The following is a 40,758-nucleotide window of genomic DNA, read 5'->3' as shown; positions in this document are numbered from 1 at the left end:
GCGGCCCGGGTTGTGATTTCTAGCCGGCCCCCGCCGCCCCCACGCGGCGCGCCCGCGGGGCCCACTGGCCGGCCCGCGGGGGGCCCGCCCGCGACTGGTGACAGCGAAATAAATTGAACTATGCAGCAATTTTCAAGCAGTAAGGAAAATTATCTGAAAGCCATCTTCCATCTCCAGAAAAGCGATGGTGTGGTTACTACCAATGACCTCGCCAACGAGCTCCAGACCCGGCCTGCTTCGGTTACCGATATGCTTAAGAAGCTCAAAGCGCAGAAGCTTCTCATCTATGAACGTTATAAAGGCTTCAAGCTTAGCCAGGAAGGCCGGAAGGTGGCACTGCAGATCATCCGCAAGCACCGCCTCTGGGAATACTTCCTGGTGGAGAAACTGAATTTCGGCTGGGATGAAGTACATGAGATCGCTGAAGAACTGGAACATATCAGCAGCCGCAAGTTGATTGACAGGCTGGATGAATTCCTCGACTTCCCCAAAACGGATCCGCACGGGGATCCCATCCCGGATGCACAGGGCCGTTTCACACTCATCAGGCAGGTAGACCTGCTCCATCTTCCTGTGAACAAAACGGGAGAAGTGAGTGGTATCGGCGATCAGAGCCCGGAAATGCTGGAGATCCTCAAACACAAACAGATAGGCCTCGGAACCAAAATAGAGGTGAAGAAAATATTCGCATTCGACAATTCCCTTGAATTGAAAGTCAGAAACCAGTCTATTGTCACGGTGAGTGAACACGTGGCAAAAAACGTATTTGTGAAATATGATGAATAAGCTTCAATCAGACAGGTCGCTCAGTGAAGTGCATGCTTCCGTGGATGTGTCTAAACATAATAACCGGTGGAAAAGGATATTGTCCTTCTTTGGCCCCGCCTACCTTGTAAGTGTTGGATATATGGACCCCGGCAACTGGGCCACCGATCTGGCGGGTGGTTCAAAATTCGGTTATGCATTGCTGTGGGTGCTGCTTATGAGCAATATCATGGCCCTACTGCTGCAGAGCCTCTCAGCACGACTGGGCATCGTAAGGGGCCGGGATCTGGCGCAGGCTAACCGGGAGACCTACCCCAAGGGTGTCAACTTCGTTCTTTATATTTTAGCGGAGATCGCCATTGCGGCCACTGACCTGGCGGAAGTGCTGGGTATGGCCATCGGCATACACTTACTCACCGGCCTGCCCCTGATCTGGGGAGTGGGCATTACCGTTTTCGATACCTTGTTATTGCTGATGCTGCAGCGGCTGGGCATGCGCAAGATGGAAGCGTTCATCATTGGCCTGGTAGCTGTAGTGGCAGTATCATTCCTGGTGCAGATAGTGATGGCAAAACCCGTTCCTTCAGAACTGATCAAAGGTTTTATTCCCGGCTTCCCTGATAATGAAGCGCTCTATATCGCCATCGGTATCATCGGAGCTACCGTAATGCCGCATAACCTTTACCTCCATTCGGCACTGGTGCAAACCCGTAAGATCACCAAATCCGTTACCGGCATCAAACAGGCTCTCAAATGGAGCTTTGTGGATTTGACGGTGGCACTGAATATTGCCTTCCTGGTGAATGCCGCCATCCTGGTACTGGCAGCTGCTGTGTTCTTCAAGAACGGGCTGGGCGTGGCCGAGATCGGAGAAGCGCATCGGCTGCTGGAAGGTATGCTGGGCTCCAAACTGGCCCCCATGCTGTTTGCCGTGGCATTGATCGCGGCCGGACAAAGCTCTACCATAACCGGCACTCTGGCAGGGCAGATCGTGATGGAAGGCTATCTCCGCCTTCGCATCAATCCCTGGATGCGCCGCCTGCTCACGAGGTTGCTGGCCATTATCCCTGCCATTGTGGTGATCGGCCTTTTCGGAGATGACGAAGTGGACAGCCTCCTTATCTTCAGCCAGGTGGTACTGAGTATGCAGCTCGGATTTGCCGTGATACCCCTGATCCATTTTGTGAGCGATAAAAAGACCATGGGACAGTTCGCCATCAAACCTGCTGTGAAGATTGCAGCGTGGCTCATTGCTTCCGTACTGGTGTACCTCAATATCAAGATGGTGCTCAGCCAGACCACCGGCTTCTTTGAAGAGTCCGGCAGCCTGTTCTGGAAAACAGTGATCATTGCAGGTGGTGTATTCTTCCTGGGTCTGCTGGCCTATATCATATTCTTCCCATTATTTGCAAAACGACAGGCGGCCTCCTCCATAGAAATGCATCCCGAGCTCACCGGGCTGCAACTGATGGATGCTCCGCGTTACCAAAAAATTGCCGTGGCGCTTGAGTTTGGAGAGCACGACAGCCAGCTGATCGCCCATGCCATCGGGCAGGGCAAAGCAGATACCGAATACATACTCATTCACGTAGTGGAAAGCGCCTCCGCCCGGATGCTGGGCCTGGAGAGCGACGACTTCGAGACCCGCAACGATGAACAGCGGCTGCAGTTCTACGTGCAGCAGTTGCAGGAAAAAGGATATAATGCCAAAGGTCATCTCGGGTTCCGTAACCGGAGCAAGGAGATAGTGAGACTGGTAACCGAGCAGCAGGCAGACCTGCTGGTGATCGGCGCGCACAGGCACAAGGGGCTGAAAGACTGGCTTTATGGCGAAACCATCAACTCAGTAAGACACGATATCAGCATTCCCGTGCTGGTGGTGAATGTTGGGGCTTAATCCAATTTATCCCTCAGTAAACGCTTCAGCCTGCTGAAGGTCTGCGGATTGATATTCAGATAGGACGCCAGTACATGCTGCGGCACACGGCGCATCATCTGAGGGTGTTTCTCCACATATTCCAGGAAACGCTCTTTGGCCGATTTCATACGCATATTGTACATGCGCTGTTCTTTGCCGGCCGTCATGCGCGCTACCAGCATCCGGCCCGCCGCTTCTCCCCAGCTGAAGGTCTGCATCATCTCTTCCAGCCTTGCATGTTCAATGCGCACCAGGATGCTGGGCTCAACGGCCTGCAGGCTGAGTTCTGACGGAGTGCGTGTATTGAAGCTCATCTCTGAATGGATGAAATGCCCTTCTGTGGCCAGTTGCAGCGTTACTTCACGGGTGCCGCCCAACGAGATGTACTTTCTCACCATCCCCTTCATTACGATATTGAAATAATTATCGATCTCCCCCGCATGGAGGATCAGCTCCTTCTTTTCGAAGTGGCGGATCTCGAGGAAGGGAAGGAGTTGCATCAATTCATCCTTTTTCAATTGCGTATACTGATGCACGTAAGTATACAAAGGGTCAATGTAATTCCTTACATCTAAAGTTCTGGGCATAGAAACTTCTTTATTGTCCGTGTATGGCACTGACTCTGCGTGCCAGTTGCGCCTTAAGGCGACTGTAAGTTTCAGGTTTAATGTCCAGATAAGATGCCTGGTACTTGTGCGGTACCCGATGGAACAGTTCCGGATTGTTGTCGATGAACATAAGGAAGCGTTCCCTGATGGAATAGCGGAGGTGGTTCAGTTCCCGGTGCTCCAGTTGCAGGATAAGTTCTGAAAGGATAAGACGCGCCATCCGGTTGATGCGGCTTGAATATGGAAAAAGCTGTTCCAGCTTACTCCTTGGCAAAGCCAGGGTAATGGTAGGCTCCAGTGTTTCCAGCTGGCATCCGGATGGGGTGCCCGAAAAAAATGAAACGAAAGAGCTGATAAGGTGGCCCTCCCTTGCAAAATGGATGGTCACATCTTTATTACCGTCTGAGTAAAATTGCCTGACCAGCCCTTTCACAATGAAATGCAGGTATTGTTCCTGTTCGCCTTTCCTGATCATATCAGACCTGCGCCTGTAGGAACGCAGCACCATGATCTCGGCCAGTGCGGCCAGGTCTCCTGCGTTCAGTTGAAGGCTGCGGCCTGTGTATTGCTGCAATCGTTCTGCGTATGCCACCAGAATGGCCGTTTTTTCTTCTGTTGTATGCTCCATGATGCAGGATTATGAGGTATACCTGTCTTAATATAACCACTTTATCGCCGTTATGTACTACTCCCCTGCAAAAAAAACGTGTAATTCAACCAGATGTACCTTCCGGAACAGATTAATTTTTTGAATATAGGATGGGCTTTGCTCAATTTGCTCATTTGATGTAGATTCGCAAACTTAACTGAGCTTAAAATCACAAGACATGGCACAAAAAATCAAAGTAGCTAATCCGGTTGTAGAATTGGATGGTGATGAAATGACCCGGATCATCTGGAAATTCATCAAGGAGAAACTGATCCTGCCGTATATCGATGTTGACATCAGGTATTATGATCTCGGCGTGGAATACAGGGACCAGACCAATGACCAGGTGACCATCGATGCAGCGAACGCCATCAGGGAATTCGGCGTGGGCATCAAATGCGCCACCATTACTCCGGACGAAGCAAGGGTGAAGGAATTCAACCTGAAGCAGATGTGGAAGAGCCCTAACGGCACCATCCGCAATATCCTCGACGGAACCGTTTTCCGTGAGCCCATCGTGATCAAAAATATACCACGTCTGGTTAGTAACTGGACTGCCCCCATTATTGTAGGCCGTCATGCTTTCGGCGACCAGTACCGTGCTACCGATACTGTGATCAAAGGAAAGGGTAAGCTTACCATGACCTTCACTCCTGAGGACGGCGGCGAGCCACAGACCTTTGAAGTGTACAACTTCAAAGGAGATGGTGTTGCGCTCTCCATGTACAATACCGATGAAAGCGTGAAGGGTTTTGCCCGCAGCTGCTTCAACATGGCCCTCAGTAAAAAATGGCCGCTCTACCTCAGCACCAAGAACACCATCCTGAAGAAATACGATGGCCGTTTCAAAGATATTTTTGAGGACATCTATCAAAGCGAGTTCAAACAGAAATTCCAGGATGCAGGCATCGTGTATGAGCACCGCCTCATCGATGACATGGTGGCTTCAGCCCTCAAATGGAATGGTAATTTCGTTTGGGCCTGTAAGAACTATGATGGTGATGTGCAGTCAGACAGCGTAGCGCAGGGCTTCGGTTCACTGGGCCTGATGACTTCCGTACTGGTTACACCCGATGGCAAGACCATGGAAGCTGAAGCTGCCCACGGTACCGTTACCCGCCACTACCGCGATCACCAGGCAGGAAAACCAACCAGCACCAACCCCATTGCATCTATTTTTGCATGGACAAGAGGTCTGGCTTTCCGCGGCAAACTGGATAACAACCAGGCGCTGATCGATTTCGCAAATGCCCTCGAAGCCGTTTGTATTGAAGTGGTGGAAGAAGGTAAAATGACCAAGGACCTGGCAGTATGTATCCATGGCAACAAAGTGAGCCACGGAGATCATTACCTGTATACAGAAGAGTTCCTGGACGCAATCGACGCCAAACTGAAACAAAAGATGGGATTGTAAGATCCGTCTTCAGCTCATAAAAAGAACGGCCCCCGGATGATCGGGGGCCGTTCTTTTTATAGTTGGTTTTCTCTCTTACTTCCTGATAAATCGCTCAACCTGGCGGTTGCCCTGCCTGTCCGTTGCTTCCAGCACATAGATGCCGCGCTTCAGGATCTGAACAGGTATACTCAGCACGGAAGAAGTATTCAGCCCTTCTTTCCTCCATACTACCCTGCCCTGCATATCCATGATCTTAAGACTGGTTGTATTTTTTTCATCAAACTCCACATAGAGGATATTCTCAACCGGGTTGGGAGACAAATTCAGCTTCATTGCCTTCTTTGTGCTGGCAGCTACGATATCGCTGTAACTGACATTGCCATTGATATCCTGCTGGGAAAGGCGATAGAAATTCTTACCTGCTGCAGGTGATATATCCGTAAATGTATACTGCATGGGTGTACTGGTGGTACCATTTCCATCCACCCAACCTATCTTCACGAAGTTCTTTCCATCTGTGCTGCGCTGGATCTCAAAGCCCTTGTTATCGATCTCCTGTGAAGTTGCCCAGCTGAGCTTAACGGTATTGTTGACGGCCTCTGCGCGGAAGCTGGTAAGTTTCACTGGCAGCACCTGTGCAGCATCGAGTACACCGAATTCAGAGAAACTGTTGGTAGAAAATTCCAGGTAAAAACCTTCCGTAGTGAAATCCTTCGCCCCGCTTTGCATGATCAGGGTACCCTCACCTGTATTATTGAACAGTTCACAATCCTCTCCTCCCCCTTTGTAATGTGCGATCTGCAGACCAGTCCTGCTGAGCAATGGATCATTGGTGCTGGTCTTGTAATCATCCAGTTCACTGTTTTTGAAGTACAGTCTGAGCTTTACCGGGGAAGGGAAGCTGATGCCGGAATAGTTCGATGACATGAACCTGAAATACCTGGGCATATATTTCTTCTTAGTCACACTGCTTTTCGGAATATTGGCGATACCAGGCCCGTAATGCTTTGCATACAGGTAAAATGTTCCGAGGTTATTGGTACCAGGGTTTACACTGGCGATGATCTTGCCGCTTGCATCCGTAAGATCAAACCAGTTATCGCCACTCACGGCGCTCTGCTGATAAAAATTACAATTTGTGTTCTGGTATTCGGCAATGCTGGAATCGATTCTTACCAGATCAGTGATCAGTCTGGTTATGTACCCCCCTTCCCTCAGTCTGATATCCAGTTTGGATGTGGCATTCAGAACGCCGAGATCCAGGTTCAGGCAACAACCTCCCCTGTATTTCTGAACGCCATCCACCAGCACCATAATTTCATCATCCACATTGGAGATATCCAGGCGGTACCTGCCGGCAGGGAAATTTGTTCTGCGTGCGCTCATGATGAAATTCTCATTATTTACGGGACAGCCCATATAACCAGCGGCATCGGATGGAGAACCGAAGACCCCGAAGTGAAGATGAGAATCGATTTGCATACCGGTAGCCTGATAGAATCCGCGGTAATTTCCTGTGGCCAGCGTGATATCGTTTCCGTTGAAGCCATACACATTCCATTGCTGGTTTCCGTAAATGGCGGAGTCTCCTTTTTGCGTGGCAACAGAAACCCTGATGATATTACTGTAGGCAAATGCACCCGAATTATCAGTGGCTTTTCTCCTGTACCAGGTAGTATCGCTGAGAACGCCTCCCTGGTAAGTAGCAACAGTGGCAGCCGGAATATCCCTCCAGATACCTGTAACTACTGAATCCTGCCACTGGTAAGTAATGGATGAAGGAGCAGCTCCACCAGAGGCGGCAGCAGTACTCTGGAAAGCGGCAGGTGCTTCATTCACACATAAGGCCTGTGGATCACCAATAGTACCACCGTTCAGTTCCGCGATCTGGAAATCTGCAGTCAGATAAGCATTGGAATTATTGTCTAGCATCCTTATCTCAACCGTGGAATTATTATCAAGCCTTCCCAGTGACACCACCGCATAACAACAGGCAGGCTGGCTGATCAAACTGCCATTGACATATATCCGCATTGCTGCAGAAAAAGAAGTGATCACATTGTAATTACCTGCAGGAAATCCTTTCCTCTTAGCTACCAGTACAAACTTATTATCGGGCACCACACAACCCTGATAACCAGAAGCAGCTGTTGGAGTTGCCGTAGAACCCCAGTCTGTCATAGAATTGAAATTGAGTACTGCACGGGAATAATAACCTTTATAAACGGCCGCACCAAGGTCCAGTGAAGGGGATTCGTATGCATAAAAATTCCAGCTGTCCTGCGGTATTAATGCAGGATCGCCGGACTCGATGAAAGTCAGCTTCAGCACATTACTGTAAACAGTTGTACCTGTCAGGGTAGCTTTTCTCCTGTACCAGGTATTCTCAGTTACCACAGGTGGCTGGTAAGTGAGGGCTGCTGCACTGGCTATGTCTTTCCAGCTACCATTGACAGTAGAATCCTGCCATTGGTAAACCACGCCGGGTGCACCATCAAATGCCGGGTTCAAACTGGTGAAAGACCGGCCTGCTGCAGAGGCGCACACATTCTGATTACCATCGATGATCCCTTCACTGGAATAGTTGGCAATGGCTGCTGCATCTATCTCGTTATATCCTGCAACTGCCGGAGAATTGATGGCAATACGGATCCTGTCGACCGGAAAGGATGTCAGAGCAAAATTTATGGTAAACACTTGCGGACAGAGAGTGCTGGCAGCTGCTGTTGCCTCATACACTTTTTCATATGCCTGGGTGTTCGGATTGAATACATACACAGTATCTATTGCGCCGGGACTGAGCGTTTCATATATAAAGATCCTGTTGACCGGCGCAGGATTATCAAAACTGAGCTCAAGGAATTCTCTTCTTCCATCCGAACTGGCCGATGCCCACGAAGTGGATACATCACCACAGCCAACAGTATTGGGCGCACCAAGTGTTTGCTCGGCAGACCAGCCGGTTGTTGAATACTGTGAACTGAAATTCACAACTCCTGTTGCATACCTTATCTGCGCCTTCGTAATGGCAGATACCAGCAGTAAGAGCAATAAAATGCCTGATGAATACAAATGTTTCATGTGTACAAATTGAAGTTCAATAAATAATCGGGAGGGGAAATGCTCACAGGATATGCCTTGCAAAGCTACCAGGTAATAATATTCCGGCAAGGACATAAACATGTGAAAGCCGGCGTATGAGCTCCACAAATGATGACATGAATATGTGAATCCTGCAGATGGACCGTAAAAAAATGATGGCTAACCCAAGGTTAGCCCCATTCAAAAAACATATGGAAACGAAGGGTGTCCGGGATTCCGATGCACGCAGGTTTATTCAACAGGAAGATATTTTTCCAGTGTCTTTTCCAGTTCTGCTCCTCTTAAATTCCTCGCGATGATCATTCCTGAAGGATCGATCAGGAAATTCTGCGGAATGGCGGTGATCCCATACAATGCAGCAGCCTTACTGGCCGATCCGAGCAGGTCGGAAACCTGCGTCCAGGGAAGCCTATCCTCATTCACAGCCTTCAGCCAGTTGCGCCTGCTCTCATCAATTGAAACTGCCAGGATATCAAAGTTCTTTGCTTTGAAACGAGTATAAGCTTTCAGAACATGCGGGTTCTCCGCCCGGCAGGGACCACACCAGCTTGCCCAGAAATCAAGCAATACATACTTGCCTTTAAAAGAGCTCAATGAAATCTCTTTACCGGATGAATCTGCCATGCTGAAATCCTTAGCTGCATAACCGGTCATGGTCTCACTCACTTTCTTCAATCTGTCTCCTAATGCCTGTCCATCTTTAGACTTCTTTATCCTTTCACTCAGTATATTAAACAATGGTTCAAAAGTAACCGGGTCAATGACAGCAGCGCGGTCCTTCACCAGATCCAGGCTCACATAAGAATCCGGGTGCGATGTAATAAAGGCCGTCTTCTTATCTTCTCTTTGCTTACCCATTTCTTCAGCTGTTTTTCTCAGCTCATTGAAACGTGCGCTGGTATCCAGACCTCTCCCCTCAGATTTTATCATCATGGAGATCACTTCCTCTTTTACGGGAGCAAAGGCTTCAATATCCTTTTGTAACAACTTTGTCAGTTCAAGATTCTCCTTCTGCGTAACACCGCCTTTGATCATCGCTTTTTCCATGGAGCCTTTTCCCTGTACAGTCACTGTACCGGCTTCCAGGTAAAAGGATTGAGCATCCGAACGGAGCATACGTTCCTGCATGGATACTTTGGGATCTGGTGTCAGCGGCAACATTGTTAACGTTGCCCTGATGGGCTGCTGGCTGATAACAGGCTGAAAATGGAAATTGCCTTTATTGGTGATCACAGTATCATTGATGTACTTTCCGTTTTCCCGGTAACTGAGAATGATCTTCTTTTCGTGCTTCAGCCCTTTCATTTTTCCATTTACAATAACATTATACTGGGCATGGAGATGGAGGGCTGCCAGCAAACAGGCAGCCCCGGTAATTAATAGTTTCATGTTCACAATTTTGAATTACGGATTATTTGTCCAGCCCGGGTTTGCCGCCATCATCTTAGGCGAGAACCTGATCAGGAACCTTTCCGGTTTCAGCGGATAAGTTTCAACCGTTCCGTTGGCCAGGATCAGTTTATGCGTATACTGATTGGATGAAAAAAGCGGATCTACCGAAAGCCGTCTCATATCAAACCAGCGATGGCCTTCCAGTGCAAATTCGCGGATGCGTTCTTCTATCACGAATTTTGTAAGATCATTCCTGTCTGTGATGGTCACCGGCGCAGAAGCAGCCGGCATCCTCTTTTTGCGGAAGGTTTCCAGTGTGGCCTGCGCATCGGCGATGGCGTTGGTCCTGGCTTCACATTCAGCTTTCAACAGGTATACATCAGGCAGATTCAGTCCGATATATGCAATCATCCCACCGATCCGCCTGTATACATCAGGTGTGGTATAGGCAATAGTGGAACCATAAGGATACCTGCTGAACAGTTTCCGGCGCATATCATCAGCTCCAAACAGCTCATATGCTTCTTTGGAAAGCAGCAGGGATGAATAGTTCAAAGCATTGTAATTGACCAGGTACTTGCTGATCATGGCTTCCTGGTTGTTCTGTGAAGGACCTGTAACATAGGTATACTGGCTGTTGGTTGTATAACCCCAGGCCCCGCCTGGCGCCAGCACAACATTATAATCGATCAACGACATATTGAACGACGCAGGCAGATGCGCCAGTGCATTATTCAGAAAAGGAAGTGCTTCGCTGAACCTCCCCATGAAAACATACACTTTTCCCAGCATGCCTTCTGCCGCGGCTTTGGAACCTCTCACAGCTGCAGCTGTATTCTGTGGCAAATTGCCAATGGCAAAATTCAGATCACTGATGATGAAATCATACACCTCCTGCACAGAAGCTCTGGCATAACTGGTTTGCGTAACATCGGCCGCCGTAATGATCGGGAAACCGGGATCCGATGCAGCAGTGGAAGCATTATATGGCTTTGCGAAATAATTGATCAGCATGAAGTAAGTCCAGGCACGGTTCAGCATGGCCTCCGCTTTCAATGCTGCTTTCTGCTGATCTGTGCCATTGGCTGCATTGGGTACTTCCGTTATTATTTTGTTGTAAACATATAACTGTCTGAGTAAGGCAGGCGTTTCATTGTCGTTCATTTCAGGATCGTAGAACTGATCGGCATACTTGAACATCCTGGCCGTGGTAACGGAGGTCTGACCGGTAAAATAAGGCTCCTGCCCTATTATTTCATCACCCATATAGATCTGGCTATAGGTATAGTCCAGGAAGTTCATCGTAGTAACATTCATCATAAGGTCGTAGTCCCTTACGTCAACAGCAATAAGCTGCCCCTTTGGATTGATCTCCAGATATTCTTTTTTACATCCGCTAAGGACCGTGAAGGCCGTAAGTATAAAAAGAAAGTGTTTTATATATCGCATATACATAATAGTTAGTATTGAAAATTACAGGGTTACATGTGCACCTACAGTGAAAGAATGCTGATTAAAAGGTGTTGTCCTGTTATTGCCCGTTGCGGCCGCATTCTGGAATTCAGGATCGATGCCCTCATGATTGGCCTTCCAGAGCATGATATTGGACAACTGCGCCCTCAAAGTGATACCTGCAACTTTTACGCGTTGCAGCAATGAGGCAGGCAAAGCGTAACTGAATGTAACATCTCTGAGTTTCACATATGCTGCAGATACAACATTCACATCTGCATAAGTATAGTAGAAAAGATTCCGCCTGGTGCTGCTGGTGGTGGAGTTGGGCACATAGGAAGGGATATCCGTGAAAGCCTCGTCGCCCGGCTGTTTCCACCTGTTCTGAAAGTCTGAATGTATATTTCCTGCTGTGAACACACCCGGTGTGGGGGCAGCACGGAAAGCTGCATAAGTGCTGTTGATATCCTTACGCATCGCGTTGCCGAAATTGTACACAGCATTAAAGCCCAGCGTGAAATTCCCATAGCTGAAGATATTGCTGATACCACCGCTCCAGACAGGCTGGAATGTTCCCATGTATTTCAGGTCAGGGATTGTGGAAACATCTCTTGCTTTCGTTACTTTTCCATCAGCCTGATAGATCTGCGGATCACCCATATTATCAAGACCGGCATAACGGTAAGCGAAAATATTGAAAGCAGAATAGCCCTGCAGGTAACGTTGACCAAGATAATCGATCGTTGTTGTGATAGCGCCACCGCCAGCACCCAATACAGAGAGTTTTGTGATCTTGTTTTTATTGTAAGCAAGATTGAGCTGAGATCTCCAGCTGAACTTTTTAGTGGTCACATTCAACGTATTGATGGCAAACTCGATGCCCTTATTGTTCATGTCTCCCACATTGCCCGTGATACTGGTGAAGCCTCCCAGCGGGTTGAGCGTCATATAGCCGATAAGATTGCTGGTGTTCTTATTATAGAGATCGATAGAACCGCTGATCCTGTTTTTCAACACAGCGAAGTCGATGCCCAGGTTGGTGGTTTTGGTTGTTTCCCAACTCAGTTTGGCATTACCCGGTGTGGTGAGAGAAAGCCCCGTTCCTCCCGGATAAAGCGAGGCATTTACCTGGCTGAAAATATCGAAAGAGGCTGCAGAACTAGGGGTAGGCGGATTGCCTGCAATACCATGAGTAACGCGTAGAGAAAGACGGTCAAGCCAGGTGATGTCCTGCATGAAATCTTCCCTGCTCAATGCCCAGGCAAGACCTGCGCTCCACACGGGTCTGTTCTGTGCAGACCTGTCTTTCCCAAAAAGGTTCGACTGATCCGCTCTCCAGCTGGCATTCACAGTATACTTCCGGTTGTAGGTATACCCTGCGTTTGCGAAATAAGAAGTAAAACGGGTGGTTTGCTCTGCTTCCGTGTAAGGCCTTTGATCAAGCATACTGTACGAAAGTGCCGAAGAAGTATACACCGGATTTCCATAATACACCACGCCAGGTCCGGGATTGGTCCTGCTCAGCGTTGTGGTCTTTGAAAGCAGGTTGAAATCCACTCTGCCGTAGGTCAGCAACTGCGGATTGTATCCCCAAACCAGCGAAGTATTGGTATTGGTGAATTGTTCCTGTGCTTCCTGGCCTGCCAGCACAGTGAGCTGATGCGTTCCGTTCATCCATTCATTATCATAGATCAGTTGGTTCCTCACCGTGTAATTGCGCTGATCTGCATTGATGGTGGTAAGCTTGCCGCCGGAATTGGGAAGATAATAAGCAGGCTGTCCTTCAGGTGTTGTTGACGCCACCGTAAAGGCCACCAGTTCTTCCCTTACAGGATAGCTTTTCTCATCCATCAGATTGGTATTTTTTCTGCGTGCCTTTGTGTAACTGAAGATGCCTTCGTAACGAAGTCCTTTGATCAGTTTCATAGTGATGCCGGAAGTCAGCCTCGCATACAGTGTATTGTCCTTCACCTGCCCACGGTTCATTTCATCGAGCGGCACATAATCCAGGTTGATAAGGCTCTGATTCTGGTAGGTGTTTCTCAATGCATCCGTACGGTACATCCATCCCAGGGAAGCATTGGAGCCATCAGGGTTTTTGAAAGAAACATAAGGAAGATAGCTGGCAGTAGGGCTGATGGTAAGACCATTACCGGCTACACTGTTCCTAAGATCGGTGATCAGGTAAGCCTGGATCCTGTTGCTGAAAGTATAGTCCTGGCGCAGGTTCACGGCATAACTTTCATCCTTGTTGGTGGGTGTTGAGTTCTGGGTGTTTGTATAAGAAGCAGATCCATAGAAATTATATTTTTTGCCACCGCCAGTAAACGAAAGCGTATGGTTCATGAGCGATGCATTCCTGTACCAGGTATTTTTGATCTCATCAAGGTTGTCGTAAGCAGCCAGTGCATTCAACTGCTCATCCGCCTGGGCCTGGTTGATCAGTCCATTGGAAAGATTGTAAAGGATCAGTTCATGCGGCGCAACGGTAGCGCGGCCATAGCCCCCGTAGGTTGTTGATACAGGTGTGGAAACGTTGGCCCATACATACTGTACGGGATCGAAGATTTCCCTGGCGGCCGGGATAAATTCTTTACTGCGCAGGCTCTTGATATAACCGATATCAGGTTTTCCCTGGAAGCTGTTGAAGAAATCGTAATCCATCCTGATCTTATCGCTCTCCTTTCCTTTTTTGGTAGTGATCACAATCACGCCGTTGGCAGCTCTCGCTCCCCAGATGGAAGCAGCAGTAGCATCTTTCAGAACGGTAATATCTTCAACATCGGTAGGATTGAGAGTATTCACATCATCCAGGGGAATACCGTTCACTACAAAAAGTGGATTCCTTTGTCCACCCAGGGTGGTCAATCCCCTGATCAGGATGGAATTGGCGCCGGGTGCGTTATTGATGGTGAGGCCTGGAACCAATCCATCCAAACGCTGGATCACATTCATGGAAAAGGATCGCTCCTGCATCATCTGTGTGTTGGGCTTGGCGACAGAGCCGGCGCTTCTTTCCCGCGCCATCTTCTGGTAACCGGTATTCACCACTACCACCACATCATCCAGTTTGGTTACTGATGGAATGAGCGTGATGGAAAGGTCATTGCCGCCACTTAATTGAGCTGAAGTGATATTGATAGTTCTTGTTTCATAACCTACAAAAGACACCTGCAACACATCGCCTTCATTCACATTTATGGTTAATGATCCGTCTGCACCGGTAACGCCGGAAGTCTTTTTGCCTTTGATAGCAACGGAGGCGCCTGAGAGGCCACGGCCTGTTGAATCCAGTACCCTGATCCTGATGGGAGTGGCCTTGTCATGGAGGGAAGACGCGTCTGCAATCAGCAATCGCCTGTACAGGAAAACAGATTTTCCGGCGATCCTGAAACCAAGACCTTCTTCCTTCAATATCATATTGAAGAAATCATTCAAAGGCATGGCATTCACGTCAACTGAAACCGGCTTTGCATTTTTCAGGAGGTCTTCATTGAAGAACACGAAGTAGCCTGTTTGTTTTTTAACGGCAGAAAACACTTCCTTCAGGGAAATATCCTGTGCTTTGATGGAGACCGTTTGCGCAACAGGTTTTGCGGAAACGGCCAGCGAACCAATAAAGAGAAAAACCGTGAGCATTCTCATAATTCTCAACATTTGAGCCGGAAGCCGCAGACGAAGGCCGGCCTGACTCCGGGGAGCAGATTTTTGCATACTTTTGCAACAGTTTGGTTAGAAAAAAAGTGGGCAACATTTTGGATCGATCCAGACTCCGCCGGGAATGTTCGTAGCATTTCCGGTTTTGTTTTTTCTGGGGATCGTTCCGTTTTATTTCAACATACTCTGATCATTTGATTAAGGTAATATCACCAGCCTCCGGCCGGATTCAATTTTGAAATGCAGTTCGGACTCCTTCAGTCCCTTCAGCAGATCAGTAAGAGTTACATCCCTGCTCAACTCCCCTCCCAGCCTGATATCCGGTACACCGCTTTCATAAACTACTTCTATATCGTACCATCTTTCCAGTTGTTTCATTACCTCATCCAGGCTCGCCCCATTGAAATTGAAAGCGCCGTTCTTCCAGGCAAGGGTCCTGTCTTCATCAACTTTTTCTATTCTGATACTTTCATCAGCTGTAATCCGGGCCAGCTGTCCGGGTTTCAGCACTACCGCCTTTTGCTTAGTCCTGGGAGTAACTTTCACACTCCCGGTCAGCAAAGCTGTTCTGATACTGGATTCATTGACATAGGCATTCACATTGAAGCTTGTGCCAAGCACTTCCACTTCAGCCCTGTCATTGATTGAAACGATGAATGGCTGCTGCTGGTTCTGCGCTACTTCAAAGTAGGCTTCTCCGCTTATTTCAACCCGGCGTTCTTTTCCGGGGAATGCAACCGGATAACGCAATGAGCTGGCGGCATTCAGCCATACCATGGTGCCATCAGACAGGCGGAGATTGAACTGCCTGCCTTTGGGAGTCTGCATGGTATTATACGCTGTTTCCCCGGTTGAAGAACCTGCACCCTCATAACTCAGTTGTCCGTTCTGCAATAGTACCTGGCCCCCACCCTGGGTGGCTACCACCCCGTTACCCAGGCTATCGAGCACCACCTGCCTGCCGTCTGCCAGGGTAAGCACAGCACCATTCTTTCCTGGAAGGATTTCCTGCTGTTCGTTTCCGGGCTTTTGAACGATCTCAGACGAAGGATCTTTTCTGAACCACAGGAAAAATACAGAAAGCGATACCAGGAGAACCGCTGCTGCGGCCCAGTACCAGCGGCTGCCGGCAATAGTGCTGACCGGCCTTATTTCTTCAGTAGCATCTGTATCTGCAAGAGGTAGTTGCTGCATGAGCTTTTCAAAGGCCAGGTCTTTATTGACTTCAATATCGCTATTGAATAATGGAGCCTGAGCAAAAATATCTTCAGGGATCTCATCTCTGGTGAAGGTCCCGTCCTTCACGGCATTGAACAATATTTCCAGTTCTTCAGCCGATAAGGTTTGCTGCAGGTATTTCAGAAACAGTGAATGAATATTGTGCGCCATATATTGAATGACGAACGGAGAAACAGTTTGTTAACATGGAAATGAAAATTATTTTAAGGGACCATCGCCAGCCAGAGCAGCTTCAGTAAGACCTTGTTTCCGTCCCCGGCTGAATTCTTCCGTAGCATGGCAATGGCGCGTACCAGGTAGATGCGGGAAGAAGCTGGGGTTATCTGTAAGATGGCAGCGATCTCTTTGTGCGACCTGCCTTCAAAATAGGACAGTGTCACCACCTGCTTCAGCTGAAGCGGCAGTTGCTCGATGGCGGCTTTCAATTTTTCTTGCTGTTCCCTGAGCTCCAGGGTGCTGAATGGATCAGCATCATTGTGTGCATAGTAGCTGGCGAGAAATGCTTTGTTATTGTCCTGGAATACTTTCTTTCTCAGGAAATCCGTCACCAGGTTCCGGGTAATGGTATACAGCCAGGCGTAGATATTGGTTACATCAGCGAGCTTGCTCCTGTTCTCCCATAAACGGACGAACACTTCCTGCGACAGGTCCTGCGCCATTTCCGGGGAGCGGGTCAACCGGAGGGCCGCGCTGTAAACACTTGCCCAGAGCTGATCGAAAAGCCTGCGGAAAGCCATCCTGTCACCAGAAGCCACCTGTTGCAACAGTTCAGTTTCCACGTATGGTTGATTAACAGACATTCCTTGTATTCCGGCCGGCATTTCTGCAATTTAAACAGATTCTCCATTTCCGGAACAGAACGCATAAACTTTGTGATCACTGATCTTAAAACAGAAAGCGCCTCACCATACGGTGAGACGCCTGTGTTCAATAGCAGATAGTGTGATCTTATTTTTTCAGAAACTTCTCCGTGTGTCTTATACCCTGTTTGTCCAACGCCTCCAGCAGGTACATGCCTTTGGTGAGCTGCTGAACAGGTACTGTAATGAGGGAAGAAGGATTTTGTCCCTCGTTTCTCCATACTGGTCTGCCCTGCATATCGAGTATCCTAAGGCTGGAAATATTCTTCGCATCATGTTCGATGTAGAGAACGTTCTCAACAGGATTGGGAGACAGGGTCAGCTTCAGCATCCTGCCTGTGCTCACAGCAGCGATATCGCTGAAAGCAGAATTGTTATCGATATCCACCTGGCGGAGTCGGTAGAAGTTCTTACCTGCCGCAGGAGCAACATCAGTGAATGCATATTGCTTTACATCATTGGTAGTACCATGGCCATCTACCCAACCGATCTTCACAAAATTCTTTCCATCAGTGCTGCGCAGGATCTCAAATCCTTTGTTATCCAGTTCCTGTACTGTGGCCCAGCTAAGCTTTACTACATTGTTCTGCATTTCAGCACGGAACCTGGTGAGCTTTACAGGAAGTGTTGGCGACCCTTCCAGCGAACCGAATTCAGAGAAGCTGCTGGTGCTGCCTTCCAGGTAAAAACCGTCGGCTGTGAAATCCGCATTGGCCGGACTTCCGAGCAACTCGCCACCGGCAGTATTGTTACTCATTTCACAATCTTCCCAGCTGCCGCTATAATGTGCTACACCCAGCTCACCTCTTGTTGTTGCAGGTTTTTCGATGGCAGTTTTATAATCCTCAAATTCACTGTTCTTGTAGTACAGTCTTACTTTCACCGGTACAGGAAAATTAGCTGAAGGATATTTCGATGAATTGAAATTGAAATAACGGGGCAGGTATTTTTTCCTGTTAACGGTATTGGTTGGGATATTAGCTGCGCCTAACCCGTAATGCCTTGTATTCAATGTAACGGTACCCAGATCGTTTCCGTTTGGATGGATACTGGCAAGCAGTTTGCCCGTGCCATCAGTAATATCATACCACTCAGTGCCTTTAACATTGTTAGCAGTGAAAGTGCGGCAGCCCGTGGCCACAAAATCAGCGATGCTGTAATCTATCCGGAGAAATTCAAATGTTATCCTGGAAGTACTGGTTGTTTCCCTCACCCTCAGTTCCACTTTGGAATTACCGTCAAGCCCTGACAGCGCCAGGGAGGTAGTACCTCCGGTATGCATCACCACACCATTTACAATAACCATGACCTGGTCTTCTACAACAGTGATGTTAAGCCTGTAATTGCCCGCAGGAAAACCTTGCCTGCGTAAACTGAACAGGAAATTATCGAAGTTGACAGGACAACCCACGTAACCTGTTGCGGAAGAAGGAGACTCGAAATAATTCCAGTGATCAGAGGTTACGATATTCAATCCGGTGGCCGTGTAAAAACCGCGGTAGCTGTTTGTAACCAGATTGATGTCATTTCCGTTGAATGCATAAATGTTCCAGGCGTTATTACCAAATACCGAGGTATCGCCCTGAATGGTTGCCACATTCACTTTTACTTCATCACTGTATGCTGTGGCATTTGTATTGTCTGAAGCTTTCCTTCTGAACCATTTGGTTTGTGATAGTGCACCAGCCTGATAGGTAGCACTGGTGGCGCCGGGAATATTGATCCAGCTTGCACCGGCCAAAGAGTCCTGCCATTGATAGACGATCGTTGCTGGTGCTGCGCCTCCATACGCGGCAATATTATTTACGAAGGCAGCAGGTGTTTCATTGAGACAAATATTCTGAGGCTCCCCGATATCTCCGCCATTGATGGCGCCTGCGCGCATCTCTATACTCATGTAGGCATCACCGGAAACATCCATCAACCTTACTTCCACTTCTGAATCAGGCGTAAGCGGCCCCAGTGATATTGCTCCTGAAGAGCCTGATTGCTCAACGCCGTTCACATATACGCGGAGTGTACCCCTAGACTCCAATACCTGCAATACATAGTTTCCGGCAGGAAGGCCTTTCCGCCGTGCGGCCAGTACAAAATCATTATTGGCCACCGTGCAGCCCAGGTAGCCGGTTGCAGTGATGGGCGTAACACCGGCATTCCAGTCGCTCCGTGTATTGAAGTTCAGTCCTGTTCTTGAATAGAAACCTTTATAAACGGAAGTGCTGAGATTGATCACCTTCGACTGGTACACATAGAAATTCCAGCCGGAGGTTGGAATAACAGCCGGATCTCCGGATGGCAGATAATTAACTTTAATGATGGTGCTGTATTCGGTAACACCTGCAAGCGTTGCCTTTCTTCTGAACCAGGTGGTTTGTGTAAGTGCAGGAGACTGATAAGTGGCAGTCATTGCACCGGCAATATCCTGCCATGATCCTGACTCAGTGGAATCCTGCCATTGATATACGGCAGCGGCATTACCACTGAATGCAGACTCAAGATTGGTAAACAGAGCAGGTGGAGCAGAAGAACAGGCATCCTGGTTGCCAGCGATAGCTCCTCCATCGGTATAAGCAGCAACACCCACTGCATCGATTTCATTATAACCAGTGACAGCCGGTGAATTAAGGGCAATGCGCAGTTTGCTCACAGGGAAAGCAGTAAGCGGAAATGCCACACTGAATACACGCGGACAGGTTGGGAAAGCTGCTGCCGTTCCTTCATATACTTTCTCCCAGAGACCGGAAGAAGGATTCATCACGTACACTGTATCAACAGCACCGGGGTAATAGGTTTCATGAATGAACACACGGCTGATTGGCGCAGGGTCGCTGTATTCCAGTTCAAGGAATTCACGCCTGTTATCCGCCGCCCCGGACGCCCAGGCACTGCCATTATCGCCACAGCCAACCACATTGGGAGCTCCCGCAGCATTGGATGCGCTCCAGCTGCCGGTTGCTCTGTTCTGCGAGCTCCAGGCAGTAACCCTTGTAGCATATTTTATCTGTGCATCTGCTGCATCAGACAGTAAAAACAAAAAAATAAAAATGAGGGATGAATACAATTGTTTCATACGTACAAATTGTTATATCAATAATTTACAGGGAGGTTATTCAGGAATTGATCATGCAAACCTATTGCAGCGGGCGTGCATACGCCATAGCATAAATATGCTAAATTGATGCTACCTTCACTGGCATGCTGCAGACCTATTCAATTATTGTGACAGGAAAAGTGCAGGGCGTATTCTATCGCCAAAGCACAAAAGAGCGGGCTCATGACCTGAATCTGACGGGTTATGTAAAGAATCTGCCGGATGGTACGGTTTTGATCATGGCATCCGGTACAACAGAGCAGTTGTTGCAGTTGGTGATCTGGTGCAGGAAAGGGCCGGCCAGGGCGAAGGTAGAGGAGGTGAAAGTAGAGACGGTGGCGCCGGCTGTGTTTATGGGATTCAGGATTGAGAGATAGTTGTTCTAACGATATAATACATACGAATTTGAAATAAGAGCTCTACCTTTGAAGAGTTCCCAACCAAATTGAATTGCGATCATTCGATTAATTCAACATGGTTGCTTATGTCCTTCAGATTTTTATTCAGGGGAACTTCACTTGGTTACAAAGGAAATCTTTCAACTCTTCAGATACCAAGAACCAGTACTTCAAGTCATCCCGTTAAGGCCATTTGGTTTGCACTGGAATGTAGAAGATTGGGACAGCCCGTAATTTACCTTTTTGACACACAGCGTCTTCAACACTTTGAGTATTCTGTAAACTGTCTGCACTTAATTGAAAGTGAATTTGCTTTTGATATGACACCGGAGCAATTTTACCTGATCTGTGAAGGGTATATACTTTGCACTGATTTTCAGCAAATAATGAAAAAGCTAGATAAGGAAAATGCAGTCGCTCAATATCCCATTATTGAATATTACAGGCAAAGCGTCCACCAAAGTATTCGAAATTCTGAATATCGAAACCAACCTGCCATCCAACCAGATATGGCTATTTTTCGATTATGCCAACACAAATACATTTATTAATAGAGAATATTCGCTGAGTTTTTCAGAAAAACCGCTTAGTGACGTGATTTTCCATATGAGGATTTTGAAATGCCTCGATTCTTCTGGCAATAGTTACCCTGAAATTCCAGAAGGCCACAAATCACTTTGTAAAGTAGCATTCTCTCCTTTCATCCCCCAGGAAATTAATAATCTAAAACTACTTGATGGTTGGGCATACAACCCAGACAGCGTTAAGCTGAAGCTCAAAGAGATTACAGATACTAAAATAAACGATTCGGCGCTGAATGACATTTACACATTAGCCTATATCTCGCTGAAGAATAATATTTTACCAACATCTGATATTATTTCAATCAGAGAATTTTATGAATATCTTGAAAAGTTTCTTCAGGTAGATCATAACCGGGCAGAATTCATCTATCTCTTCTTTGTTAAACAAGGTAAGATCAAACCAATGAATAACGACAAGATTGAACTGCTTCCGGCTGTTTAATCTGATAAAATAAACAAACCAAAAGCGGCTTGCATAATACAATCCGCTTTTGGCTTGTAGTTACGTATAAAAAAACTAATTCTTCACCTCCGCAGTCCTACCTCCTCTTCCCTTCGTATTAAAAGCCTTCACTTTGATCAGTCCTTTTTCAGTAATTGGGCCTGTATATATTTTACTCTTCAGATCCGGTTCTTTTCCATTGGTTGTATACCTCATCTCAAGACCCGGAAATTGAATATTCGCTTTTACGATTCCGTTCTCTGCCATCAATCCCGGTGTGGGTATGCGATAGCCAAAGCCACCAGCCAGGTGATCCAGCTTTGGCAGTTCACGCTTTCCTACCCTGTTCACAAAAGTTGACCAGTCTTTCCAGTATGCAGTACCAGCCATTGGCTCGGCCTCTGAAGCCCAGGCGGGATCGGCACTCCAGGCACGCTCAGACAAACCGAGTAACTTCGGGAGCAGCATATATTCCATCAATTGCGGACTTACCAGCGTTTCGCTCCAGAGCAATCCCTGCATACCTGTGATATGCTGCTTACCATAATCGGTCAGTCTTTCCTTGTGCTCAAAGAATGAAGCCGGCAGGTCATTGTTGAATTTATCCTTGCGAGCATTACGGTAGTAATCGTAAGGGATGAACTGCCAGGGTTTGTCAACATCTATGAAACCTCCCCAGTAATAACCCGGCTCATCGAAATTCTTGTAATAACACATATCGAAATACACATTGCTCACAGGTGAGAGCACAATCTCATACCCTGCATTCGCCAGCCTGTAAGCCAGGTCTTCTGCCCCCCAGCCTAACATATTGTTCCATACATCCAGCTGAAAGATGCCGCGGGCAAAATCGGGATTGGGAATATAATGAGGCTTGCCATCGAGCTGCGTTTTACGCATGCCTGCTTCTTCCCAACCGTAGGCAGAAAGACCTCTTTCCTTCAGCAGGTTGTTCACCTTCTCGTAATAATAATACCAGAGATCACTGGTGTTATGCAGGCTGGGATGTTTCGCAACCAGGTCCTGTGCAATGGGTGATTTCTCCCAAACCCCACCAGGCAATTCATCGCCGCCTACATGGATCATGCTGAGTGGCACACCTGCTTCTTTATACATCGCAATGAAATCATCGAACACACGTGCGAGGAAACGGTACACACCGGGATTGGCCACATTCATGGCATTATCGCGCCAGCCTTGTACTGAACTGTATTTCGACTGATCATTGGGATCATGCAGCATGTATTCTTCAGCTGCCTCACGCTTTCCTTCTTTGAGCAGGCGTTCATAACGCGCTTTCATACTGATCACAGCTGCACGCGCATGGCCCGGGGATTCTATTTCAGGGATCACGCGGATATGTCTTTCCTGCGCATATTTCAGGATCTCTATAAAATCTGCTTTGGTATAATGGCCGGTACCGGATGAATTGTTATCCGGGCCAGAGCCGAAACTGGGGATCAGTTGTTTGCTTTCATCGATGGGAAAACCTCTTCTTGCGCCGATATTGGTGAGCTCAGGGATCGAAGGCATTTCAATCCGCCATCCTTCATCCTCGCTGAAATGAAAGTGAAATACATTGAGCTTATACAATGCCATCAGGTCAAGCGTGCGTAATACCTGCTGCTTTGAATGGAAATTGCGGCCCACGTCCAGCATAAAAGCCCTGAAACCGAAGCGGGGAGCATCTTTCACGCTCACTACAGGGATAGCAGCATCCGGTGCTTTTCCGGCCCATGCCTCTTTGGGTAACAATGAGCGGATGGATTGAACAGCATAAAATGCACCGGCGGCATCCCCGGCTTTGATATGAAGGGACCCGGCAGTCATATCAATTTCATACGCTTCTGCGGGCAGATCTGCTTTGATCAGATGCAGGGCAGCATCTCCGGCATTGCTCACATTGATCTGTTTACCGAGCACCTTACCAAGTTCTGCAGCTAATACTGGTGCTTCTTTGGCAAAGGCAGGATCAGAAGAAATGGAATTGATCTGACTGAGAGAGAACGAACCACCGTTTTCTTTATAATAAACCGGAGCAGGGAAGATCTTTGTTAAGCTTTCTGCCGGCAGGTCTTCTATCTTACTGTTCTGCTGGTAAAGATCAGCAGGAGTAGTGAAGCCATATTTATCACCGGGGGCCCGCTGGATCTGATTCAGCCGGGTGCTTGGGATCACCTGGTAATTGGCAACGGTGAGGCCCTTCTCAGGCTGACTGTCCAGCACCCAGAAAAGTCCTGCAGGAGCATCAGTGAAATTGATCACCCAGTCACTGGCTACAAACGGAACTTTCACTGACTGTCCGGGTTTGAGCCCGATAAAGTCCGCCGCAGGCTTGAGCTGGTACAGATCGCCATTGATATTGACGATGCTCATACCCCCTCCCACCGATTCAGGCCGGATGGAACGGGCTATATTGAAATAAAGCGACCACCCATTTGCGGGGAGGTCGCTTTTTCCATTATTTATGAATGTAAATGCACTCTGAAATCCAGGTTTGCCCTGGTAATGGTTCTCGATGATCTCCCATTCTACTTTTACCTGTTGAATGGGCGGAACACTGCTGCGCTTCTGAGCTGTTGCTGTAATAGCCATAACACATAGAAAGATGACGGGATACACAATCCGTAGCATAGGCATGCAAATGGTTTGTTGGGTTTTGAATAATGCAAGCAACACAATTATATATATGTGATCTACATCATCAATTTGTAACCCTGATTTCCGTCAAATTCCTGCAGCTGCCTACATACCGAGGTTGTCCAGCATGTCTTTGGTCATCTTGGACAGATCATACTCATGTTTCCAGCCCCAATCGCTCCTCGCAACGGAGTCATCGATGCTCGCCGGCCAGCTGTCTGCAATGGCCTGACGGTAATCGGGTTTATAATCGATCGTAAATTCCGGGATATGCTTTTTGATCTCAGCGCCAATCTCCGTTGGAGAAAAACTCATACCGGAGAGATTGTATGAATGGCGGATATTGATCTTGCTGGCCGGGGCTTCCATCAGTTCGATGGTGCCACGGATGGCATCGGGCATATACATCATCGGAAGATAAGTATCTTCTTTGAGGAAGCAGGTGTATTTTTTCTCTTCCAGCGCTTCGTGGAAGATTTCCACTGCATAATCCGTAGTTCCACCGCCGGGGGGGGATTTGTAACTGATCAGACCAGGATAACGGATACTGCGTACATCCACTCCATAACGCTGATGATAATAATTACACCAGAACTCTCCCGCATACTTGGAAATGCCGTAAACCGTAGCAGGCTCAATGATGGTCTGCTGCGGACAATTCTGCTTGGGAGAAGTTGGTCCGAATACAGCAATACTGCTTGGCCAGTACACTTTGTGGAGTTTCTCTTCCCGGGCAATGTCCAGCACATTCAGCAGGCTCTGCATATTGAGGTGCCATGCCAGGTTGGGATTCTTTTCGCCGGTGGCGGAGAGGATAGCTGCCAGCAGGTAGATCTGGGTAATGTTCTGGCGGATCACCTGAACATGCAGCATTTCTTTATTCATTACGTCCATGCTCACATACGGACCGGTTCCTTTCAACAGCTCATTCTCTTCTCTCAGGTCGGATGCAATGACGTTGGCATTGCCGTAGATCTTACGGAGAGCAAGCGTTAACTCCACTCCGATCTGCCCGGAGGCGCCAATTACGAGGATCTTTTCTTTCATCATATGGGTGACTGTTTCCTTTACGGGGCGTAAAAGTAAACAGTACCGGCTCAACCTCAAAAAAATTTACTAACTACCGTTTGCTCACCCATTTCCGCATTCTGCTCAATATGTCTTTTTTACGCAGCAATTCCCCGGCAATTTTATGCCTGTTTCCGAGAGCTGCCCCAAGAGTAAAGACCGTTTTTATAACGATGATACATACCCGCAACCTCCAATCGCTGTGTTTTGGTCCGGTACAGGCCTGCGGAAGACTATCCCGGTATTCCGCGGCTTTTCCGGAAAACAAACCTCAATTATCGAATTATGAATAAACTGATTTTAATACTGGGAATAATCGTGTTTGTTTCCTGTAAAAAAGGAGACAAAGGTGACCCCGGAACAGACGGCAATGCCAATGTAGTGCAGTACAATTTCGGGGAACAGAACCTGCTGGCCAATACATTTGTTACCCTGCAGATCAACACTACAGAAGACACCCTGAACAATTCCCACTGGTACGTTTACCTCTTTGCCGAAACCCTCAACCGGTGGTACCAGATCCCGGGTCACGGACAGGGAGGCACCACCGAATACCGGGTAAGCACCGGTTTTTCTGCCGGCAAAGCAAATATTTACATCGATAAGATTGGTCCAGGAGAACGATATGCCAAAGCCCGGGTGATCAGGGTATACGCCAATCGCCAACAAACACCGCCATAACCCATCTTCCTATATTTTAACCGGCAGCCCTACCAGGAGCTGCCGGTTTATTTTAACTTGCATTCAAACCTGTTTCCTTGATCCTCCTCCGATACTGCCTGGCTGCCTGCTTCCTGCTCTGCTGTCAGCTGCTTGCTGCCCGGCAGAAAGAACTATTCTTTGAGCACTACACCTCACGCAACGGACTTTCCCAGAACAGCGGCTATTCAGTGACCCAGGACAGGTCCGGGTTTATCTGGATGGGCACACAGGAAGGCCTCAACCGCTTCGACGGCTATGAATTCATCAGCTACCGCAAACCCTTCGCCGGTTCCCACTCCACCTCCAACCAGGTTGACGCACTGCTCACCAGCTCTTCCGGTCCCCTCTGGGCAGGCACACCGGACGGCCTCTTTCTCTTCAATATCCAAAGCGGCCAGTTTGAGACCTTCAGCCGCTATTTCCAACAACCCGCGTCCGCACCGGATAGTATCGGTATCCTCAAACTCTTTGAAGATCCACGGCACAAGACCTGGATACTCACCCGGCACAATGGCCTTTTTATAGCAGACAGCAATGGCAGGTGCCGTCAGCATTTTATTGAAGAAGGCCGCAACAACAGGCTCACCGATATTGCATCAGACGGAATACAACAGGTATGGGTATGCGATATCAATAACCTGTACAGCTATAATACCATTACACAAAGTTTCAAACAGATCAGCATCCCTACCGCAACAACCGAAGGCATGAAATTCCGGAGTATCTGCTGGTTCAACAAGGAACTCTGGATCGGCACTGCGGAACACGGCGTTTTTATCTATAACCCTATCACCGGTATCACGCGTGCTTTCAACCCTCCCTCGCACGACGGCACCTTGCATGCCGTTACCTGCATGCTGGCAGACAAACAACAACAGCTCTGGATCGGCACACGAAACGAAGGGCTCTATCGCTACAACCCGGCAACAGCCCACCTCACGCGCTGCCGCTACCAGGATGACCAACCCGGATCCCTCCGCAAGGATTTCGTGCTCTCCCTCTTCGAAGACCGCCAGGGCATCATCTGGATCGGGCTCAGCGGAGGCGGTTTTGCCAAATACGATCTCTACAATTCCATCTTCCATACCATCAGAAAAAATTACCGGAACAACAGCCAGCTGAACGACAATATGCTCTTCTCCCTGTTCAGTTCCGGAAACGGAGAGTTGTTCATCGGCGCACAGAACGGTGGCCTGGTAAAATGGAATACCATCAATCAAAGCTTCACCAGTTATAAAGACCCTTCGCCCGCAGGGGTAACACATAATACTGTGTACGGAATTGCATCCGGCAATAATAACCAGCTATGGCTCGCCACCTGGGGAGGCCTCTGCCTGCTTGACCTGAATGCCACACCCGGCAATGCTTTCAGGTCGTTCTCCACAGGCAGGGATATCGGTAAGACCTATCTCTATTCCGTCTTCAAACCCACCGGAGGAAACAACATGCTGGTCAGTGGCGCCAACGGGCTTTACCAGTTCGATACGGAAAAAAAAGAATGGATCGATTGGGTGGACAGGGATAGCTTCCTGCTCAGCAACAGGCCCGCCATCCGCTGCTTCCTGGAAGACAACAACCATATGATCTGGATGGGTACCGAAGGCCTTGGCCTCCTGCTACTGGACCGGAACAATAACCGCATCACTCCCATCCAGCTTCCTCAGCTCAATACCAAAAATATCCGCAGCCTGCACCAGGATAATAATGGACAATTATGGATCGGATCAGACAATGGACTGGTGCAGTTCGATCCCGTCAACAGGAAACTGATCCGCATCTGGCAAACAGCAGACGGACTTCCCAACAACGTTATTTATGGGATCCTCAGCGATCAGCAGCAAAGGCTCTGGCTCAGCACTAACAATGGCCTGAGCTGCTTCGATCTACGCCGTCAGCGCTTCTTCAATTATGATATCAGTTATGGCCTGCAGGGCACGGAATTCAATACCAACTGCTGCTACCGCGATCCAAAAGGTGTGATGTATTTCGGAGGCATCGAAGGACTCACCTGGTTCCACCCCGGTTCCGTGCCGGAAGACAAATTCAATCCTGCACCCGTGATCACCGGTTTTCATGTGATGAACAATCCCCTGCAATCAGACTCCTCCCTTCAGTACCGGCAACATATCAGACTGCAACCGAACCAGAATTTCTTTTCCATCGATTTCTCTTCATTGAATTTCTCCCATACTAACCGTACCGTATATGCGTATAAACTTTCCGGTATCGATGAGGACTGGGTCTTCTGCGGGCACAGAAGAAGTGCCGGCTACACCAAACTGCCACCCGGCAATTATACTTTCCAGGTTAAGGCCGCAAACAACCAAGGTAACTGGAATTCAACCATAACAAGCCTCCGGATCACCATTCTGCCTGAGTTCTGGCAAACGAAATGGTTCCTCGCCACAGTGCTTACACTGGCAGTAGCCCTCACCTGGTGGCTGATCCGCAGAAGGATCAGGCAGATCAGGCATGAAGCCCGTTTGCAGCAAAAGATCAGCACCACAGAGATGATGGCCCTGCGAGCACAGATGAATCCACACTTCATCTTCAACTGCATCAACAGCATCGATGCACTGATACAGAGCAACGACAAATACAATGCAACTGTTTACCTGAATAAATTCGCCCGCCTGATCCGCAATATCCTCGACAGCTCCAACCAGCCTGCCATTCCGCTCAGCAAGGACCTGGATACACTCAGACTGTATATAGAACTGGAACAGCTGCGTAACGAAAACAAATTCACCGTGAGCATACAGGTACCCGATGATATCCTGCAGGACGACCTGAAAGTGCCACCACTCATCATTCAACCCTACGTGGAGAATGCGATCCTGCACGGACTGCGCAATCGCCCGGGCAATGATGGAAAGCTGGTCATCTCCATTTCCCGTAATAATGATTATCTCCTATACCGGATCGAAGACAACGGTGTGGGCCGCGCCGCCGCCAAAACAGGGATCCGCAAAGAGAATATTTCCTACGGCATGGCCATGACCCGTGACCGTGTAAAGCTGTTCAATAAAGAAAACGATGCATCCGTTCAGATCACAGACCTGGAGCAGCATCACCAACCCGCAGGCACAAGAATAGAAGTACAATTAAAAATTCAATAAATGCTGTCAGCCATCATCATAGACGACGAAGTGAAGGGGCGCATCGCCCTGAAGAAAAAACTGCAGGACTATTGCCCGGAAGTGACCGTTACCGGGGAAGCCGCTGATGGCATGCAGGGCATCGCACTCATTGAGCAACTGCAACCACAGATCGTTTTCCTGGATATCGAAATGCCAAGGATGGATGGCTTTGCCATGTTGCAGCAATTACCGGAAAAGAAATTCCACCTGGTGTTCACTACAGCATATGACCAGTACGCCATCAGGGCCATCCGCTTCGCTGCCTTCGATTATCTCCTAAAACCAGTGGACATAGAAGAATTACGCAACACCATCAGCAAGATCGTAGCCAGCAAAGAACAGTCGCAAACAACCCGGAAGCTGGAAGTGCTGGCCGATAATCTACAATGGAACCATTCGTTGAACAAGATCGCCATCCCAACCATTGACGGACTGCTCTTCTTCAATGTAAAAGAAATCATCCACCTCGAAGCACTCAGCAATTACACAGTGATCCATTTCACCAATCACCCGAAACTGACAGCCAGCCGGACCTTGAAGGAGTTTGAAGAATTACTGCCACCGGATATCTTTTTCCGGCCGCATCATTCACATCTCATCAATCTTAATTTTCTGAAACGGTATATCAAGGGAGATGGAGGACAGATAGAAATGCAAAATGGAGATTATGTGGATGTGGCGAGAAGGAAGAAGGAAGAGTTTCTTCAAAGGATATTGCAGGGGAAATAACAACGTGTACACAAGCAAAAACAAGGTGCGCCCAGTAGCTCGCCTCTGGCGAGTTACTTCTATTTGTTCGCCTCTGGCGAACACCGTGTCGCCGGGAGGCGACGGAATAAAAGTCACTCGCGGGGACGCGAGCGACTGGGCACACGCTGACCAATCTCATCTTTTATCAACTACCAGCTTTTTTGTTTCCGTTCCGGCACTGCTGCTCAATTTCAACAGGTATACTCCGGTACTTGCTTTATTGGCATTCCAGTTCACATAATGTTTCCCAGCCGGTAAATTCTTCTGCAACAGATTTTCCACTAACTGTCCGTTCATATTGAAAAGCGACAAACTCGTAAAACCCGGCTGATGCAGTGTAAAACTGATCCGGCTTGTATTCCGCACCGGGGCCGGATTCCCGGAGAGATCATAGATCTCTATATTTTCCACCTGCGGCAGTTTCGGCGTTACCGCCATGGGATAAGTGGAAGTACTGGCTGTTTTCGGAGCCGTGTAAGTGGCTTTCACAAATACATTCTGTGCCGGATTGGAAGCGCTTGTATTCTTCACTCTTATTTCATACACACCTGTGGAGCCCGGCGAGTATGTAAGGGTGAGCGTGCCTGTGCCGCTGACTGTCTGCACCTGCGTGCCACCGCTGTTGTACAGGTTCACCGTAAGATTGGGGGTTGTATTGGATGGATATACATTCACGGTAATGGTTTTGCCGGATTCCGCGAAGATCTTTCCTACATTACGAAGGCTGGTTGAACTGGCAGGCAATGCGCCGCCCTGTTGCAGGGAACTGGCATGTGAATCACCCAGGTCATTTGCCATCTCCCATTCCTGGGTGGTAGCCCTTTGCGTGGGATTGAAACCTCCTGTAATGCCAGCTGGTCCCCAGATACAATACCCCCTGCGCGTATTGCTGCCATCACAGGGTGGTACCCAGATAGTGGCTTTGCCGGTGGCGTCCGTCCAGATATCACTCACATTGGCGCCAGAATAATCATGCAGCTGCCGGTTAGCGCCAAAGTCAGTCTGAACAGTTGCACTCTGCCAGGTATTCCAGTTATCATTCACGCCAACGATGGCATAACTGTTCTCGGGCCCTGCATTGTACCCTCTTTCAATGATCAGCAGATCGGCTGCCTGCCAGCGCACTTTGTATGTACCCTTTTTGAAATTCAGTTTCTGGTGGCACCAGATGATATTAGCAATATCATCGCGCACAGGCAGATCTGTTACACTGGTAGGAAGATGCGAATACCTTTTGCTGGTACTGCCTACATTGAAAAGGTCCTCGAAGAAAACCTGTGGTGAGCCATCTACGGCAAAAGCGATGGCGTAACTGGCAGCAAGCCGCACATCGAAGGGATCGATATGGCCGCCACCGAGTTCATTGCCGCTGTCCCACCCTGTATAATTACCATTGGCATCCTTGACAGGGCGGAAAGTATCGTGGTTGTTGACGAAAGGTACCGTCCTGTAACGATTGGTCTGTTGTGAGCCGGGAATATTGGCCAAGTTATAACTACCGCCTGCACTCACCATGTTCTTGATTTCCTGCCGTAGGCTGAAATCGAAAGTGCCCACCAGGTCTTCAGAGCCACCGTTACTTGTTCTTACATTGTTGATCCAGGTATCCAGATCAGTGGCGCTGCCTACATATTCTCCCACGGCAAACATGTTGGCGCCGCCATTTGCCCAGCCTGCGTTGTACTTGGCATTCCAAATGAAATCCTGCATGGCCCAGGATTCAAAATGCTTGACTGCATCGAAGCGGAAACCATCCACACCCGTTTGTTTCTTCATCCATATTAGCCAGTTTCGTGAACCGGTGCGCATATAGTTGGTAGTCTGCGCAGGGTTATAAGTGGCATTGGAACTGACACCATAAGCACCGGAATTGTAACAGATATCCGGACCAAAGAAGGCGCCACAGATATCGCCCGAATTACAGGCATGATCTGAATTGGCATGAAAATTCTGGTAGTTCTTGGGCCAGCGGCCGGAACGCGCCAGGTAGTTGGCAGCCGTTTCAGAACCGGCCGGCGTGGAATAACTCACGTACCGGAAATTCTTGTAGAGGTTACCATCACCATTGGCGCTGGCAGAAGGATCCTGACCGCCATCACCAGTGGCCGATCCGGCATTATCCATATGATTGAACACCACATCCTGTACCACATCCATTCCGTTGGCGTGCAATACAGCCACCATGCGCAACAGTTCATTCTTGTTTCCCACTCTTGTCTTCAGAGATCCCTTCTGGTATTTATCACCCAGATCGTACTGATCAAATGGCGAATACCCATTACTGTTAGTTCCTGCATTTTTGATACTGGGTGGCACCCACACGGCATCGATACCGAGATCACGGAGGCGTGGCCCGAGGTCAGACAGATAATTGGCCCAGCCGTTATTGTAATTGTTGTTCCAGTAGTCCCACCAGAAGCCCTGCAATACCACTTTGCCGTTCCAGGGGTTTTGTGCAGCTGTGCTGCCGGAGATAAGGAGTAATATGGCCCACACGAGCGTGCGGACCCGGAAGTAGATCTTTTTCATACAGCAACCATTTTAAGATGATAAGGTTAAAATACTATTGTGTATAATTTACACATTTTATAGACGATTAACAAATTTGTTTAATATGGGTCTGTAAATCACCTGCTTATGCTAATGGTCAAACTATTGTATCTTTGCGGCCATGGAAAAAATGCTAAAAGACCTGTTTGCCGGTCAGCAGTATGACGAAAAGAATTTCTTCCTGATCGCCGGCCCCTGTGTTGTGGAAAGTGAAGAGTTGTTGATGGAAGTGGCCGATAAAGTGTCAGGCATCTGCAGGAACCTGGGTATCCCTTATATTTTCAAATCTTCTTACCGCAAAGCCAATCGCACGAGTGGCAGCTCTTTCACCGGTCTGGGTGATGAAGTAGCGATGCAGTATTTAAAGAACACGGGCGAGAAATACAAGCTCCCTGTTACATCAGACATACATGCACATGAGGAAGCAGCATTGGCAGCACAGTATATCGATGTATTGCAGATACCTGCATTCCTTTGCCGCCAGTCCGACCTGCTGGAAGCAGCAGCAAAGACCGGTAAGATCGTGAATGTAAAAAAAGGACAATTCCTCAGCGGACCATCCATGAAGTTTGCAGCTGAGAAGATCCGCCAGGCTGGGAATGATAAAGTGATCCTCACAGACCGTGGTAATACTTTCGGTTACCAGGACATGGTGGTTGACTATCGCAATATTCCCTGGATGAAAGAACATGGTGCACCGGTGGTAATGGACTGCACTCACAGTCTCCAACAACCGAATCAGACCAGCGGTGTTACCGGGGGTAATCCACAGATGATCGGTACCATTGCAAAAGCAGCTATTGCAACCGGCGCTGATGGTTTGTTCATCGAGACACATCCGAACCCTGCAGTAGCCAAGTCCGATGGTGCCAATATGCTGAAACTGGACCTGCTGGAAGATCTCCTGCAGCAGCTGGTGCGCGTAAGAAAGGCGGTAATCTGATAAGTATCACTTCTTATACAGAACTTTTGTAATAAGGCCCGGAAAATTCCGGGCCTTATATATTTTTATGAACACCGGATGTATTCTTCTCATTGTGAAAGGGGTTCCGGTTATTGTGTTCAAACAGTAAAGAAATTGCTCCCGAATTCAAAACAGCTTAATTGATTTTCGTCACATCTTTGTATTCCAAACAACGAACAAACGACCTTAATCAACCTACGTCTTCCCCAAGACTCCCATCAGACCCAAACCGGAAACGGATGATCTCTGTATCATTCATTACGACCAATGTATTCATACTGCTATAAAAAGTTGTAACGAATTATGAAAACTAATTTCATGACGCGCAAGGCTATTGTGGATGTGATAGCAGCGTTACTTATCCTTTTATTCACGTATACCGCAGTCAGTAAACTAATGGAAATGGACTTATTCAGATTCATGTTATCTGAATCACCAGGGATCGGTTCAAATGCAAGCTGGCTATACATTGCAATTCCAGCGACGGAGCTGTTGACAGCAGCACTTCTCTTTTTCCCATCAACACGTTTGAAAGGATTATACGCATCATTTGCATTGATGTTATCTTTCACTGTCTATGTAGGGTATATGATAGGCACAGGTGATAATCTTCCCTGTTCCTGTGGCGGTGTAATCTCTGCAATGACATGGCAACAACATTTGTATTTCAATATATTCTTTACGCTCGCGGCTTTGGCAGGAATCATACTGCACCGTAAACATTTCAATTCTCATTCAGGGGATAACAGGGCCTTGCTGGCTCATGGTTCGCCTCCCCATGTCTGATGTACAAAAGAGAGGTTTCCCATACAACTACTAAATACTTAAAGCATTTATTGGCCAATAAGCGCCTGTCTGTATTGCGCAGTACGGATGGGTCAGGCACTCCGGTGGAGGAGTCCAACGTGGCAGCGATGCCATAAAAGGGAAAAGCTGAAAACCTTAAAAAGAGTAAGCATTAATCATTAACCTTTTCAATTATTTCTTATGAAAAAGTATCTGTTAGGCGTATTCGCCGTAGTTCTGGCAGTTGGTTTCAGTGCGTTTACAAAATCTGAAGCTCCTAAGGCTGACAAGAAACAAACTGTTGTTTATGTACTTTACAAAACTGCTGAGGCTCAACCTCAGAACCAGATTGCAAACTACACACAACAACCTGCGGCTCCAAGCTGTCCGGGTGCGGTAAGACTCTGTGCAATCCGTATTGTTGATCCAAACAATGACGGTGTTATCTCTCAAGCTGAATTCTCTTCAGTTTTCACTACGCTTGATACCGATAGCGATGGTACACTGGATGACCAGACAGAATCTACCACTTTGCTGAAGAAATCCTAGGATAATTCTTCCGTTAAAGAGAAAAGCCGTCCTCCCCCGGGAGGCGGCTTTTCTTTGGTACACCAGTAAGTCCGGTTTCAAAAGCAAACCGGAAGGGAATGATCAACGCGGGTTCTGTGGAATGCCACTGATATTTATCGATTGCTGAGGGATCAGCCATGTATACCGGAGATCACCAGGAGTAAGCATATATTCCTGACTATTGAGGGTCCGTTTGATTGTTGTACGAAATGCAGGATCAGTATTGAGTCTGCGGAGATCGCTCCAGCGGGTGCCACGGAACATCAGTTCCTTTTTCCTCTCCTGAAGGATCACTGCAAGAAGCTGCGCGGGATCTGTAGTAGTGATAGCCTGGTACATGCCTGTGGCCCATCGGCTTTCAAGCAGATCATTGATTGCTTTCAACGCTTCCGTGGTTTTTCCTGTTCTGACGCCTGCTTCTGCTTTGGTTAAATATATTTCATCAACCGCCAGTCCGTTGAAAAGCAAATAGCTTGCTGTGTAATTTCCCTTAAATGCATAAGTGCCATCGCCATTATCAATAAAGAATAATTTTGTACGGAGATCATCTGCATCAAAACTATCATGCAGGGTTGAGTCTACCCTTGCCATCCAGTAATAGGCATTTACCGGTATATCTGTTGCCGTGTAATAAATCACTTCAGGGTTGGAGGTCAGTCCGGGTAATGGAAATTCAGGCTCTTCACTTACTGTATTGTAGTCGATCAGCCCGGATGAGATCTTCAGGCAGGAATCACTGAAATCATAAGCCAGCTGGTAATTCCCCAGCAGCAGGTGCACCCTTGCCAGTAAAGCAAAGGAAGCCCGGCGCGAAGGCTGTGTTGCATGCGTATTTACTGGTGGCAGCAATCGGGTTGCATCCCTGATATCCAGCAGCAGTTGATCATAAGACTGTTTTAATGAAGAACGGCTGACAGCCTTGTTGAAATCAGAGCTTAGCCTTATGGGAAGCCCCAATGCTGAGCTTTCATTTCCAACATAGTGAGGAGCATATACCTGCAACAACTGATAGAAATTGAAAGCCCTTAAAAAGAGCGCACGCCCTTTAAGGTCATCCCATTTTGCAGGATCAGAAGACCTGTCTGTTTTATCCAGGTTTTCCAGTATGGTATTGGCATTGAAAATGGCCCTGTAAAAGAAGGCCCAATCATAGGTATCCTGTGCCGCGCCATTCCATATATAGGATTCCATACTGAACTGATCGAGCGACTCCCAGTCTGCGGTCAGTAAATAATATTCGTCGGAGCCCGCATTCGCCGCCACCATCCCTATATTCAATTCTCCGGCATTGTTCAATAAAAGCTCAATATCCTCCAGGTTATCAGGCACAGAAAGATTCTGGTTTGATTTCAGATCAAGGTATTTTTTGCATCCACCTGTGAAGAACATGCCGGATATTATGATGATAAAACTGATTACAACTTTCATTTGTTCCTGGTTAAGGTTAGAAACTGAGTTTAAGCCCTACTGCATAACTTTTAGGTACCGGGTATCCAAATCCACCCGCAAAACCCGGATCAAGTTTTTCTTTGTTGGCTCTCCAGATAAATCCCAGCTCACTGGCAATTAAAGACAGCTGTACATTCTGAATGAATTTCATTCCGAAAACCGGCGTACCGATATCATAGTTCAAACGGATATATTGCAACCTGATATTATCACCCTTCAGCACATTGGTGCCGGTTGCATTATAAAACACATCGCGGAAACCATTTGTAATGGGATAGATCATGGAAGGCACGGTGGTGAACGCCTCATCCCCACTCTGTTTCCACCTGCGTGAAAAATCAGGATGCGTATTCCCATTATTGAAGATCGAATTATAGGAAAGTGCATTCCTTCTGAAATAGAAATCGAACTGGTATAGAATGTTTACACCAAGGCTGAAGCCTTTAAATGAAAAAGTATTATTGAGAAATCCATAAAATTTCGGCAGCCCCGAACCGTGATACACCAGGTCGGCCGTATCGAGCCCCTGTTGCAAAATGGCGAAATAATCCTTACTGATCTTGCCATCCAGGTAACCTCTCGGATCACCATTTTCAGGATCCAGTCCGGCAGACGGCACACTGTAGATTCCATACGGATCCCTTCCACGCACCAGCAGTATTCCTCTCCCATCTCCGATCAATCCCTGTATGGTTCTTCCCCTTTCATCGATCTGGTAATCCTTTGCATCTGTTTTTGTATAGTTGAAGGCAAGATTGGATGTCCATTTAAATGCTCCATCAAGGTTTACACTGTTGAGATCCACCTGTACTCCTTTTGTGATCAGGCTTGCACTGTTCTTTCTCACACCATCCAGACCCGTTGCAGGATCCAGCAGCGCATTCGCGATCAGGTCATCGGAAATCTTCCTGTACCATTCAACAGATCCCCCGATACGTGAGCCTTTCATCCTGAAATCAAGTCCAAGATTAAGCTCGGAAACCGATTCCCATCTGAGACTTGGATCTGTTGGTGAATTGATCACTGCAAACGGCTCGTTCACCAGGTTCAGAATGGCAGAGAAACGGGTAATGGTGGTGTACCTGCTCAACGCATTGTTTACATTTCCCCTGAAACCATAAGTAGCTCTCAACTTCACAAAAGGAAACAACTGAGAATGATAGAATTTTTCGTTGGACAATTCCCAGCTGACGCCTGCCGACCACAAAGGCTTCCATCTGTTATTGGTCTCCACGCCAAACAGGTTGGAAGCATCCCTTCTTGCGCTGGCCGACACTGAGTACCTGTTGTCATAGATATAGGATGCATTCATGAAAAAGGAAACGAACCTGTCGGATATTTTTGAAAACCCAAGCGTTGAAGGGATCTTGCCCACTCCATTCCCTAATCCGTTGAACAAGGAATAAAGCGTATCCAGGTTTACCACGGCAGCGCCCAGGGTTTCTTTATTAAAACCGTAAACTGTATTACCGGAACTCTCCAGTATCTTCTCTCTCGTTTCAGCCCCCGCCAATGCCACTACCTGGTGCACTGAGTTGAAGGTTTTGCTGAAATTGACCTGTGTTCTGAAAGACTGCGCAGTCAGTTCAGCACGGTTTTCCTGCAGGATCCCTCCACGTGGAATGCGGTATACCAACTGGCTTCCATTCAGACGCGAGTACAGGTTTATGAGATTTCTTGTATAGTAGGTTTCCCTGCTGTTATAGTTTGAGTTGTCAGTAGTGCCTTTTTCATATTGATAAAGAACCTGAACGCTGAGCGACTTCAACAACCTGTAATTGACGCCTGCATTCAACAGAAGGTCCATTGTATTTGTTACATCATCTCTCAATCCTATTTCCTGCAACGGACGGTATTCCCAGTTCTGAAGTCCTGGTACATTGAGAGACTGTAGATAACTCAGTCGGTAATCTCTCGCTATTGTAAGGGGCTGTCCCGCAGCATCTGCAAACTGTGCATAAGGATACAGTGATCTGACCGGGAATTGATTATTGTAGTTGTACCCGTTGCTTCCGATCTCGCCGAGCGCATTGTTGTGCAGCTTCCCTGAAGTGAATCCCACAGACAGTTCCACTTCAAGGTTTTTTAGCGGCATGAAGGCGTTATCACTTCGCACTGTAATACGTTTATTATCGTTGCCCCTGAGTGCTGTCAGTACCTGGTCGTACCCAGCAGACAAAGCATACCTGACATTCTGCGTACCTCCGGTAAGGTTCATGGCATATTGCTGACTGACGGTTTTCCTGTATATAAAATCACTAAAATCCTTTCTTACATCCTGCGCACGCAGAGCGTCTATACGAGCATTCGCTTCCCCTTCCGGCAATTGCCCGTTTTTTTGCCGGGCCAGGATCTCCACTACGGGAGAAATGGCTGGTCTTGTAGTATTGGCAGGATCGATATCGTTATCAAAAAAACCTTTAGAGAACAGGAATTTTTCCACGTCAATAAAATCGGAAGAGCTCATGGCCGGTAAATAAAAAAGATCCGGCTTGTCCGTGACCTTAATATTACCTGTAACTGAAAGCCTCGTTGGCTGTTTATAATTCCCCTTCCTGGTTGTTATGACTATCACTCCATTACCAGCCCTGGCGCCCCAGATGGAAGCAGCAGCCGCATCTTTAAGGATCGTTATACTCTCCACATCATTTGGGTTGATATTGCCGATATCACCTTCATAGGGGAAATTATTGAGCACGATCAGTGGCGACTTGATAGATTCCGTGATTGTACTCAATCCGCGTATGATCACATTTCCGCCACCGATGATATTACTGGAAGGAGAAAGACTTCTCTTATCAACCAGAACACTGCTGCTGATTCCTTCCAGCCTGCTGAGAATATCCGTACTGATCTGCTGGTTGAATTTCTTATTGCTGATCTGCTCAAAGGAGCCGGTAGCCCTTTCTTTGGAGATCTGTTGATATCCGGTATTGATCACCACCACTTCTTTCATCTGCTCTGCTGTTACACTTAACTTCACAAGCAGGTCCTTCTCCCCGGAAAGCCGGATAGTCCTGGCTTCATAACCGATGCTGGATACATTGATCACTGCATTTGCGTCGATTCCCGTGAGTACAAAGCTCCCATCATTTCCGGATGCAGCCGATCTGTCAGTCCCCCTTACGGATATTGTGACACCGGCAAGAGGTTCTCCCTTTTCATTTACTACGCGGCCGGACAACTCATTCTTTTTATTATAGTTTGCGACAGGCGTTTCCTCTGCCTTTCTTTTTATGATGATAGTTTTACCTGATATTTCATACCGGACAGGCTGGTTGGCAAAGATCTTATCAAGCGCTTCTTTAATGGGCGTATTATGGAAATTGATGGTTACCGGCCTGGCAGTGCTGACAACATCCACGATATAAACAAAGCGGAATTCCGACTGCTTTTCGATTTCCCTGAATACTTTGATTATCGGTTGTTCTTTTACCGAAAGCGTTATTGATTGCGCACGGGTGATCAGCACAAAGAATAATGCCGGTAAAAAAATGAGTAAACATTTTTTCATTGCTGTTATTTATATTCACTGATTACATACATTTCTTTCCTTGCATTTCCAGGAACAAGATCGAATCCGTTTTGCTGTAGCTCTTTTCTGAGATGCATATAATCAGTAAATGCATCCTTACTGAATTTCATATTCACCCGGGCATGATCAGCAAAGCCGGTATTATTGACCACAAGCCGGGGAATATTACTGTTATACAGGTTAAGGAAAATAAGGAAATCGGAGATCTTTTCATTTTCCACGAAAGAGGAATCTTCGGGAAAATGATATCTACTGTTGGGCTCTCCCTTTTCATTGGCGGCTTGTATCACCTGATCACGAATAGTTACCAGCAAATAACAGGGAACTTCCCTTTCTTCTTTTTTTACTGTTATACCAAGCAGATCGAGCCACCGGGTAAGGTCCTTCCTTATAAACGATCTCCGCTCTTCGTTACTCAGTCTCACAGGAAGCGTAACAGAGTAACAATAAGCATTATTCTTAGCCCACTGGTCATAATATTGCGTATGCAGATCACGCAAATACCTTGTTCTGTCTTTCACTTCCAGCAACAGGTCTTTGGGATTGATATAACCTGTTCCCTGTCCCTGCAGGGAGCCATCAGCCAGTGCCAGCAGGTCTTTATTGAAATGATTATAGGTAACGGTCTGCTTCACACTATCTACTATCTCCGTATCCGTTCCATCGATCCCTTCCATATAACCGGTCAGTGCAGAATAATAGAGGGTAGCCGGCACTGCTGCCTCTCCATTCATCACACTCAATAACGGTTTATCATACCCGAAACCAAATACATCTTTTTTGACCGGCCAGGGCAAATGCTCCTCTTTTAAAGCCATCGCTATATTTTCCGGTGTAACGTATTCGGTACCGGTAATGGCTTTTACTATGCCATTGCCATCGATCCAGACAATATGAGAAATGAATTCAAAAGGAAAATGTTTATATAGAACATCATCCTGTAAAACAGTTGGCAGATTAAAATTTTTGAGGGCAGGAAATGTTTTCAGGGCTTTTGCAAACTGCTCCGGACTGGCAAGCCTGGTAACAGTGATCACTTCCACCTTATCCC

Annotated in this window: 26 protein-coding genes; 11 read left to right on the top strand and 15 right to left on the bottom strand. The window is 47.6% G+C overall.

What is annotated here, in order from left to right:
* Positions 1 to 120 precede the first annotated feature (120 nt).
* Together ACTHMC_RS09695 and ACTHMC_RS09690 are read left to right on the top strand one after the other, a co-directional pair.
* A complete protein-coding gene (locus tag ACTHMC_RS09695) occupies positions 121 to 786 on the top strand; it encodes a metal-dependent transcriptional regulator (RefSeq protein ID WP_440412903.1) in 666 nt (221 codons plus the stop codon).
* The gene (locus ACTHMC_RS09690; RefSeq protein ID WP_440412902.1) at positions 776 to 2,662 is read left to right on the top strand and encodes an Nramp family divalent metal transporter; all 1,887 of its coding nucleotides are present in this window, start codon (positions 776 to 778) and stop codon (positions 2,660 to 2,662) included. The genes ACTHMC_RS09695 and ACTHMC_RS09690 overlap by 11 nt, the downstream gene beginning before the upstream one ends.
* On the opposite strand, the gene ACTHMC_RS09685 is transcribed toward ACTHMC_RS09690, so the two are convergent.
* Both ACTHMC_RS09685 and ACTHMC_RS09680 read right to left on the bottom strand, forming a co-directional pair.
* The gene (locus tag ACTHMC_RS09685; RefSeq protein ID WP_440412900.1) at positions 2,659 to 3,270 is read right to left on the bottom strand and encodes a Crp/Fnr family transcriptional regulator; all 612 of its coding nucleotides are present in this window, start codon (positions 3,268 to 3,270) and stop codon (positions 2,659 to 2,661) included. The two genes, ACTHMC_RS09690 and ACTHMC_RS09685, sit on opposite strands and share 4 nt — an antisense overlap.
* 10 nt (positions 3,271 to 3,280) lie before the next feature.
* Positions 3,281 to 3,919 (bottom strand): Crp/Fnr family transcriptional regulator, encoded by a 639-nt coding sequence (locus ACTHMC_RS09680; RefSeq protein WP_440412899.1) that lies wholly within the window; start codon positions 3,917 to 3,919, stop codon positions 3,281 to 3,283.
* Positions 3,920 to 4,118: 199 nt separating this feature from the next.
* On the opposite strand from ACTHMC_RS09680, the gene ACTHMC_RS09675 reads away from it, so the two are divergent.
* Positions 4,119 to 5,354: an isocitrate dehydrogenase (NADP(+)) gene (locus ACTHMC_RS09675; protein WP_440412897.1), complete on the top strand. Its 1,236-nt coding sequence runs from the start codon at positions 4,119 to 4,121 to the stop codon at positions 5,352 to 5,354.
* Positions 5,355 to 5,429: 75 nt separating this feature from the next.
* Here the strand turns inward: ACTHMC_RS09675 and ACTHMC_RS09670 are convergent, their stop codons facing one another.
* The 7 genes from ACTHMC_RS09670 to ACTHMC_RS09640 form a co-directional block, all read right to left on the bottom strand.
* Positions 5,430 to 8,417 carry a T9SS type A sorting domain-containing protein gene (locus ACTHMC_RS09670; RefSeq protein WP_440412895.1) on the bottom strand — a complete coding sequence of 996 codons (2,988 nt, stop codon included), beginning with the start codon at positions 8,415 to 8,417 and terminating at the stop codon, positions 5,430 to 5,432.
* Positions 8,418 to 8,669: 252 nt separating this feature from the next.
* Complete coding sequence (locus ACTHMC_RS09665; RefSeq protein WP_440412893.1) at positions 8,670 to 9,827, bottom strand: redoxin domain-containing protein; 1,158 nt, start codon at positions 9,825 to 9,827, stop codon at positions 8,670 to 8,672.
* Positions 9,828 to 9,842: 15 nt separating this feature from the next.
* Positions 9,843 to 11,279, bottom strand: coding sequence for a RagB/SusD family nutrient uptake outer membrane protein (locus ACTHMC_RS09660; protein ID WP_440412891.1), 1,437 nt, complete (start codon positions 11,277 to 11,279; stop codon positions 9,843 to 9,845).
* A 24-nt stretch (positions 11,280 to 11,303) separates the two neighbouring features.
* Positions 11,304 to 14,927 (bottom strand): SusC/RagA family TonB-linked outer membrane protein, encoded by a 3,624-nt coding sequence (locus tag ACTHMC_RS09655; RefSeq protein ID WP_440412889.1) that lies wholly within the window; start codon positions 14,925 to 14,927, stop codon positions 11,304 to 11,306.
* 210 nt (positions 14,928 to 15,137) lie between these two features.
* Positions 15,138 to 16,328: a FecR family protein gene (locus ACTHMC_RS09650; RefSeq protein WP_440412887.1), complete on the bottom strand. Its 1,191-nt coding sequence runs from the start codon at positions 16,326 to 16,328 to the stop codon at positions 15,138 to 15,140.
* 53 nt (positions 16,329 to 16,381) lie between these two features.
* Entirely contained in the window at positions 16,382 to 16,957 is a 576-nt protein-coding gene (locus ACTHMC_RS09645; protein ID WP_440412885.1) for an RNA polymerase sigma factor, read from the bottom strand.
* Positions 16,958 to 17,126: 169 nt separating this feature from the next.
* Positions 17,127 to 20,108, bottom strand: coding sequence for a T9SS type A sorting domain-containing protein (locus ACTHMC_RS09640; protein ID WP_440412883.1), 2,982 nt, complete (start codon positions 20,106 to 20,108; stop codon positions 17,127 to 17,129).
* Positions 20,109 to 20,233: 125 nt separating this feature from the next.
* Here ACTHMC_RS09640 and ACTHMC_RS09635 point away from each other — a divergent pair, with 125 nt between their 5' ends.
* The gene (locus tag ACTHMC_RS09635; protein ID WP_440412881.1) at positions 20,234 to 20,506 is read left to right on the top strand and encodes an acylphosphatase; all 273 of its coding nucleotides are present in this window, start codon (positions 20,234 to 20,236) and stop codon (positions 20,504 to 20,506) included.
* Positions 20,507 to 20,935: 429 nt separating this feature from the next.
* Positions 20,936 to 21,553: a hypothetical protein gene (locus tag ACTHMC_RS09630; RefSeq protein WP_440412879.1), complete on the top strand. Its 618-nt coding sequence runs from the start codon at positions 20,936 to 20,938 to the stop codon at positions 21,551 to 21,553.
* 75 nt (positions 21,554 to 21,628) lie between these two features.
* On the opposite strand, the gene ACTHMC_RS09625 is transcribed toward ACTHMC_RS09630, so the two are convergent.
* Together ACTHMC_RS09625 and ACTHMC_RS09620 are read right to left on the bottom strand one after the other, a co-directional pair.
* On the bottom strand, positions 21,629 to 24,148 hold the full coding sequence (locus ACTHMC_RS09625) for a family 20 glycosylhydrolase (RefSeq protein ID WP_440412877.1): 2,520 nt from the start codon (positions 24,146 to 24,148) through the stop codon (positions 21,629 to 21,631).
* Positions 24,149 to 24,298: 150 nt separating this feature from the next.
* Complete coding sequence (locus ACTHMC_RS09620) at positions 24,299 to 25,243, bottom strand: NAD-dependent epimerase/dehydratase family protein (protein ID WP_440412876.1); 945 nt, start codon at positions 25,241 to 25,243, stop codon at positions 24,299 to 24,301.
* A 303-nt stretch (positions 25,244 to 25,546) separates the two neighbouring features.
* Between ACTHMC_RS09620 and ACTHMC_RS09615 the strand changes: the two genes are divergently transcribed.
* The 3 genes from ACTHMC_RS09615 (at position 25,547) to ACTHMC_RS09605 (ending at position 29,832) form a co-directional block, all read left to right on the top strand.
* Entirely contained in the window at positions 25,547 to 25,942 is a 396-nt protein-coding gene (locus ACTHMC_RS09615) for a hypothetical protein (RefSeq protein WP_440412875.1), read from the top strand.
* A 77-nt stretch (positions 25,943 to 26,019) separates the two neighbouring features.
* Positions 26,020 to 29,082, top strand: coding sequence for a ligand-binding sensor domain-containing protein (locus tag ACTHMC_RS09610; RefSeq protein WP_440412873.1), 3,063 nt, complete (start codon positions 26,020 to 26,022; stop codon positions 29,080 to 29,082).
* The gene (locus ACTHMC_RS09605; protein WP_440412872.1) at positions 29,083 to 29,832 is read left to right on the top strand and encodes a LytR/AlgR family response regulator transcription factor; all 750 of its coding nucleotides are present in this window, start codon (positions 29,083 to 29,085) and stop codon (positions 29,830 to 29,832) included.
* A gap of 156 nt (positions 29,833 to 29,988) precedes the next feature.
* Here the strand turns inward: ACTHMC_RS09605 and ACTHMC_RS09600 are convergent, their stop codons facing one another.
* Positions 29,989 to 32,382 (bottom strand): alpha-amylase domain-containing protein, encoded by a 2,394-nt coding sequence (locus tag ACTHMC_RS09600; RefSeq protein WP_440412870.1) that lies wholly within the window; start codon positions 32,380 to 32,382, stop codon positions 29,989 to 29,991.
* A gap of 142 nt (positions 32,383 to 32,524) precedes the next feature.
* Here ACTHMC_RS09600 and kdsA point away from each other — a divergent pair, with 142 nt between their 5' ends.
* The 3 genes from kdsA to ACTHMC_RS09585 all read left to right on the top strand — a co-directional run bounded on the left by kdsA (position 32,525) and on the right by ACTHMC_RS09585 (position 34,702).
* On the top strand, positions 32,525 to 33,346 hold the full coding sequence (kdsA, locus tag ACTHMC_RS09595) for a 3-deoxy-8-phosphooctulonate synthase (protein ID WP_440412868.1): 822 nt from the start codon (positions 32,525 to 32,527) through the stop codon (positions 33,344 to 33,346).
* 324 nt (positions 33,347 to 33,670) lie between these two features.
* Positions 33,671 to 34,153, top strand: a complete 483-nt coding sequence (locus ACTHMC_RS09590; RefSeq protein WP_440412867.1) for a MauE/DoxX family redox-associated membrane protein — start codon at positions 33,671 to 33,673, stop codon at positions 34,151 to 34,153.
* 201 nt (positions 34,154 to 34,354) lie between these two features.
* Entirely contained in the window at positions 34,355 to 34,702 is a 348-nt protein-coding gene (locus ACTHMC_RS09585; protein WP_440412865.1) for a hypothetical protein, read from the top strand.
* Between the two features lie 102 nt (positions 34,703 to 34,804).
* Here ACTHMC_RS09585 and ACTHMC_RS09580 read toward each other — a convergent pair whose 3' ends face one another.
* From ACTHMC_RS09580 to ACTHMC_RS09570, 3 genes are all read right to left on the bottom strand, one after another.
* Entirely contained in the window at positions 34,805 to 36,151 is a 1,347-nt protein-coding gene (locus ACTHMC_RS09580; protein WP_440412864.1) for a RagB/SusD family nutrient uptake outer membrane protein, read from the bottom strand.
* A 16-nt stretch (positions 36,152 to 36,167) separates the two neighbouring features.
* Entirely contained in the window at positions 36,168 to 39,686 is a 3,519-nt protein-coding gene (locus tag ACTHMC_RS09575) for a SusC/RagA family TonB-linked outer membrane protein (protein WP_440412863.1), read from the bottom strand.
* Positions 39,687 to 39,691: 5 nt separating this feature from the next.
* On the bottom strand, positions 39,692 to 40,758 hold a 1,067-nt coding region (locus ACTHMC_RS09570; protein WP_440412862.1), incomplete at its 5' end, for a hypothetical protein.

The organism is Pseudobacter sp. (assembly GCF_051955275.1).
Lineage (GTDB): Bacteria > Bacteroidota > Bacteroidia > Chitinophagales > Chitinophagaceae > Pseudobacter.
This window is presented reverse-complemented; position numbering and strand designations above follow the sequence as displayed.

What these genes read in the sequence shown, in the direction of transcription:
- ACTHMC_RS09590 (WP_440412867.1), top strand. Translation starts at nt 33,671, where the DNA reads ATGAAAACTAATTTCATGACGCGCAAGGCTATTGTGGATGTGATAGCA.
- ACTHMC_RS09600 (WP_440412870.1), bottom strand. Translation starts at nt 32,382, where the DNA reads ATGAAAAAGATCTACTTCCGGGTCCGCACGCTCGTGTGGGCCATATTA.
- ACTHMC_RS09670 (WP_440412895.1), bottom strand. Translation starts at nt 8,417, where the DNA reads ATGAAACATTTGTATTCATCAGGCATTTTATTGCTCTTACTGCTGGTA.
- ACTHMC_RS09640 (WP_440412883.1), bottom strand. Translation starts at nt 20,108, where the DNA reads ATGAAACAATTGTATTCATCCCTCATTTTTATTTTTTTGTTTTTACTG.
- ACTHMC_RS09615 (WP_440412875.1), top strand. Translation starts at nt 25,547, where the DNA reads ATGAATAAACTGATTTTAATACTGGGAATAATCGTGTTTGTTTCCTGT.
- ACTHMC_RS09675 (WP_440412897.1), top strand. Translation starts at nt 4,119, where the DNA reads ATGGCACAAAAAATCAAAGTAGCTAATCCGGTTGTAGAATTGGATGGT.
- ACTHMC_RS09635 (WP_440412881.1), top strand. Translation starts at nt 20,234, where the DNA reads ATGCTGCAGACCTATTCAATTATTGTGACAGGAAAAGTGCAGGGCGTA.
- ACTHMC_RS09695 (WP_440412903.1), top strand. Translation starts at nt 121, where the DNA reads ATGCAGCAATTTTCAAGCAGTAAGGAAAATTATCTGAAAGCCATCTTC.
- ACTHMC_RS09605 (WP_440412872.1), top strand. Translation starts at nt 29,083, where the DNA reads ATGCTGTCAGCCATCATCATAGACGACGAAGTGAAGGGGCGCATCGCC.
- ACTHMC_RS09655 (WP_440412889.1), bottom strand. Translation starts at nt 14,927, where the DNA reads ATGAGAATGCTCACGGTTTTTCTCTTTATTGGTTCGCTGGCCGTTTCC.
- ACTHMC_RS09660 (WP_440412891.1), bottom strand. Translation starts at nt 11,279, where the DNA reads ATGCGATATATAAAACACTTTCTTTTTATACTTACGGCCTTCACGGTC.
- ACTHMC_RS09650 (WP_440412887.1), bottom strand. Translation starts at nt 16,328, where the DNA reads ATGGCGCACAATATTCATTCACTGTTTCTGAAATACCTGCAGCAAACC.
- ACTHMC_RS09630 (WP_440412879.1), top strand. Translation starts at nt 20,936, where the DNA reads ATGCAGTCGCTCAATATCCCATTATTGAATATTACAGGCAAAGCGTCC.
- ACTHMC_RS09680 (WP_440412899.1), bottom strand. Translation starts at nt 3,919, where the DNA reads ATGGAGCATACAACAGAAGAAAAAACGGCCATTCTGGTGGCATACGCA.
- ACTHMC_RS09580 (WP_440412864.1), bottom strand. Translation starts at nt 36,151, where the DNA reads ATGAAAGTTGTAATCAGTTTTATCATCATAATATCCGGCATGTTCTTC.
- kdsA (WP_440412868.1), top strand. Translation starts at nt 32,525, where the DNA reads ATGGAAAAAATGCTAAAAGACCTGTTTGCCGGTCAGCAGTATGACGAA.
- ACTHMC_RS09665 (WP_440412893.1), bottom strand. Translation starts at nt 9,827, where the DNA reads ATGAAACTATTAATTACCGGGGCTGCCTGTTTGCTGGCAGCCCTCCAT.
- ACTHMC_RS09690 (WP_440412902.1), top strand. Translation starts at nt 776, where the DNA reads ATGATGAATAAGCTTCAATCAGACAGGTCGCTCAGTGAAGTGCATGCT.
- ACTHMC_RS09575 (WP_440412863.1), bottom strand. Translation starts at nt 39,686, where the DNA reads ATGAAAAAATGTTTACTCATTTTTTTACCGGCATTATTCTTTGTGCTG.
- ACTHMC_RS09685 (WP_440412900.1), bottom strand. Translation starts at nt 3,270, where the DNA reads ATGCCCAGAACTTTAGATGTAAGGAATTACATTGACCCTTTGTATACT.
- ACTHMC_RS09585 (WP_440412865.1), top strand. Translation starts at nt 34,355, where the DNA reads ATGAAAAAGTATCTGTTAGGCGTATTCGCCGTAGTTCTGGCAGTTGGT.
- ACTHMC_RS09625 (WP_440412877.1), bottom strand. Translation starts at nt 24,148, where the DNA reads ATGGCTATTACAGCAACAGCTCAGAAGCGCAGCAGTGTTCCGCCCATT.
- ACTHMC_RS09620 (WP_440412876.1), bottom strand. Translation starts at nt 25,243, where the DNA reads ATGATGAAAGAAAAGATCCTCGTAATTGGCGCCTCCGGGCAGATCGGA.